General features: G+C 53.7%; 47 protein-coding genes, 4 tRNA genes and 1 riboswitch (1 of these 52 cut by a window edge). Of the genes, 20 read left to right on the forward strand and 31 right to left on the reverse strand.

Annotated elements, in window-relative coordinates:
- A protein-coding gene (locus tag G516_RS0106085; protein WP_028292910.1) for a cell division inhibitor SulA crosses the window boundary here: on the forward strand, positions 1-108 show its 3' portion. 339 nt of this gene lie to the left of the window's left edge; only the last 108 of its 447 coding nucleotides appear in the window; its start codon lies beyond the left edge, outside the window; its stop codon occupies positions 106-108.
- 151 nt (positions 109-259) lie between these two features.
- On the opposite strand, the gene G516_RS0106090 is transcribed toward G516_RS0106085, so the two are convergent.
- From G516_RS0106090 to htpG, 4 genes are all read right to left on the reverse strand, one after another.
- Complete coding sequence (locus G516_RS0106090) at positions 260-514, reverse strand: hypothetical protein (protein WP_051218998.1); 255 nt, start codon at positions 512-514, stop codon at positions 260-262.
- Positions 515-743: 229 nt separating this feature from the next.
- Complete coding sequence (locus G516_RS0106095; protein ID WP_028292912.1) at positions 744-1,232, reverse strand: DUF6586 family protein; 489 nt, start codon at positions 1,230-1,232, stop codon at positions 744-746.
- A complete protein-coding gene (locus tag G516_RS0106100; RefSeq protein WP_028292913.1) occupies positions 1,232-1,810 on the reverse strand; it encodes a YfaZ family outer membrane protein in 579 nt (192 codons plus the stop codon). The genes G516_RS0106095 and G516_RS0106100 overlap by 1 nt, the downstream gene beginning before the upstream one ends.
- A 180-nt stretch (positions 1,811-1,990) precedes the next feature.
- Positions 1,991-3,889 carry a molecular chaperone HtpG gene (gene htpG / locus G516_RS0106105; protein WP_028292914.1) on the reverse strand — a complete coding sequence of 633 codons (1,899 nt, stop codon included), beginning with the start codon at positions 3,887-3,889 and terminating at the stop codon, positions 1,991-1,993.
- A 355-nt stretch (positions 3,890-4,244) separates the two neighbouring features.
- Here htpG and G516_RS0106110 point away from each other — a divergent pair, with 355 nt between their 5' ends.
- On the forward strand, positions 4,245-4,868 hold the full coding sequence (locus G516_RS0106110) for a LysE family translocator (RefSeq protein WP_028292915.1): 624 nt from the start codon (positions 4,245-4,247) through the stop codon (positions 4,866-4,868).
- Between the two features lie 19 nt (positions 4,869-4,887).
- Here the strand turns inward: G516_RS0106110 and thiE are convergent, their stop codons facing one another.
- From thiE to G516_RS21290, 7 genes are all read right to left on the reverse strand, one after another.
- Positions 4,888-6,633, reverse strand: coding sequence for a thiamine phosphate synthase (thiE, locus tag G516_RS0106115; protein WP_028292916.1), 1,746 nt, complete (start codon positions 6,631-6,633; stop codon positions 4,888-4,890).
- Between the two features lie 43 nt (positions 6,634-6,676).
- A complete protein-coding gene (locus tag G516_RS0106120; RefSeq protein WP_028292917.1) occupies positions 6,677-7,489 on the reverse strand; it encodes a thiazole synthase in 813 nt (270 codons plus the stop codon).
- Positions 7,482-7,772, reverse strand: a complete 291-nt coding sequence (gene thiS / locus G516_RS21280) for a sulfur carrier protein ThiS (protein WP_036534835.1) — start codon at positions 7,770-7,772, stop codon at positions 7,482-7,484. Before thiS ends, G516_RS0106120 begins: the two co-directional genes overlap by 8 nt.
- Entirely contained in the window at positions 7,769-8,953 is a 1,185-nt protein-coding gene (locus G516_RS21285) for an FAD-dependent oxidoreductase (protein WP_051218999.1), read from the reverse strand. Before G516_RS21285 ends, thiS begins: the two co-directional genes overlap by 4 nt.
- The gene (thiC, locus tag G516_RS0106135) at positions 8,946-10,886 is read right to left on the reverse strand and encodes a phosphomethylpyrimidine synthase ThiC (RefSeq protein ID WP_028292918.1); all 1,941 of its coding nucleotides are present in this window, start codon (positions 10,884-10,886) and stop codon (positions 8,946-8,948) included. The genes G516_RS21285 and thiC overlap by 8 nt, the downstream gene beginning before the upstream one ends.
- Positions 10,887-11,081: 195 nt before the next feature.
- A riboswitch (TPP riboswitch) is annotated at positions 11,082-11,186 on the reverse strand.
- 199 nt (positions 11,187-11,385) lie between these two features.
- On the reverse strand, positions 11,386-11,835 hold the full coding sequence (locus G516_RS0106140; RefSeq protein ID WP_028292919.1) for a PaaI family thioesterase: 450 nt from the start codon (positions 11,833-11,835) through the stop codon (positions 11,386-11,388).
- Positions 11,832-12,371 (reverse strand): PaaI family thioesterase, encoded by a 540-nt coding sequence (locus G516_RS21290; protein ID WP_084644902.1) that lies wholly within the window; start codon positions 12,369-12,371, stop codon positions 11,832-11,834. The genes G516_RS0106140 and G516_RS21290 overlap by 4 nt, the downstream gene beginning before the upstream one ends.
- A 228-nt stretch (positions 12,372-12,599) precedes the next feature.
- Here G516_RS21290 and G516_RS25010 point away from each other — a divergent pair, with 228 nt between their 5' ends.
- The 4 genes from G516_RS25010 to G516_RS21295 all read left to right on the forward strand — a co-directional run bounded on the left by G516_RS25010 (position 12,600) and on the right by G516_RS21295 (position 16,503).
- Positions 12,600-12,974: a response regulator gene (locus G516_RS25010; RefSeq protein WP_028292920.1), complete on the forward strand. Its 375-nt coding sequence runs from the start codon at positions 12,600-12,602 to the stop codon at positions 12,972-12,974.
- A gap of 1 nt (position 12,975) precedes the next feature.
- On the forward strand, positions 12,976-13,593 hold the full coding sequence (locus G516_RS25015) for a hypothetical protein (protein ID WP_036534841.1): 618 nt from the start codon (positions 12,976-12,978) through the stop codon (positions 13,591-13,593).
- 2 nt (positions 13,594-13,595) lie between these two features.
- A complete protein-coding gene (locus tag G516_RS0106160) occupies positions 13,596-14,516 on the forward strand; it encodes a GGDEF domain-containing protein (RefSeq protein WP_028292922.1) in 921 nt (306 codons plus the stop codon).
- A 367-nt stretch (positions 14,517-14,883) separates the two neighbouring features.
- Entirely contained in the window at positions 14,884-16,503 is a 1,620-nt protein-coding gene (locus tag G516_RS21295; RefSeq protein ID WP_036534987.1) for an alpha-amylase family glycosyl hydrolase, read from the forward strand.
- A 74-nt stretch (positions 16,504-16,577) separates the two neighbouring features.
- Here G516_RS21295 and G516_RS0106170 read toward each other — a convergent pair whose 3' ends face one another.
- Complete coding sequence (locus tag G516_RS0106170) at positions 16,578-17,426, reverse strand: prephenate dehydratase (RefSeq protein ID WP_028292923.1); 849 nt, start codon at positions 17,424-17,426, stop codon at positions 16,578-16,580.
- Positions 17,427-17,969: 543 nt separating this feature from the next.
- Between G516_RS0106170 and G516_RS21300 the strand changes: the two genes are divergently transcribed.
- The 3 genes from G516_RS21300 to G516_RS0106190 are packed head-to-tail and all read left to right on the forward strand — an operon-like array spanning position 17,970 to position 20,985.
- A complete protein-coding gene (locus G516_RS21300; RefSeq protein WP_211225070.1) occupies positions 17,970-18,908 on the forward strand; it encodes a hypothetical protein in 939 nt (312 codons plus the stop codon).
- Between the two features lie 41 nt (positions 18,909-18,949).
- Complete coding sequence (locus G516_RS0106185) at positions 18,950-19,771, forward strand: HAD-IIB family hydrolase (protein ID WP_036534846.1); 822 nt, start codon at positions 18,950-18,952, stop codon at positions 19,769-19,771.
- 2 nt (positions 19,772-19,773) lie between these two features.
- Positions 19,774-20,985, forward strand: a complete 1,212-nt coding sequence (locus tag G516_RS0106190) for a glycosyltransferase family protein (protein ID WP_028292925.1) — start codon at positions 19,774-19,776, stop codon at positions 20,983-20,985.
- Between the two features lie 89 nt (positions 20,986-21,074).
- Here G516_RS0106190 and G516_RS0106195 read toward each other — a convergent pair whose 3' ends face one another.
- From G516_RS0106195 to zwf, 3 genes are all read right to left on the reverse strand, one after another.
- Complete coding sequence (locus tag G516_RS0106195; protein WP_028292926.1) at positions 21,075-22,802, reverse strand: sugar phosphorylase; 1,728 nt, start codon at positions 22,800-22,802, stop codon at positions 21,075-21,077.
- 319 nt (positions 22,803-23,121) lie between these two features.
- On the reverse strand, positions 23,122-23,823 hold the full coding sequence (gene pgl / locus G516_RS0106200) for a 6-phosphogluconolactonase (protein ID WP_028292927.1): 702 nt from the start codon (positions 23,821-23,823) through the stop codon (positions 23,122-23,124).
- 30 nt (positions 23,824-23,853) lie between these two features.
- Positions 23,854-25,311 (reverse strand): glucose-6-phosphate dehydrogenase, encoded by a 1,458-nt coding sequence (gene zwf, locus G516_RS0106205; protein WP_028292928.1) that lies wholly within the window; start codon positions 25,309-25,311, stop codon positions 23,854-23,856.
- Between the two features lie 391 nt (positions 25,312-25,702).
- Between zwf and galU the strand changes: the two genes are divergently transcribed.
- The 4 genes from galU to G516_RS24605 all read left to right on the forward strand — a co-directional run bounded on the left by galU (position 25,703) and on the right by G516_RS24605 (position 27,256).
- Positions 25,703-26,536, forward strand: coding sequence for a UTP--glucose-1-phosphate uridylyltransferase GalU (galU, locus tag G516_RS0106210; RefSeq protein ID WP_028292929.1), 834 nt, complete (start codon positions 25,703-25,705; stop codon positions 26,534-26,536).
- A gap of 118 nt (positions 26,537-26,654) precedes the next feature.
- Positions 26,655-26,730: transfer RNA gene (locus G516_RS0106215), tRNA-Asn, on the forward strand.
- Positions 26,731-26,750: 20 nt separating this feature from the next.
- Positions 26,751-26,827, forward strand: a tRNA-Pro gene (locus G516_RS0106220).
- 162 nt (positions 26,828-26,989) lie between these two features.
- Complete coding sequence (locus G516_RS24605; protein WP_156878965.1) at positions 26,990-27,256, forward strand: hypothetical protein; 267 nt, start codon at positions 26,990-26,992, stop codon at positions 27,254-27,256.
- Positions 27,257-27,351: 95 nt separating this feature from the next.
- On the opposite strand, the gene G516_RS0106230 is transcribed toward G516_RS24605, so the two are convergent.
- A complete protein-coding gene (locus tag G516_RS0106230; protein ID WP_028292930.1) occupies positions 27,352-28,044 on the reverse strand; it encodes an FKBP-type peptidyl-prolyl cis-trans isomerase in 693 nt (230 codons plus the stop codon).
- Between the two features lie 564 nt (positions 28,045-28,608).
- Between G516_RS0106230 and G516_RS0106240 the strand changes: the two genes are divergently transcribed.
- Positions 28,609-28,685: transfer RNA gene (locus G516_RS0106240), tRNA-Met, on the forward strand.
- Positions 28,686-28,770: 85 nt separating this feature from the next.
- Positions 28,771-28,847 (forward strand) — tRNA-Met (locus tag G516_RS0106245).
- A 222-nt stretch (positions 28,848-29,069) separates the two neighbouring features.
- Here the strand turns inward: G516_RS0106245 and pdxH are convergent.
- Positions 29,070-29,708: a pyridoxamine 5'-phosphate oxidase gene (gene pdxH, locus G516_RS0106250; protein WP_028292931.1), complete on the reverse strand. Its 639-nt coding sequence runs from the start codon at positions 29,706-29,708 to the stop codon at positions 29,070-29,072.
- Positions 29,709-29,885: 177 nt separating this feature from the next.
- Between pdxH and G516_RS0106255 the strand changes: the two genes are divergently transcribed.
- Entirely contained in the window at positions 29,886-30,329 is a 444-nt protein-coding gene (locus G516_RS0106255) for an RDD family protein (protein WP_028292932.1), read from the forward strand.
- A gap of 34 nt (positions 30,330-30,363) precedes the next feature.
- Here the strand turns inward: G516_RS0106255 and lptG are convergent, their stop codons facing one another.
- Both lptG and lptF read right to left on the reverse strand, forming a co-directional pair.
- The gene (lptG, locus tag G516_RS0106260) at positions 30,364-31,443 is read right to left on the reverse strand and encodes an LPS export ABC transporter permease LptG (RefSeq protein ID WP_245582620.1); all 1,080 of its coding nucleotides are present in this window, start codon (positions 31,441-31,443) and stop codon (positions 30,364-30,366) included.
- Complete coding sequence (lptF, locus tag G516_RS0106265) at positions 31,440-32,510, reverse strand: LPS export ABC transporter permease LptF (protein ID WP_028292934.1); 1,071 nt, start codon at positions 32,508-32,510, stop codon at positions 31,440-31,442. Before lptF ends, lptG begins: the two co-directional genes overlap by 4 nt.
- A gap of 226 nt (positions 32,511-32,736) precedes the next feature.
- Here lptF and G516_RS0106270 point away from each other — a divergent pair, with 226 nt between their 5' ends.
- A complete protein-coding gene (locus G516_RS0106270) occupies positions 32,737-34,200 on the forward strand; it encodes a leucyl aminopeptidase (protein WP_028292935.1) in 1,464 nt (487 codons plus the stop codon).
- A gap of 79 nt (positions 34,201-34,279) precedes the next feature.
- Here G516_RS0106270 and G516_RS0106275 read toward each other — a convergent pair whose 3' ends face one another.
- Complete coding sequence (locus G516_RS0106275) at positions 34,280-35,155, reverse strand: LysR family transcriptional regulator (protein ID WP_028292936.1); 876 nt, start codon at positions 35,153-35,155, stop codon at positions 34,280-34,282.
- Between the two features lie 164 nt (positions 35,156-35,319).
- Between G516_RS0106275 and G516_RS0106280 the strand changes: the two genes are divergently transcribed.
- Both G516_RS0106280 and G516_RS0106285 read left to right on the forward strand, forming a co-directional pair.
- The gene (locus tag G516_RS0106280; protein ID WP_028292937.1) at positions 35,320-36,534 is read left to right on the forward strand and encodes an MFS transporter; all 1,215 of its coding nucleotides are present in this window, start codon (positions 35,320-35,322) and stop codon (positions 36,532-36,534) included.
- A 48-nt stretch (positions 36,535-36,582) separates the two neighbouring features.
- Complete coding sequence (locus tag G516_RS0106285) at positions 36,583-38,949, forward strand: fatty acid cis/trans isomerase (protein WP_028292938.1); 2,367 nt, start codon at positions 36,583-36,585, stop codon at positions 38,947-38,949.
- 108 nt (positions 38,950-39,057) lie between these two features.
- Here G516_RS0106285 and G516_RS21310 read toward each other — a convergent pair whose 3' ends face one another.
- The 5 genes from G516_RS21310 to G516_RS0106310 all read right to left on the reverse strand — a co-directional run bounded on the left by G516_RS21310 (position 39,058) and on the right by G516_RS0106310 (position 49,671).
- Entirely contained in the window at positions 39,058-41,112 is a 2,055-nt protein-coding gene (locus G516_RS21310) for a capsular polysaccharide biosynthesis protein (RefSeq protein WP_051219000.1), read from the reverse strand.
- Between the two features lie 84 nt (positions 41,113-41,196).
- Complete coding sequence (locus G516_RS24285; protein ID WP_084644903.1) at positions 41,197-43,149, reverse strand: acyltransferase family protein; 1,953 nt, start codon at positions 43,147-43,149, stop codon at positions 41,197-41,199.
- Positions 43,150-43,248: 99 nt separating this feature from the next.
- Complete coding sequence (locus G516_RS0106300) at positions 43,249-47,049, reverse strand: AAA family ATPase (RefSeq protein ID WP_028292939.1); 3,801 nt, start codon at positions 47,047-47,049, stop codon at positions 43,249-43,251.
- On the reverse strand, positions 47,046-48,389 hold the full coding sequence (sbcD, locus tag G516_RS21320) for an exonuclease subunit SbcD (protein ID WP_051219001.1): 1,344 nt from the start codon (positions 48,387-48,389) through the stop codon (positions 47,046-47,048). The genes G516_RS0106300 and sbcD overlap by 4 nt, the downstream gene beginning before the upstream one ends.
- A gap of 73 nt (positions 48,390-48,462) precedes the next feature.
- A complete protein-coding gene (locus G516_RS0106310; protein WP_156878967.1) occupies positions 48,463-49,671 on the reverse strand; it encodes a hypothetical protein in 1,209 nt (402 codons plus the stop codon).
- 167 nt (positions 49,672-49,838) lie between these two features.
- On the opposite strand from G516_RS0106310, the gene G516_RS21325 reads away from it, so the two are divergent.
- Positions 49,839-50,183 carry a DUF7079 family protein gene (locus G516_RS21325; protein WP_036534861.1) on the forward strand — a complete coding sequence of 115 codons (345 nt, stop codon included), beginning with the start codon at positions 49,839-49,841 and terminating at the stop codon, positions 50,181-50,183.
- A gap of 6 nt (positions 50,184-50,189) precedes the next feature.
- Here G516_RS21325 and G516_RS0106320 read toward each other — a convergent pair whose 3' ends face one another.
- The 6 genes from G516_RS0106320 to guaA all read right to left on the reverse strand — a co-directional run bounded on the left by G516_RS0106320 (position 50,190) and on the right by guaA (position 57,578).
- On the reverse strand, positions 50,190-50,552 hold the full coding sequence (locus G516_RS0106320) for a hypothetical protein (protein WP_156878968.1): 363 nt from the start codon (positions 50,550-50,552) through the stop codon (positions 50,190-50,192).
- Positions 50,553-50,767: 215 nt separating this feature from the next.
- On the reverse strand, positions 50,768-52,786 hold the full coding sequence (locus G516_RS0106325; RefSeq protein ID WP_084644904.1) for a transglycosylase SLT domain-containing protein: 2,019 nt from the start codon (positions 52,784-52,786) through the stop codon (positions 50,768-50,770).
- 405 nt (positions 52,787-53,191) lie between these two features.
- Positions 53,192-53,407, reverse strand: coding sequence for a VF530 family protein (locus tag G516_RS0106330; RefSeq protein WP_028292943.1), 216 nt, complete (start codon positions 53,405-53,407; stop codon positions 53,192-53,194).
- Between the two features lie 89 nt (positions 53,408-53,496).
- Complete coding sequence (locus G516_RS21330) at positions 53,497-53,988, reverse strand: hemerythrin domain-containing protein (protein ID WP_036534866.1); 492 nt, start codon at positions 53,986-53,988, stop codon at positions 53,497-53,499.
- Positions 53,989-54,208: 220 nt separating this feature from the next.
- Positions 54,209-54,859 (reverse strand): YajG family lipoprotein, encoded by a 651-nt coding sequence (locus tag G516_RS23750; protein ID WP_051219002.1) that lies wholly within the window; start codon positions 54,857-54,859, stop codon positions 54,209-54,211.
- A gap of 1,141 nt (positions 54,860-56,000) precedes the next feature.
- Positions 56,001-57,578, reverse strand: coding sequence for a glutamine-hydrolyzing GMP synthase (gene guaA, locus G516_RS0106345; protein WP_028292945.1), 1,578 nt, complete (start codon positions 57,576-57,578; stop codon positions 56,001-56,003).
- Positions 57,579-57,671: the final 93 nt, after the last annotated feature.

Raw genomic sequence — 57,671 nt, forward strand, 5'->3', positions numbered from 1 at the left:
TTGATCATTGAATGGCAAGGCGACCTCAGTAGCGAGGCCCGCAAGAGTCTGCGCCAAACAGCCGCCCAAAGTGGTACTCATGTGGTGCTGGTTCACAGCAGCCTCTGACAGCACTGCGATCTCATTCCACAATTCAAAATCGAAGCACAAAAAAAGCAGCCATTGGCTGCTTTTTTTGTTGCTGGGTATCTTATCCACGCTTTGGGCTGATGCGTTACAGGTAATTAGCCATCAAACATGGAGCGCGATACCAGAAAGATCAATGCACCTTGTGAGACGGCGCATCAATATCAAATTCTTCGTCGTCCATATCAAAGCCAGACAACTCACCCACTTTACGCACACCGGCTTCCAGCATGACGCGGGCAATATCTACATGATGCTCACTCAAACTGGCTTTGGCGTCGGCTGAAAAATGAATACGCACCAGCGCATCGCCGTCTTCTTCGTCATCAACCCGACGAAGCGCCACGTCACCATTGGTAAGCTCTACAATCTCAAAGAAGCGTGCCATAGAAGGTCTCACGAAAATTGGATGGCGAGTGTAACATAAAGATAACAAGAGTAACGGCCAGCATTGCCGACCACAGGGAAATCCAGCTGTTCAGTACCTGCCAAAATAGCCGCAAGTGCCGATTCTTACTGAACGTGTTTAAACGACAAACCCGAGTATCCGCAGTATTTACAAAAACACCCGCCATGTGGCGGGTGTTTTGAGTAACTGGACATCATGGATCGCAGGTTCAGCTTTCCTTGTGATTCCCTCGCTGGCATTCAATCAGAGCCTGTAATTCACCTAATATGCCCTGCAAGATTTCCGCACGGCTTTGTTCAGCCGGTGCGCTGGCAATCAGATTACCACTCGGCTCAACCTGTTCGACGCTGCTCGGCTTGCTGACCGCCGCCAGTTGTTGAGCATCACGCAGCATCTGCTGCAGTTGCCCCAGCCAACCATAAATATCGGCTTCCAACTGTTGCAGCTCTTGCATATCGGCAATGGCAAACGCAGCCTTGGCGAACAGTTCAGACAGGTCGTTGACCTTGCCATTCACATTCACCAATCCAGCCAGTTCATTGAGGTAGCAGCGATAGGCGGCGCCCAACTGCAATACGGCACCGTCTTCCAATGCCGTTGCCAGCGCATGATTGTCAGCCAGCTCAACCTGCTCCAGCATCAGTCGACACTGGTACAAACGCTGATTGGTCTGGCCTACCCAGTTAATTGCTGCCATCAGAAGTCCAGCGTCACACCGAAGTGAACGCCTTCGCCCAGCTCATAACGATCGCTAACGTCTTCCAGACGCACGCCGTTGTAGCGGTAACCCATGTAAACGCGGGCTGTCGGGATCACAGCGTATTGGGCGCGAATATCGGTGCTCAGCAGGCTTTCGGCATCACCGAAGGAAACCACTTTGGGTGCATAGTAAGCGTAACCGGCCAGGCTGAAGTCCGGGTGCGTTGGCAAGTTGGCGCGGAAGAAACCACCCACACCAACGGCACCACCCTGGGCGTCGATATCGGTATCAAACAGGAAGGCTTTACCGCCGACACCGAAGTACAGGTTCTTGTTGCGGTTCTTCAAATCAACCACATGCAGGCCTGCACCCAGCAGGTCGCCGTCGTCCATGTCGTGCAAACCAGACAGGTTGATGTGCAGGCCGGAGTCGGCCTGGGTGGCGTCGTAGGCCAGTCGAACGGATTCGTTGGCCAAACTGAAGTCCAAGGTACCTCCCGCCTGTGCGGAAACAGCAGCAACAGACAACAGGGTTCCCGTAATTGCACTACGAGTGGCCACAGCAATACCTTTCATATTTCCCCCAAGGAAGATCTTTTTGCCGAAGCTCCGCTCCGGCACACAAAATTAACGTAAGCGCATCATAGCAGCGCCCCGACACTCTATAAACGCACATCAACCCACGTGGTTGACATGGCTTACAGAGCCGGGGCGCTGCGCTGAGTAACAGTAGTTAGGACTGAATCCCGCTACCGATTACTTCATCAGATCCAGCAACAGTTTGTTCAGCTTACCAACGTATTCCGCCGGGTTTTTCAGCTGAGAGCCTTCAGCCAACTGCGCCTGGGCATGAATCAGACCCGCCAGTTCCTTGAAGCGATCTTCGTCTTGCTCTTGATCCAAACGGGCAATCAGTGGATGAGTCGGGTTGATTTCCAGTGTCACATCAGATTCAGGAACGTCCTGACCCGCAGCTTCCAGCATACGGCGCATGTGGCCACCCATGTCGAACTGACCAACCACCAGACAGGCCGGTGAATCGGTCAGACGAGAGGTAACACGTACGGTCTTGACGTCTTCCAAAGCGTCCTGAACACGTTCGATCAATGCCTTGTGGGTTTCTTGCAGTTCTTCCTGCTGTTTCTTCTCTTCTTCGTCCGCCAGATCATCCAGATCCAGTTCACCTTTGGTGATGTCCTGGAACTGCTTGCCATCGAACTCGGACAGGTGGCCAACCATCCATTCATCAACACGGTCAGTCAGCAGCAGTACTTCAACGCCTTTCTTCTTGAAGTATTCAATGTGCGGGCTGCCCAGTGCGCCTTCTACGCTTTCAGCGGTGATGTAGTAGATCTTCTTCTGACCTTCACGCATGCGCGCAACGTAGTCAGCCAGACCGACGTTTTCAACAGTGCCTTCCGACTTGGTGGTGCAGAAACGGAACAGACCGGCGATTTTTTCCTTGTTGGCGAAATCTTCAGCCGGGCCTTCTTTCAGCACTTCACCGAATTGATCCCAGAACTGCTGGTACTTGTCAGAATCGTTCTTGGCCAGTTTGGTCAGCGTATCCAACACACGCTTCACCAGCGCGGAACGCAGGCTGTCGACTTGCTTATCCTGCTGCAGGATTTCACGGGATACGTTAAGGGACAGGTCGTTGGAATCCAGCACACCCTTCACAAAACGCAGGTACAGCGGCAAGAACTGCTCGGCGTCATCCATGATGAACACACGCTGAACGTACAGTTTCAGGCCACGGGCGCTTTCACGGTTCCACAGATCAAATGGTGCCTTGGACGGGATGTACAGCAGGCTGGTGTAATCCAGTTTGCCTTCCACCTTGTTGTGCATCCAGGTCAGTGGTTCCTGCCAGTCGTGGGAAATATGCTTGTAGAACTCGGTGTATTCTTCGTCGCTAACGTCCGACTTCTGACGAGTCCACAGCGCCTTGGCTTCGTTCACTGCCTCGGCAGGCTGCTGGGTCTCATTGCCTTCTTCATCAGTGGTGGTTTCCTGCGGCAGGAATACCGGAATGGCGATGTGATCGGAATATTTCTTGATCAGGGAACGCAGACGGAAGCTGTCGGCAAAATCTTCTTCACCTTCTTTCAGGTGCAGGGTAATGCTGGTACCGCGATCGGCTTTCTCAACACCTTCAATCGAGAACTCGCCTTCACCGGCAGATTCCCAACGCACGCCCGCATCAGCGGCTTCGCCGGCACGGCGGGTTTCAACCACAACCTTGTCGGCCACGATAAATGCGGAGTAGAAGCCCACACCAAACTGACCAATCAGTTGGGAATCGGCTTTCTGGTCGCCAGTCAGCTTGCTCAGGAAGTCAGCGGTACCGGATTTAGCGATGGTGCCCAGATTGTTCACCACGTCATCGCGGTCCATACCAATGCCGTTATCAGCAATGGTCAGAGTGCGCGCTTCGGCATCAAAGTCGATGTGCACTGCCAGCTCGCTCTGGCCTTCGTACAGCGCGTCGTTTTTCAAAGCTTCGAAGCGCAGCTTGTCGCAGGCGTCGGAAGCATTGGAAATCAGCTCCCGCAAAAAGATTTCCTTGTTGGAATACAAGGAATGAATCATCAGATGCAGCAGCTGTTTGACTTCGGTTTTAAAGCCAAGTGTTTCTTTGCTGGCCACGGTCATGAGTTTCTCCTGTTACAAGACGCAAATCCACGCGTCGTTATTTCACCTCAATGCCTGCCAGACGCCGTAACTACCCGATCGTCTGGCCGTTGAATGCAAAGATGGGGACGGCCTGTTTCATTTCAAGGCACAAAGATGCAGAAAACAAAAAAATTAACTATTTCAGCGGCTTGGAGGCCTCTAATCCGCTCTTAATATAAGAAAATTGGCGAGTCGCTGTTCTTCCTAGCTGAACTGACAATCGAGGGCAGCTCGGCTCAACGAGCGATTTCATACGTGCATATCACCGCCCGATTGCGTTACATTTCAACCAAGTCAGCGCATACCGCGCACCATCAGCCTTGAAGACCCTTGTATGCTCAACACCGCAGCCTTGATGGCGTTTGTTCCAACCTTTTTCTTCGTTTCCATTACGCCAGGCATGTGCATGACCCTGTCGATGTCACTGGGCATGACGATTGGCGTTAAACGAGCGTTGTGGATGATGGCAGGCGAACTTGTGGGCGTGGGCATTGTGGCAACGTCGGCGGTCATTGGTGTCGCTGCGATCATGCTGAACTTCCCGGCGCTGTTCATTGCGTTCAAGGTCGCTGGCGGCCTGTACCTGGGCTATCTGGGCGTTCAGCTATGGCGCTCACGAGGTAAGCTGGCGCTGTCGCAACAACCCGAGCAACAGCGTCAGGCCAGCTGGAAGGAACTGGCGTGGCAAGGCTTTATTACGGCCATCGCCAACCCCAAGGGGTGGGCATTTTTCATTGCGCTGTTGCCGCCATTTCTGGACCCGGATATCAGCATGAGCCACCAGCTGCCTGCCCTGCTGGGCATCATTTTGCTGCTGGAATTTGTCTGTTTGCTGATATACGCCAGTGGCGGCAAAAGCCTGAGCCTGCTGTTGAAAACCCAGAGCAACGTCCGGGTGATCAATCGCTGTGCAGGCACGCTGATGTTGGGTGTGGGCGTGTGGCTGGTAGCAAGCTAACAGCACCACTTCATGTCGACTAAATTGCCTGACGGATACGCTCAAACCGCTTGGCCAGCCCCTCATCGTTGGCCAGCGCCGTCACAATGGCCACCGACGACATGCCCGTCGCCACAACATCGGCGACGTTGTCTTCCGTGATACCGCCAATGCAGGTTAGCGGGAAGTCGCTGTTTTCTTCGCACCACTTCGATAACTGTTCCAAACCCAGCGGCGGGTATTTCAGCTTTTTCGACAACGGCGGAAATACCGGTCCAAACGCAATGTAAGAAGGCTTGATGGCTCTGGCTCGGGCAATTTCCCATTTGGTATGGGTACTCACCCCCAAACACAAACCGGCTTGCGCCAACGCCGTCAGATCCGCCGTGCACAAGTCCTCCTGGCCCAAATGCACTCCCCAGGCCTCCAGTTCCAGCGCCAATGGCCAGTCGTCATTAATATAGAGCGGCACACCAGCCTCCCGGCACAGTGCAATGGCTTCGGCAGTTTCCTGTCGGTAATTCACTGATTGGTGTTTTACTCGCCACTGCAAGGTATCCACACCAAGAGTCAGCAGTCGTTTTAGCCACTCCAAATTGTCGACCAATCCATAAAGTCCCAAAGGCTTATCCAATACCGGAAATGCCAGTGTCATCGCCGACAGATCGACGCCTCCATCAAGTGGGTATAGGGAATCGACAGAGGCATGGTCACCACTAGCCCCGAAAGCAGCCTCCTGGCTGACCGAAGCCAAATCCGGAGCCGATGCAGTAACGACAACCGAAACCCGATGGTCGGCCGCTGACTGCTGTGCCGCGGCGAAACAATTGTGATACCCGCTGTTTCTTTCCGACGCAGACTCCAGGCACTGCAAGGCGTATTCACTGGCTTTCAAAATGGCATCATACAGACGGCTACCGGATGCCAGCCCTGCGGCCAAGGCCGCGGCAAAATGGCAACCGGTGCCATGAGCCTGATGCATAATTCGCTCGCTCAACAGCTGAAACGCTGGCATACCGATTTGCTCGGGAGACTGCTCTTCGGGTATGGAGCCCTGCTCCTCGGGTATAGCGCCCTGCTCTTCAGAAACAGCACGGTGAAATACCTCGGTGATCACCTGCAACGGGTGTTCGTTTAGCGAACTGTCGCCACCCGTGATGATGACGGTCGAAGGCCCCATGTAAGAAAGCGCTCGGGCCATCTGTTGGCTGCTCGGCCGATTATCCGATGGATCAGCAACATCGCCTTTCAACGAGTCAGGCAGCCCCAAAAGCAAGCGCGCCTCAGCGTTGTTGGGAGTGATCACATCGACGCAGGCAAGCAAGGCACGATAGCGCTCCAAGTCGGCTGAGAACATCGCAGATTTCTTGCTCTCAGGTTCAGAATAAGAGTCAGGCGACACATCCGTGGCACTGATCACCGGGTCCCAGATAACCGGGCATGGTGCCTGATCGAGGGCATCCGCCAGCCATTGCCATAGATCGTCATCATTTGGCAGCCAACCGACCCGTATTGCCGCAGGCCAACCGTCGGCCTTCAGTGCCTGCCATTGAGCCTGCACCTGCGATAACGGCAAGGCAAACCCTTGCTGAAAGCCCGCGGAGTTCTGAACAGTGATGGCCGTTACCACACACTGAACCTGAGCGCCCCATTGGTTGCACACCGCAACATCCGCCTGCATACCCGCACCTGCGGCGCTGTCGGAGGCGGTAATGGACCACACCACCGGGCGCTTTACCGGACCCGAATTGTTTAGACCGTGACTTCCGGCCTCAAGAATGATCATAGAATTCCTACCAAGATTTACCCGGCGCATAGGCCGCTATTCACTACTGGTGCCAGAACGGCATTCCCAGCGTTGGCGTAGAAGCGCTGGCCTGTTCTCGCTCGACCATAGTGCCAGCCTGCCAGGCCTGACGACCGCCCGTTACGGCGTTGCGAAATGCCCCGGCCATGGCCACCGGGTCCAACGCCTTGGCCACGGCAGTGTTCATCAACACAGCGTCGAACCCCATTTCCATCGCCTGCATGGCTTGTGATGGTTTACCAATGCCCGCATCAATCACGATCACCGCATCAGGCAGGCGCTCCCTCAGCATGCGCAGCCCGTGGGGGTTTTGCAGTCCACGGCCGGTACCAATAGGTGCCGCCCAGGGCATTACTGCCTTGCAGCCGACATCCAGCAGTTTCTGACACAGCACCAGATCTTCGGTGCAGTATGGCAGCACCTTGAAGCCCTGCTGGACCAGTGTTTCTGCGGCCGAGAGTAGCTCGAAGGCGTTGGGTTGCAAGCTATAATCATCACCAATGACTTCCAGTTTGATCCAGTCTGTTGTGAACAACTGACGGGCCATATTCGCCATCAGAATGGCTTCACTGGCACTGTGGCACCCAGCCGTATTGGGAAGCAGTAGCGAACCACTCTTTTTCAGCCACTGGTCGATCAGCTGCCAGTGGCCGTTGTCCTCTACTTGTCGGGCGGTCTGACGACGCACCGACACCGTCACAAACCCCGGGCCTGCCGCTTGCAGTGACTGCCCCATAATATCGGGGGACGGATACATCGAGGTGCCCAGCCATAAACGGCCGGGAATGGTTTCCCCGCCGATCACCAAGGCGTCTTGTGCGGTTGAATCAGCCACCGGTAATTGCTCCTACAACGTCGATTTTGCTGTCTGGCTTTACCACCGAGGCAGCCCAGTCCGCGGCAGCGACGATGCTCTGATTCAGCGCTACTATGAACCTTCCTGTCGCCTGGGCTTGAAACCGTCCTGTCGCCTGGGTTTGGGACTCGCCTGCGGCCTGTTCGTCGCCCACCGGGTTTTCATCCAGATACCCTTCTGACACCAGCACATCCACCAGCGTTAATGGCGACTGCGACGAACGGATTTCGCCGTTGATCCAATAATTGAATGAATCACTCATGCCATTACCTCCTGTGAAGGCTGCTTATGATCAGCCAGAGCAATGGACTCACTGCCTTGAGGGACGCCCGTTAGGCCCAGGGGTAAATCGAACTCGTGCTGCAAGTGCGACAGCATGGCAGGCGCCAGCAAATAGCCGTGGCGGAACAGCCCGTTGATTGCCAGGCCTTGCGGAATGGCACGAATTTCTGGTTTGTGTGATGGCAATGCTGGACGCACGTTAGCCGTCATTTCCAGAATCCGGGCTTCGGCAAGGCCAGGAGACAGGGCATACAAGGCGCTGAGCATTTCCAGCGCAGAACGCACGCTCACCGGCGAACGGTCGTCCGACTCGATTTCGGTCGCTCCAAGAATGTATTTGCCGCCCTCCTTGGGCACCAAGTACAAGTGATAACGTGGGTGCAGCAGCCGCACCGGACGGCTAATATACACGTCCGGCGCTTCGATCCAGACCACTTCTCCGCGAACACCACGAACCCGGCCGTCAGACTGACGAGCACCAGTGCCGCGACAATCCAGCCAGCGACCGGCTGGCTGCTCTGTGCCATTCACCGTTGCCGAAAGCCCTACAAACTCAACCTGAGCCAGATAGTGCAACTCGCCTCCCAAAGCGCGAATTTGCTGCTTTAACAACGCCAGCAAACGGCGATTCTCCAGATGCGATTCATTCGGCAACCAGAAGCCTTGCTGAAAGTGCTCTGCCAGCGCCGGTTCCATTTGACGCAAGCGCGAACCACTCAGCAATTGCACATCGTCCTTGCTGTCTGCAAGTATGCCCGCCCGTTGCATATGGGCCTGAAAATCCTGTAACTCGGATTGGTCGGCGGGGTGCGCCACCAGCAAGCTTCCACCCTGTCCCAAGCGGATTTTCTCGGCACTTTGCTGTTCGAGGTCAGCCAATAACGCTGGCCAGAGCTTCAGCGAGGAACAGCCCATTTCAAACAGCCCGTCGGCACACACCGGCAATTCGGCCCAAGGTGCAATCATGGCTGCGGCAGTATGTGCGGCGGCTTTCGGACTATCTTCGTCAGCAGAGTCATACACACTGACCTTGTAACCCTGTGACGCCAGTCGCCACCCCAGCAGCAGACCCAGAAGGCCTGCCCCGGCGATGGCAAAATCCGGCTGAGTAATGCTCTGTTGAACCCGATCTACCTGTGGTTGAGCGGATGAATTATTCATCCGTAATGGCCTCTGCCGGGTGATAGATTTCACTACCAAGCTCACGGAACTGTTCGGACATTTGGGCCATGCCCTTTTCCCGATCCGTCAAGCCTTGCTCCCGTTCCATCAAGCCTTGCTCTTCGGCCAAGCGCTCTTTCTCCTTCTCTTTCGCGGCTTCGGCATCACGCACTTCCTGCGAGATTTTCATAGAGCAGAACTTCGGCCCACACATGGAGCAGAAGTGAGCCACTTTATGGCCCTCTTTGGGCAGGGTTTCGTCGTGGTAGGCACGAGCGGTTTCCGGATCGATTGCCAGGTTGAACTGGTCCTGCCAGCGGAATTCAAAACGCGCCTTCGACATGGCGTCGTCGTGCAGCTGTGCGCCCGGATGGCCTTTGGCCAAATCCGCCGCATGGGCAGCAATTCGATAGGCAATCAGGCCCTGCTTCACGTCTTCCTTGTTCGGCAAGCCCAGGTGTTCTTTTGGTGTGACGTAGCAGAGCATGGCGCAGCCATACCAGCCGATCATGGCGGCACCAATGCCGGAGGTGAAGTGGTCGTAGCCGGGAGCAATATCGGTTGTCAGAGGGCCAAGGGTATAAAACGGCGCTTCGTGACAATGCTTCAACTGCTCGTCCATGTTCTCCTTGATCATGTGCATTGGCACGTGCCCCGGGCCTTCGATGAAGGTTTGTACGTCGTGCTTCCAGGCAATCTTGGTCAGCTCACCCAAGGTACGCAATTCGGCAAACTGGGCTTCGTCGTTGGCGTCGGCAATCGACCCCGGACGCAGGCCATCGCCCAGCGAGAAGCACACGTCGTAGGCCTTCATGATCTCGCAGATTTCCTCGAAGTGTTCGTAGAGGAAGCTTTCCTTGTGATGCGACAAACACCACTTGGCCATGATGGAGCCACCACGGCTGACGATGCCGGTGACGCGCTTGGCAGTCAGCGGAATGTGGTGCAAGCGCACACCGGCGTGAATGGTGAAGTAATCAACGCCCTGCTCGGCCTGTTCAATCAGGGTGTCGCGGAACAGTTCCCAGGTCAGGTCTTCGGCAATGCCACCACACTTTTCCAATGCCTGATAGAGCGGCACGGTACCAATCGGTACTGGCGAATTGCGCAGAATCCATTCGCGGGTTTCGTGAATATTACGGCCGGTAGACAAGTCCATCACGGTGTCAGCGCCCCAATGGGTCGACCACACCAATTTTTCAACTTCTTCGGCAATCGAGGAGGTCAGCGCCGAGTTACCGATATTGGCGTTCACCTTGGTGCGGAAGTTACGGCCAATAATCATCGGCTCGCTTTCCGGGTGGTTGATGTTGTTCGGAATCACTGCACGACCACGGGCCACTTCGTCACGGACAAATTCCGGAGTGATGATTTTGGGAATGTTCGCGCCCCAGCTTTGGCCCGGATGCTGGCTCGCCAGCGCCTCGTCCATTTGCGCCTCGGCGAAGCCGAGGTTTTCACGAATGGCGATGTATTCCATCTCGGGCGTGATGATGCCCTGACGGGCGTAGTGCAGCTGGGTCACGTTTTTGCCAGCCTTGGCCTTGCGAGGGTGACGCTCGACCTTCATGCGCCAGTCTTCAAAACGCAGATCATTTTCACGAGCCTGGCTGAAAGCCGACGATGGCTGTTCCAGCACATCGGTGTCATCCCGTGCTTCAATCCAATGCTGTCGGAGGGCTGGCAGACCTTTGGTCAAATCCGGTGTGAAATCCGGGTCGGAGTATGGGCCAGAGGTGTCGTACACACGGACAGGCGGGTTGTATTCGGTTTCGGCGGTTTCCGGGTCCGGGCCCAGCAGCGTTGGAGTCAGCTCAATTTCACGCACACCAACCTTGACGGTTTCGTGGGCATTCGCCATGGCCAGATACAACTTGCTGGATGCCGGATAGCTCAAACGCTCCATTTCCGCCTTGGTCAGCGGCGATGGCATGGCGTTTTTCGACGTGTGTTGGCGATTATTGTTTTGCGACGGTGTTTCGGCAGAAGCCATACTTGATTCCTCTCTTCAAACGGTTGAAAGGATCAGGCAGGCAGCGATTCAGAAAGAAAGCGGGATTGGCAGCGAGGCTGGAGCCCGTCGGCGTGAGCCGATGCTGACCGTCATCCGAAGCCGGAGCGAACGCCCCGACAAATCGTCTCTGTTTCCTACGCTGGCACTAACCAGATCAGGTTCAACGGGACCCGCTATTGCGATCTCAGCCTCTTGTTCGAGGCACCCCGACAGAATGTTTTTTTATGCTAGGGGATAAATTCCCCCAGAGCAATAGCCTATTTTTGGCCTGCTAACTAATAACTTTTAGGCAACAGTGGCCCCGTAATCAAGCTCAATATCAAATGGCAATACGGTTCAATAACGCTTAATAAATTGAATAATTGAACCGCTTATGCGGACGCCAGAACGCTTAGAATCAACCCAGAGAATGGCAACCTCAGTCGCCACTTTGCAGCAGAAAATGCGCTCTGGCAGTCGCAATTGGACTGTCGCGTCGGGTTTGCCAGGCCGTGATCGCCACATTGGCTACCCGATTGCCCTGACGCCATACCTGACACTCAGCCCAGGTATCGCGATCTTTGCCCGCTCGTAAATAATCCAACGAAAAATCAATCACCTTCGGCATAGTAACGGGCTGATTTTTTATCAGCAGTTGCAGCGCCGCTGCCAATTCCATAAAGCCACCGATCACTCCGCCATGAATGGCGGGCAGCAACGGGTTGCCAATGTTGTCCGGGTTACGAGGCAGATGAAACAGCAGCTCATCGCCAACACCCTGTACTTTCATACCAATGGTTCTGGAGTACGGAATGGCATCGGCCAGCTTCTGGAAGTCGTTGTCTTGCTGCACCTGTTGCACCAATTCGGCCATGGATACACGTGTCATGCCTTACCTCCCTGTTGATCCAATTTGGGCGCTGGCGATTGCGCACTGGCCAGGGTTTCCCGGGCCTGAGCCACCAGGTGGTCGATGTGCACGTCAATTCGCATAAACGATGCGGTTGCTTTAGCCACCAGCAGGCCATCGCCACTCTGCTTCACTTCGCAATCAACAAATACGACGTTGTCTGTTACACGAGTCACCCGCGCCTCAGCCAGCAGATCGTGGCCTGCCTGGGCAGAACGCATGTAGTCGACTCGTAAATCCAGTGTTGGACAGAGTTCATAACCCGGCAGCGCATTAAACACCGCACCGCCGCAGCAGGTATCCATCAAGGTGGTCAGGCAGCCACCATGCACAACACCGGTATCCGGGTTGCCAACAATGGCATCGCTGTAGGGCAAACGCAGGGAAGCGAAATCCGGCTCAGCGGCTTCAACGGTGATGCCCAGTTTGCGGCAGTGCGGTAACACACCCACAAACTGCTGACTGGCCCAAAATCGCTCTTCAGGGGTTTTCTGACTGTTTTTATTATTTCCCATAAATACACACGGACATCTTATTAATGAGTATCAGGCACAATACGCCTGCGGTGTTATCGGCGCAAGCGCTTAACTCCCTGCCCATCAACGCCCACCTCTCACCGCTCAGAGCAACCGTGTGATTCGTTAACCATACGTTACTTCAGACAGCTGGGGGAATCTTGCAAAATTGGCTTGGCCAGCTACTACTTAAGGTACTACCTATGACCTGATCCAGACGAAAAACCTATGGCAACCAACATACTCATTTGCGATGACTCCAGCTTTGCCCGCAAACAGATGGCCAGAGCGATCCCGACGGGTTGGGACGTTGAAGTGCATTTTGCGACGGACGGCGTGGAAGGCGTCCAGGCCATCCGCGAAGGCAGAGGCGAAGTGGTGTTTCTGGATTTGACCATGCCCAACATGGACGGCTACGGCGTACTCGAGACCATTCGCAAGGAAGACCTCCCGGCCATGGTGATCGTGGTCTCTGGCGACATCCAGCCAGACGCACAGGAACGTGTGATGGGGCTCGGCGCCATGGCGTTTGTTAAGAAGCCGATTGATGCTGCCAAGGCAGAAGCGGTACTCACCGAATACGGCATTATGACCCGGGCCTGATATGACGACTCCTCCTATTGTCACACTCAGCGACGACCAGCGAGATTGCTACCAGGAGCTGACCAACGTTGCCATGGGCCAGGCGGCTGATCGCCTTGCCCGCTTGCTCGACAGCTATGTGGTGCTTCCGATCCCGAAAGTAAACCTGATTGAAATCAGCGATTTACGCATGGCCATTGAAGGGGCCCAGGAAGAAGATGCGGTATCAGCGGTGTGTCAGGGCTTTATTGGCTCAGGCATCGCTGGTGAAGCCTTGATGCTGTTCAACGACACCAGCTTTACCGACCTCGCCCGCCTCACCAACTACCCCGGCGAACTGACGCATCAGGCGCAGCTGGAAATTCTGATGGACGTCAGTTCCCTGTTGATTGGCGCCTGTATTCAGGGCATTGGTGAGCAGCTGGAAATTCATTTTAACCAGGGCCACCCGGTGGTGCTTGGGCAGCACTGCAACGTCAATGACATTCTCAACGTCAGCAATCAAAAATGGCGGCGGACGTTGGCCATCGAAATTCACTACACCATGGAAGCGGTGAATGTTGACTGCGACCTGTTGCTGCTGTTCACCGAAGACTCCGTACTGCGACTAAATCACGTAATCGACTTCTTGCTGGATTAACTATGACGAATCCCAACATTGATCTGGGCGACATCCATTGGTTGATGGATATTCTTCAGAATATCGACGTTGGCCTGGTGGTTCTCGACAAGGAATACAACATCCAGCTTTGGAATGGCTTTATGGACAGCCACAGTGGCATCAGTCCCCAAAATGCCAAGGGCGAGAATCTGTTTACGCTGTTTCCCGACATCCCGGAAGCCTGGTTTCGCAAGAAAGCCGAGCCCGTGTTTCAGCTGAAAACACGCACCTTCACGATCTGGGAACAGCGCCCTTACCTGTTCCATTTCAAGAATTACCGCCCCATCACCGGTCGCGCAACTTTCATGTACCAGAACACCGCCATCATTCCTCTGGAGTCGATCGACCGTCAGATCCATCACATTTGCGTGATCATCTATGACGTTACCGACGCGGCACTGGGCAAGGAAGAAGCCCATAAGCTGGGCGTTGAAATCAACAAGCTGACTCGGGTTGACCCGGAGACCGGACTGATGACCACGGATGCCTGGCACGAAGAAATCAGCCGTGAACTGGCGCGAGTACATCGCTCCGAAATGCCAAGCTGCATCGCCCTACTCGATCATTCTCAGCTGGCGATTGATGCCGATGCCCTGAAAAAAGCCTATGCCCTGCTGGCAAGATCACTGCGCCAGACCGATCTGGCCTGCGTGCCTCAGTCGGGTCAGGTAGCCGTTTTGCTGCCCGCCAGCGACGAAGGGGATGTACGCTTTTTCGCTGAACGTATTCGCAAGACCATTGGCCGTCAAATCCCCGAATTCCGTAACCATACCCGTATTGGCATCGCCCGGGCGCTGGACACCTTCAACAACGCTAATGAGTGGCTGCAAGCGGTTGATGCCGCCTGCACTGCTGCGGCCAATACCGACGACCATTTGCAAATTCATACACCCGATAGCTAGGGACACTCTGAATAACTCGGTGCCCGCTCTGGATGACAGGGCGAAGCTGAGTCACGAAGCTGGTTTGCAGGCCTGACGGGTCAAGTCAAAAATCAGCGACACAGAGTCAGCAATGCCCTGCCATCCCCTTCGGGCGCGGCCTGCAGCCCGCCAGAACGGTGTTGGCGAATTTGGAAAGGGCCAGCCATTACGCTGTATTCACCGCTTTGTCCTGACAACCTGCAGGACTCGCGCAGAGCTGTGCAGAGTTATCCAGAGGGTCCCCGGAGACCTTCCAGGTCCCCAGTCGCATAACTGAAAGCCTTCATTCATGCCGCTGTCACAGCAGCAAACTAACGTCGATGTTTTGATTCAGGATGAGAAAAACATGAGCTGGTGGAAAGAAGGCGTTATTTATCAGATATATCCACGCAGCTTTCAGGACTCCAATGCCGATGGCATTGGTGACATCCGCGGTATTATTCAACGACTGGATTACCTCAACGACGGCAGCACGTCCTCTCTGGGGGTGAGCGCCATCTGGCTATGCCCCGTTTACCCGTCACCACAAGCGGATTTTGGCTACGACGTTGCCGACTATCTCAACATCGATCCCTGCTACGGCACGCTTACCGACCTTGATGCACTTATCGAAGCCGCCCACAGCCGCAATATCCGCGTCATTATGGATATGGTTCTGAACCACACCTCCGACCAACACCCGTGGTTTCAGCAAAGCCTGCTTGGTGATCAGAGCGACAAGCAGGACTGGTACATCTGGCATGAAGGCCGTCAACGCCCTACCAACTGGGAATCCTGCTTTGGCGGTTCGGGCTGGAGCTGGAGTGAACAACGTCAGGCCTGGTACTACCATTCGTTCCTGCCCCAACAACCGGACCTCAACTGGCGTAATCCAGCGGTGGTAGATGCCGTCAGAAACGTGTTGGAATTCTGGATGGAGCGCGGCATCGACGGCTTCCGGCTCGACGTGGTGAATTACTACTTCAAGGATCAACAACTGCGCAACAACCCGGTCGACTGGTTCAAGATTGCACGCCCCTACGACCGACAGCGCCACCTGCACGACAAAGACCAGCCAGAAATGCACGAAGCCCTGCAAGCCATGCGGCAATGGGTGGAGCAATACCCTGAACGCATTCTGATCGGCGAGGTGTTTACCGGCGACGAAGACAATTGCCAGCTGGCGGCCAGCTATTGTGGCCGTGATGATCAGCTACACCTGGCGTTTAATCTGGAGTTCTTGCATTGCCGCTTTGATGCCAGCGCCTTTAAACGCGCCATCAAACGCTGGAACGAAGCACTGGGCAAACACAACTGGCCCTGCTACACCCTCAGCAATCACGATGTTAAACGCCACATCAGCCGCTACGCCGCCAGTGAACGTACGCCATGGCGGGCGCGCCTGCTTGCGACCATGTTGCTTACTCTGCGTGGTACGCCGGTGCTGTATTACGGCGAGGAAATTGGCATGCCCGAGCAGCGCGTGCCCCGCAAACAACTGCAAGATCCGGTTGGCCTGCACTACTGGCCACTGTTTCCCGGCCGCGATGGCTGCCGTCGACCGATGATGTGGTCAAAGCCAAACAGCTTCACCTCAGCAACCACCAGCTGGTTGCCGGACGACGCAGAAAGCGAACATACGGTCGCCAATCAGGAATACAACCCGGGCAGCTTGCTGAACTGGTATCGCACCCTGATTTGGCTACGGCATCAATACCCCGCCCTCAGCAAGGGCAGCATGAAACTGCTGGAAAGCCACCCGGACATTCTTGCCTGGGAACGCTGCCACAATGACCAACGCATTCTGGTGCTGCTGAACTTCAGCAATCGCTATGTTGAGGTCAACATCCATCGACAGATTCTCGACAACCTGCTGGCCAACAGCCACGACGAAATTCGAACGCCCGAAGGCAATCTCAGCCTTCAGCCGCTGCAAGCACTGGTGGTGTGTTTACCGGACGATTTTCCCCAGCGGGCGGTCATTTAAGACTGATATTCGCATGCGCTCCGCCACCCAGCTTTCAAAACGGCAAGGCAGCGGGCGCAACTGGAGGTCAGCGATCAGGCGAACAGCTGGTCGCGGAAAGAATGGGACGGGTAAATGCCAAAGATACGGATATCACGGGCGAAGTAAGCCAGTTCGTTCAACGCCAACTGCATCGCCGGGTCTTGCGGGTGGCCCTGAATATCCACATGGAACAGGCTCGCTTCCATGCTGCTGCCGTCGACATAGCTTTCCAAACGTAGCAAGTTCAGGCCGTTGGTGGCGAAACCGCCCAGTGCCTTGTACAGCGCCGCTGGAATGTTCCGAACGGTAAACAGCAAACTGGTGATGTAAACCACATCCGGTTCACGCTCTTCGTGTTGATGATCACGGGCAAACACCAGAAAACGAGTGGTATTGCCCATCACATCCTGAAAGTTGTCGTGCACCACTTCCAGACCATATAGATCCGCTGCCAATGAAGAAGCAATGGCGGCGCGGCTGCGGTTGTCACCGGCGGCCAGATTCTGCGCTTCCTGCGCTGTGTCCATGGTGGCAATGGCTTTCATACCCAGGTTCACAATGCGCTGATGACACTGAGCCAGCGCCTGCGGGTGCGATGCCACTTCTTCAATGTCCATCAATTTCACGCCCGGCAGTGCCAGAAGACAGTGATTGACGGGCTCAAAATGCTCGGCAATGGCAAACAAATGCGTGCGCGGAATGATGCGGTAGATTTCCTCAACCCGACCAGCGGTCGAGTTCTCCAGCGGAATCATGGCGCGTTCCACCTGCCCACTGGTTACCAGCTCAAGCGTCGACTGAAAGTCTTCACACGGCACCGATTCCCAATCGGGAAACACCCGACTACAGGCCAAATGGGAATAGGCACCCGCTGTTCCTTGATAAGCCACCCGGCGAGCCATTGTTTACTCCTGAATTTCACGGTAACTGCCCTGTTTTGGGGTTTCGGATTTGGCTTCAAGGTCGAATGACGACACATAAATGACAAAACAAACCAAAACCGCACCAAAACGGCGCATTATTTTCATTTTAGGTGCGCATTATGCACCAGACTTCTATCAAAACCGATGGTCACAACAAAACAGTAGCGCCACCAGTCGCTGGACAGGGGCCTCCTGTCGATTTGGCCAGAATGGCAAGCATCTGGCACGCTAACTGCTTTGTTTACAAAGGATATTCCGTAAAACGCCAACGGACACTGAACCGCTGACCATACTGCAATGTGGTGCTTTTAAAAGCCCACGTTCAATGCCCAAACTCAACGCCCACACCATACCGAATGTGGTACGGCCTTGAACATTGGCAGTTGGCATCTAAACGCGCTAAACAGTGACCCAAAAGTACGAATTCGGGCCAGAGCCCCACTTCTGAATAGCTCCGCACATCTCAATGAGAACGTGGGTTATCAAAAGGGTCCTGGCCACCTACAACAGGAGAGCGTAGGCATGAACGATAGCAGTGTAAGCAGTATCTGGCCGACCAGTCACGCGCTGGAACCGGCGACTCTGGCCACACTGTCCGCCAATCGCAGTGCCTTGAGCGACCTTCCCGCGCCGTGGTTGCAACAATTTGACGACGTCTGGTTGCCCGTTGCTTGCTGGGTCGCACAGCAGAAACTTGCACTCGGTGGCGTGCCGGTCTTTGGTGTTCATGGTGGTCAGGGGTCAGGCAAGTCGACCCTCAGCCTGGCGCTGTCGAAACTCCTTAAAGCCGCACTGGGCTGGAATACCGTCATTGTCTCGATCGACGACCTCTATCTCCCTCATGCCGATCGCCAGCAATTGTCTACCGATGTGCACCCGTTACTGGCAACCCGTGGCGTACCGGGAACCCACGACGCTGCCTTGGGCATGAAGATATTCCAACAATTGAAGCAACTGGAACCCGGCGCCAGCATGATGATTCCAGCGTTTGACAAGGCTTCTGATGACCGTCTGCCGGAATCCCAATGGCACAACTGCCATGGCCCTGTAGATCTGATTTTGTTTGAAGGCTGGTGCGTTGGCTGCACCCCGGAATCGGCACAGCAGCTGGAACAGCCGATCAACGAACTGGAATCCAGTGAAGACGCCAACGGCCAATGGCGTCAGTGGGTTAATCAACAACTGAGCGGCCAATACGCTGAATGGTTTGCCATGCTGGACCGACTAATTATGCTGAAAGTACCGGGGATGAATTCGGTGCTGGAGTGGCGCGGCCAGCAAGAAGTAGAGAACCGCCGCAACGCCAAGGGCGAAGCCGATCGTAGCTTCGACCAGGCCGGCCTGATCCGCTTTATTCAGCACTACCAACGGTTAACAGAAAATGCCCTGCGAGAGCTACCCGCAGCCGCCGACCTTGTGCTAGAGCTTAATAGTGCCCACGCGGTTCATACCATCCGTTGATTCACGCAGAACAGACAGAACTCAGCCAGAGAGGAAACACCATGACCACACAAGCCTTCGCAAACAGCAAACCCGCGATTTCCCTTGTTGTAATGACCGACCTCGACGGCACCCTGCTGGACCACTACAACTACAGTACCCGCGCAGCCCGACCGGCGTTGAAACAACTGAAAGCACTGGGTGTGCCGGTACTGTTCAATACCAGTAAAACCTGCGAAGAGGTGGCCGGATTACGTCACGACCTCGACAACCTCGACCCATTCGTATGCGAAAACGGCAGTGTGATTCACATTCCGAAAACCGATGGCGAGGGCTACAACAGCGAAATTCTGGGCACCAGTTACGTCGACATCCTCAAAGTACTCAGCCAGTTGCGTAAGGAAGGCCGCAAATTTCGTGGTTTTAACGACATGCCCGCCTCTGAAGTGGCGGCGCTGACGGGCTTGTCACAGGAAAGCGCCTGGATGTCGAAGCAACGCGTCGCTTCTGAGCCACTGATCTGGAACGACACCGAGCTGGCGCTGACAGCCTTCCGTAGCCAACTGGAACAAGCAGGCCTGCAACTGACCCAGGGCGGCCGTTTCTATCACGTAATGGGCCGCGCCGACAAAGCCACCGGTCTGGCCTTTGCACGGGACTTCTATCAACACTTGTGGGAACAACCGGTGAAGATTGCAGCACTCGGCGATGGCGAAAACGACCGCGCCATGCTCGAAGCCGCCGACTTCCCGATTGTCATTCCCGGCGAGAAACAAATCCTTGAATTATCCAACCCGGCTGCCGTGACGGCCCCTTCCAAGGGCCCGGCTGGCTGGAACCATTGCATGCTGGAATTGCTTGAACAACTACAACAAGGAGCCTGAACATGGCCGACTTTTACCAGAATGGTACGATCACCACCCTGCATAATCTGGTGGACCGTCCACTGGAAGACATGGAAAAAGAGCTGCTGAGTTTTTCCCGTACTCGCCCCATGTCACTGGTATTGCCTGCCCTCTATTCAGAATTTGAGGGCCCAGCCATGGGCAACATCATCAATGAACTGGCCGAAGTGCCCTATTTGAACGAAATTGTACTGGGCCTGGACCGTGCCACCGAAGCGGAATACCAACACGTCCGCGACGAACTGAGCCGCCTGCCACAGCATCACCGTATTCTCTGGAACGACGGCCCTCGGCTGAAAAAAATCGATGCCATGTTGCAGGAAAAAGGTCTGGCACCGCGTGAAATGGGCAAAGGCCGCAACGTCTGGTACTGCTACGGCTACGTTTTGGCGTCTGGCCGTGCAGAGTCCGTTGCCCTGCATGACTGCGATATCGTCACCTACGACCGCAGCTTACTGGCACGACTGATTTACCCGGTTGCCAACCCGGGATTTAATTATGAGTTTGCCAAGGGCTATTACACCCGCATTGCCGACGGCAAAATGAATGGCCGGGTCAGTCGTTTGCTGGTGACACCAATGATCCGGGCACTGAAAAAGGTGCTTGGCCACAAGGACTATCTGGATTTCCTCGACAGCTTCCGCTACCCGCTGTCCGGTGAATTCTCGATGCGCGTGGACGTACTGAACGACCTGCGCATCCCGAGCGACTGGGGTCTGGAAGTCGGCGTACTGTCGGAGATGAACCGCAACTACAGCACCAACCGTTTGTGTCAGGTTGATATTTGCGACAACTACGACCACAAGCACCAGCCGTTGTCAGCCGAAGATGCCGCCGCCGGTCTGTCGAAGATGAGCACCGACATCTGCAAGGCCATTTTCCGCAAGCTGGCGACTCAGGGCGAAGTGTTTACCAATGAAACCTTCCGCACCATCAAGGCGACCTACTTCCGCGTCGCGCTGGATTTTGTGGAAACCTACTACAACGATGCCCGCATGAACGGCCTGGTGCTGGATCGCCACAAGGAAGAAGCCGCGGTTGAACTGTTTGCAGAAAACATCATGCGCGCCGGTGAACACTTCCTGGAAAATCCGATGGAAACGCCATTTATCCCAAGCTGGAACCGGGTGATCTCGGCCGTGCCGGATATTCTGGACCGCATCTACGAAGCGGTTGAAGAAGATAACGCCTGAGGCTTTGTGCTCTAAACCAAAACAAAAAACCGATTCAGCGATGAATCGGTTTTTTTATTGCTCTTTAAAGGCTGGTTTTAGATAAAGACTTATTTCGGATAAGTACTCAACCACATGGTTTGGTACGGCGCCAACGACAAGGCGTCACACTGCTGCACGGTATCCGTCAGTAAGTCGGTCATGTCTTTCACCAGAAAACCCAGCGCCGCCAGCGGCAGCTCCAATTGACGATCTGTGACGTTACAGATGGCGTAGATCACCTGCCCTTTATCTTCACTGGTACGTTTCAGAATGAACACGTCCGAGTTGATTTTGATCACCTGCTGACGGGCAGACGGATGGAATGCCGGCTGGCGACGGCGAATGGCGATCATCTCACGCAGTCGGTCAAACACTTCGCGCTGTGGCGATCCCGGCTTGTTCAACAGCTCATCCAGCTCTGGCTTATTCCAGATACGGCGGTTGATTGAGCGGGTACGGCCGGTTTGTTCAACGTGTGCCAGGTCGTTAGGGCTGGCTGTCAAACTGTGGATGTAAACCGCTGGAATCCCCTGCATGGCCAGCATGATGGCCTGCGAGCACAGGAAGCGATCAACCTGAAAATGGTCAGGCCCTCGACGGGTTCCCATACAGGCATCAAACAAGGCGATATTGATTTCATACGGGCTTTGGCTGCCGTCCGAGTTGGCTTTCATACTGACGAAGCCACCGAACTTGTGCATGCAATCAATCAGCTCCTGCACCTCGCGCTCCGGCAAAATGCCCTCGACTGGGCGTACGCCAATGCCATCGTGGGAAGCAGTAAAGTTCAGGTAGGTACAGTCCTTTGGCAACGGCGGAATGCTCAGCACCCAATCCGACAAGAAGTCGGCCTTGCCGCGGTTCAGCGCATGCAGCACCAGCGGCGGCAGGCCAAACTGGTACACCATGTGGGCCTCATCCGAATCACCAAAGTAACTCAGGTTTTCTACCACCGGCACGTTGGTTTCGGTAATCAGTACCACCTCCGGCGCAACGGCGTCGGTGATATCCCGCATAAGCTTCACAAACTCATGAGTTTCGTCCAGATGAATGCAGTTGGTGCCAATTTGCTTCCACAAATAGGCAATGGCATCCAAACGGATAAATCGTGAGCCCTGTTCAATGTAGAACAGCACAATCGCCATCATTTCCAGCAACACCTTGGGGTTGCCGTAATTAAGGTCGATCTGATCTTCACTGAATGTCGCCCAGACGTGACGCACCCCACGGTGCGTATGCACTGGCGTCAGCAGCGGCGTATTGCGCGGACGGGTAACCTGGCTGAGATCCTGCGACGGGTCCGCCTCAATAAAGAAATCGCTGTAGGGCTCGACATTGGCAACGTAATCCGAGAACCACAGGCTTTCGCGCGAGCAATGGTTCACCACCAGATCGGCCATCAGATCGAATTTTTCAGCGATGTGTGCAACATCCTCCCAGCTACCCCACTCCGGGTGTACCTGACGGTAGTCGATAACGGAAAAACCATCGTCCGAGCTGTAAGGAAAGAACGGCAGCAAGTGCACCGAGTTCAAGGTATCCGCCAGGTGCTCGCGGAGGAAATTAGCCAAAGTACGAAATGGCACTTCACCCGGTGCCTGAATGCTATTGCCGTAGGTGATCAGGATGACATCCTGCTCATCCCAACGCTGTTTGCGCGGTTCCTTGGCCTGACGGGTTTCCGAGAATTTCTGACACAGCCGGACGAGGTCACAGGCCACGCTGTCTGCCAGGATGTCGTTTTTGTAGATTCGGTTAAGGCGAGCCTGAAGTTTGCTTTTCAGTTCGGTCGACATGAAAAAAAGTCCTGCCCTGGTTGCAAAAAATGGGTAACTGAAGGGGACACTCTATGGAGTCCCTCAAGGAGCCTTTTAGAACCCTCTGCTTTACCCGGTGCCAATTCCGTGCCGGTTCCTGCATACCGACAATGCCGTATGGAGATTCGGGGCTTTTTGTTCAATTGCTGTTCAGTGTCTGATCAGTATTCAGTAGATTTACTCTGCCAACGAAAACCCATTGGGCCCGCAAACTAAAACCACATTGAAAACTGTGCTCTGAAACGGGCATCAATCTGCCAAACAACAAGTAATGCACCACAAAAGTGCAGAAAGCCGCTTATACCGTTCTGTAAATACTTAATGGCACCTGCGACTGCACCAGTACGGTTCGCACAGGCATCGCCGCTATGTTCTGGCTTTCACTGGCATCACAGGCTTGCTCGAACACGGCGTTCTTCTCAGCCCCTTCGAAATGCAAAAACAACCGCTGGCATTGGCTCAGCATAGCCCAAGTCAGCGTGATTCTCGGGATTTCGATCGAGCGGTCGACCACCGGACAACTCCAGGCACTGGCCGACTCGTTCAAACACTTATCCAGCGCTTTCGAGTACGGAAACCACGAAGCCGTGTGTCCGTCCGTGCCCATACCAAGTACAGCGACGTCCAACCGGCTAATTTGCTCATGCAGCCGGTTTTCACATTCCATAAACCCATCGACCGGTGATTCTGCTGCCGTTTTCAGCGGCAGAAAGTAAGCGGCTTCGGCACGGGATTTCAGCAGGTGACGTTTCACCAGCGCAGCGTTACTGGCCTCGTTGCGCTCATCCACCCAGCGGTCATCGACCAAGGTAATCAGCACTTTTGACCATTTGATGTCCTGTTCGCTCAGCAACTCAAAGAATCGCTTTGGCGTACTGCCGCCGCTGACCGCCAGACAGGCACGGCCCTTTTCCGCAATGCGCTCTGCCAACTGGTCCGCCACGGCTTCGGCCAACTGCCTTGCCAGAATTTCACTGGAATCGTATCGGTTGTCGCTCATAGGTTCCTCCGCTGTGCTCGGTATCGGACGTCAGCTGTTTTCAACCCACAAACGCCCATCTCTGGCCAGAAGCAAAGTCGATGCCGCCGGGCCATAGCTACCAGAGGTATAGGGCTCCGGACGCAAATCCACTTCCTGCCAATGGCTGATAATAGGATCGATCCAGCGCCAGGCTTCCATCAGCTCGTCGTCACGAACAAACAAGGTGGCATTACCGCACAACGCGTCGAACAATAGTCGCTCGTAGGCTTCGGGGACCCGGGCCTTGCGGTGATTCGCCGGGTTCAGGCTCAGGTTCATCGGCCGCACACTCATTCCCGGTCCGACCCGTTTCTCACACAGCATTAACCGAACACCTTCGTCTGGCTGGAGGCGGAACACCAGTTTGTTGGCCATGGTGTTCTTGTGCTGGAGCGGGAAAATCGAATGAGGGATTTCCTTGAAGCTGACGACAATTTCGGTCGCACGCTCCGCCATACGCTTGCCCGTGCGCAAATAAAACGGCACGCCTGCCCAGCGCCAGTTATCAATCTCGACCTTGGCCGCAACAAAGGTTTCCGTGTTGCTCTTGTGGTGAACGCCCGGCTCATCCCGGTATGGCGGCACAGGTGCACCATCTGAGACACCGGCGTCGTACTGCCCCCGTACCACGTTACGATTGATGGCCTCACCGACGATTGGCTTCAGTGCCCGCAATACCTTGACCTTTTCATCACGAACCGCATCAGTTTCCAGTTTCGACGGCGGTTCCATGGCAACGATACACAGCAGCTGCAACAGGTGGTTCTGGAACATGTCACGCATGGCCCCCACTTGCTCGTAAAAACCTGCCCGCTTTTCTACACCAATGGATTCTCCAATGGTGATTTCAATATGGTCGATGTAGTGCTGATTCCACTGGCTTTCAAACAGGGAATTGGCAAACCGCAGCACCAGCAGGTTTTGCACGGTTTCTTTGCCCAGATAATGATCGATGCGGTAAATCTGACGCTCTTCAAAGAAACGCGCAACGTCGTTATTAATGGCTAAAGCCGATTCCAGATCGTGGCCGATTGGTTTTTCGAGCACCACTTTGGTGCTTTTTCCGATCAAATTGGCATTGGAAAGCCCCTGACAGATGGGCGTAAACAAATCCGAACCTGTTGCCAAATACACCACCCGGTTGACATCGTCGTCAGAGAGCAAGCCCGCCAGTGCGCCATAACCGTCGACATCACTGGCGTCGAGGGTGGCCGGTGCCAGAAATTCAGAAAAGCCCTGCCATTGGGCTTCTTCGAGGTATTCCGTTGCAACGTGGGTTTTCAGTGCCGCCAGCACAGTATCCAGAAATGCCTGCTGCTCCAGAGGCTGGCGCGTGACACAAAGAATTTTGCCCGCTGGCAGGCGGCCATCGCGATACAGCAGGTACAGGGCTGGCAGCAGCTTACGCTGGGCCAAATCTCCCATACCACCAAAGATGACCAGTTCGTATGGGGCTTCAATCTGCATAGTTATCTCCCGATGATTGTTCGTTTGAGCAGCGCCATGGACCTGCTAAGTGATCCATACTCTTTAGTATAGAAACCTAATGGTCGATATCTGACAACGAGTCGCAATCAAGTTTGACCAATCTGAACACTTTCAGTGCAACCAGCAGGCTCGAGTAGCCAAATAAAAATATCTCAAGGGACTATTTTTAAATCCTTACAAAACTTGGGCATGACACCTGCATCGTCAAACCTGCATAATCCTTTGCCACACGAAGTGTAAGTTTGTGTTTTCCAAACAGGTACTTTTGGGACATTGCGCATCTGACGCAACGGATCGTCTCAAAGTTGACACAAATATTGCCTAGTGTTTTGGAAAACAAGTATCGATGACGACAGAAGGATCGACCCCCATGGTTCGTAAATGTTTATTTCCCGTTGCCGGCTACGGCACCCGCTTCCTGCCTGCCACCAAGGCCATGCCAAAAGAAATGCTGCCAGTGGTAAACAAGCCTCTGGTGCAGTACGGCGTTGAAGAAGCCAGCGAAGCTGGTATGAAGTTTATGGGTTTCATCACCGGTCGTGGTAAGCGCGCTATCGCCGACCACTTTGACATCAGCTACGAGCTGGAAAACGAAATTCGCGGTAGCAGCAAGGAAGGCCTGATTCTGCCAATCCGCAAACTGATGGAAGAAAACGACTTCGCGTACACCCGTCAGAACGAAATGAAAGGTCTGGGCCACGCAGTACAGTGCGGCCAATACCTGATGGGCGATGAGCCATTCGGCATGATTCTGGCCGATGACCTCTGTGTTGCCGACGAAGGTGATATCGGCGTGATGGCACAGATGGCACAGATTCACGAAAAGTACGGCTGCTCTGTGGTTGCCGTTCAGGAAGTTCCTGAAGACAACATTCACAAATACGGCGTGATCGCTGGTGAAGAAATCGAGCCAGGCGTGTTCCGTGTTAACAACATGGTTGAAAAACCAGCCAAAGAAGATGCGCCAAGCAACCTGGCCATCATCGGTCGTTACATCCTGACTCCGGACATCTTCGCCAAAATCGAGGAAACCGGTGCTGGCATCAATGGTGAAATCCAGATCACCGACGCTCTGTTGAAGCAAGCTCAGGAAGGCAACGTGATCGCGTACAAATTCCGCGGCCGTCGTTTTGACTGTGGCAGCATCGAAGGCTTCGTAGAAGCCACCAACTACGTTTACGAAAACATCTTCAAGAAAGCGTAAGCGTCGTTTTTGCCCCTGCATCGCGCAGGGGCAAAAAAATCTTAAAAAACAACAACTTTAGTGTTGACAGCATAACTCCCCAGCCGTAATATGCGCCCCGTCGTTGAGAGACAGACATTCCCCGATAGCTCAGTCGGTAGAGCAGTAGACTGTTAATCTATTGGTCGCTGGTTCAAGTCCAGCTCGGGGAGCCACTCTTCTTTCAGCAATAGTTCGGGGTATAGCGCAGTCTGGTAGCGCGCCTGGTTTGGGACCAGGATGTCGGGAGTTCGAATCTCTCTACCCCGACCAACATTTCTTACGACCGTCCGGTCAAACCTTTCTCTCGTTAGTTTTATTGATCTGCATTTGTGTTTAGAAGTGCCAGTTGTAACAAACCCACCTTCTTAATCGTCTCATTTTGCTATAGCCTGTTTACCAAATTCACTACCTAGCTAGCTGTATTGGTGAACCATGACTCAACTTGCCAAATCTGTTCAATTCCCTGTGCCCTGCCCCGACTGCGACGCCAACACTGCCTTTTCCTTGGCAAAACTGTCCGAACAGCCCAACGTGACCTGTCGCCACTGCAATAAAGCATTTGAGATATCCGACTTTATGAAACGCAGAGTCAGCAGAACACTCAGGGACATCGAAGGGTACATTGACACACCTGCGACGCAGGAAGATCCGCAAGAAGACGAAAGCAGCTCAGAATTGGAAGCAGAGGCCAGGGCCTGATTAATCCAGCCCCCTGCCAGATAAGTCGCACAGCCAACAGCCAAATAGCAGACATAAAAAAACCCGCTTTCGCGGGTTTTTTTATTGGCTCTGGATTACTTAACGATATCCAGCAGCTCAACTTCGAAAACCAGTGCAGAGTTTGCAGGGATTTTCGGGCTTGGGCTACGAGCACCGTAGGCCAGCTCGGCCGGGATGGTGAACTTGAACTTCTCACCAACCTTCATCAGCTGAACGCCTTCAGTCCAACCCGGGATAACGTTACCCAGCGGGAATTCGATTGGCTCGCCACGCTCAACAGAGCTGTCGAATACAGTGCCGTCGATCAGGGTGCCGTGGTAGTGAACCTTAACGGTGTCAGCAGCAGTTGGCTTTGGCGCATCGCCTTCAACAGCAGTCAGTACTTCGTACTGCAGGCCGCTATCGGTTACCTGAACGCCGTCTTTCTTGGCGTTTTCAGCCAAGAAGTCTTCGCTGGCCTTGGCGGCTGCGTCGTTCAGAGCTTCTTGCTTACGCATCTGGTCTTCACGGATTTTCTCGAAAGCAGCCTGAATGTCTTCGTCAGATACCTGCTGTTCTGCTTTAGCCAGCGCGTCTTTAATACCTGCAGCAACCGCATCGGCATTCATCTCAACATCTTCCTGAGACAGCTGACGACCAATATTCAAACCAACGCCGTAGCTCGCCTGGTCGATGTGGTTTTCCAATTTCACTTTTTCCTCCTGGCCACAACCGGCCAAAATCAAAGTACCCAACAAGATAACGGGTACGGACTTCATCAAATTCATGCTTGTGTCTCGTCTCAAATATATGAATGCCCTATGGCAACACTACCCCCGAAAGGTTTCATTTGAGAGGCAGCGCGTTCGACAGGACATCCTACACAATGTAAACGGCCTCTAACAGGCATAATGGCCCGCTTTGGCCCTGCGCTCGCATTCACGCTTGAGATTTGCACACACCTGAAGCTTGGCCGCACCCAAATTTGTTGCCATCTGACACTCGTAATTGCGGTGCCGCAATTCGCGGTCACTCAGTTCACCCAAGTCATTCATTCCCGTGTCGCAGCCAGGCAGCAGCACCAGACTTACCATCCACAAAGAAACCACGTTTAACTTTTTCACAAAGCGCCAACTTGTTACCAGGTTAATGAAATTAGCCAATCCGTTGCATTAAGATCCAAACCCGCAACGAATCTCCACATTCAGAATAGCAGTCGCTGACAATTTTGCTGTACAGCGCTAACTCATTGAAATAAATCGTAAAAAAAGATTGACAGTCAAAATCGGATTGGCATAATACGCGCCACTTGCCAAGGCAGCCTCACAGCAACGCCAAAGCAAGCGTGACGTGGCTATGTAGCTCAGCTGGTTAGAGCACAGCATTCATAATGCTGGGGTCGGCAGTTCAAGTCTGCCCATAGCTACCACTTACACGAGGTACGCCTCACCCTACTTGCTTTGTTAAAGCGGGTAGCCAGTTTCAGGAACACCTTTAACAAGGTATCCGACTGTGGCTATGTAGCTCAGCTGGTTAGAGCACAGCATTCATAATGCTGGGGTCGGCAGTTCAAGTCTGCCCATAGCTACCACTTATATAACCTTGCCTTGGCAGGGTTCAAAAAGCCCGCAAGATTCGCATCTTGCGGGCTTTTTCGTTTTCAGCGTATCTAACGAGTGAATTGCCAAAAGCGCGGTGCCTGAAGAGCAGTGCCTGAAGAGCAGTGCCTGAAGAGCAGTGCCAGAAGCGCAGTGTCTGAATAGCGGTGAAGAAAGAGCAGCCATTCACCGCCCCTCCATCACTGATATGCGTTTTATGGATTCAGGCGCTGGATTGCCCACTCTCCGTCAGCAAGGCGATACTCAACGCGATCGTGCAGACGGTACTCACCACCCTGCCAAAACTCCACACGCTCCGGAATCAGCCGGAAGCCGCCCCAAAAATCCGGCAGCGGAATCTCCTTGTCCTGATATTCTTCATTCAACTGGTTGAAGCGTGCTTCCAGCTCAGCGCGATTTTCAAGCGGACGACTCTGATGCGAAGCCCAGGCGCCCAACTGACTCTGACGTGGGCGAGAATGGAAATAAGCCGCCGATTCCTCGCGAGATACCTTCTCGACCCGTCCCTGAATCTGCACCTGTCGCTCCATACCAATCCAGAAGAAATGCATGCTGGCCTTGCCGCTGGCGTCCAGCTGCATGCCCTTGTTGCTTTGGTAGTTCGTGAAGAAGACAAAGCCTTTGTCGTCGTAAGACTTCAGCAACAGAATTCGTTGCCAGGGCTGGCCGTCGGCGTCTACGCTGGCCAGCGTCATCACCGTCGGCTCTTCCGGGCGGGTCTCCTGGTATTGTTCAAACCAGGCATGAAACTGAGTAAACGGGTTATCAGCAACCCGGGTTTCGTCCAGACGTCCCTGAGTGTACTCCTTACGAATTTCACCCAAATCCACCATGTCTGACTCCTGTTAGCGGTAATTCAAAATCGGGCCTGTGCAAATCAATGTCCGCACCGGCAGTGAAGGGTATTATCGCCTGATTGGCGAGAAAATAAATTGACGTGAGGCCTGAGCCGATCTGCTAACATCGGCGGCCTTAACCCACTGGTAAACCTGCTGGATTCAAGAAGCACCATGTCTGATCACAACTACCCCACCGCTTCCCTGATTCGCTGCATCGCAGCCCTGAGTTACGACGCCCTGGTACTGCTAGGCACCTTTTTGGTGCTGGGATTGATACTGGTCGGTGTAACGGCCGCTGCAACCGGCGGTGAGCCACTGGGCGAGCTGCCAAGACCCGTGGTGTATTCGATGATTTTCTGTATGTGCTTCTTCTATTACTCAACGTCCTGGCGACGGGGCGGCCAAACCATCGGCATGAAGGCCTGGCGCATCAAGCTGGTAACGGAAGACGGCACACCGGTGCGCTTGAGCCACTGCATGCTACGCACCGGCATCGGCTTCTTCTCGCTGATGGTGTTTGGTATTGGCTATTTCTGGGCCTTGATAGACAAGCGTGGTCGCAGCTGGCACGACATGGCATCACTGACCCATCAGGTGTATATCCCAAAAACCTGAACAGACACCCGCACAAACAGCAGGCTAACGCTCGTCAGCCTGCTTTCCTGAGCAGCAGCAACCCAACCAGCATACAACCGCCAATCGGGATTACAGAGGCCCACACAGGCTCAAAGCCAAACACAATACTGGCCGGTGCCAACAGGTCCTCTGCGTATTTGTAAATCAAGCCCACCAGAATCCCCGAGAAAATCCGGTAGCCCGGCGTCACCGAACGCAATGGGCCAAAGATAAAGGAAATCCCCAGCACCACCAGCGCCAGCGTACCCAATGGCTGGGTTACCTTACGCCAGAACGACAGCAAGTAGTTATCTGCATTGAGGCCCTGCTTTTCCAGGTATTGGGTGTAGCCATACAGATTGGAGATCGACATATCCCGCGGCTCAATCATCACAACACTGAGGCTTTGTGGGGTCAGCTCCGTATCCCAGGGCATTGAGGCGATCGCCTGCTGAGACGTTTTCTGGTCGGAGATTTCCATATCAATCACCGATTGCATCTGCCAGTCGCCGTTATCGTAGATGGCCTGTTCGGCCGATCTGATGCTGGTCAGATTGGCATTGTCATCGAAGCGGAACAAGGTAATGCCGTGCAGCACACCGTTAGGCTCAATGGCGGTAAATCGCATAAAGGTATCCCCTTCACGATGCCAGAACCCTTTGCCCTTGTTCGATAACAAATCGCCCTTGCCTTGCGCCACCGCCTTTTGCGACTGCGCCACACGTTCCAGAGTTGGCACCGCGAACTCGGCAATGGCCATGTTCACGACCATCAACAACATCATCGGCTTGATCACTGCAACAGCAATGCGGCCAACCGAGATCCCCGCCGCACGCATGACCGTCAGCTCACTGCTAGCCGCCATACCGCCAAGACCGGCCAAACAGCCAATCAGACAGGCCATCGGCATGTATTCGTAGATGCGGCGTGGCAAACGCAGCGCCATAAACTGCAAGGCATCAAGAAACTGATAGCCGTTCTTGAGCTGATCAAGCTCGTCGACGAGGGTGAAAATAGCATCCAGGCCAACAATGACGACCACAACCACCAAAGTGGCCATCACGACATTGCGGGCGACGTAGTTATCGAGGCGACTCATGGCCAGCATATTCATAGCGACTTCACCTTCAAACGACGACGCCACTCAGGCACAACCAACAACCCCATTGCGATCACCAGATACACAGCATGCAAGCCCCACAAGCCAATGGTTGGGTTGAGCTGACCTTTTTCGAGCATTCCCTTCATGGCGATCAGCAGCGAGATGTACACCATAAACAGCACGATGGCCGGAAACAGGCGTGCAAAACGTCCCTGGCGAGGATTTACCTTCGACAAAGGCACTGCCAACAGCATCACGATCGGTACCATCAGCACCATCGACACCCGCCACTGCAGCTGCGCCTGATGCTTGGGATCATCCGAACCAAACAGGTCCAGAGTCGGTACCGCTTCCTTACGAAGCTTTTTGCGCTCTTCCAGCTCATCGGCGATTTTCACGCCGTACAGCTCAAAATCCAGGGTCTGAAACGCCAGACTGCCGGGCGTCCAGTCATAGCGCTTGCCGTCGTGCAATTCCAGGTAGCGGGAACCGGTTTCATCCGATACGTACTGGGTGCCACGTTTGGCCAGCAGGATGGAATTGCCATCGGTGATAAACACATTGTTCATTTGGGTTTTGTCATCTGACAGCGATTCCGCATAGGTGGTCCGGGAACCACCCTTCATACTCTGGAAGCGCCCCGGTGCCAGCAGTTCAAACTCGGTCAGCTGGGCCTGCTTTTTATAAAGCCCTTCCATTTGCTGCGCCCCCCAGGGACTCAGATACAAACTGAACGAACCCACCACCAGTGCAATGGCAGCGGCAGGACCTGCGGTGTATAACAACAGCTTGCGATTGGAGAAACCGGTCGCCGTCAGCACCGTCATCTCGTTTTCCGCATACAGACGGCCGTAAGCCAGCAAAATGGCGATAAACAGCGCCAGCGGCAGAATCATTTCCAGAAAGGACGGCAGGCGCAGCACCAGTGTGAAAAATACGATATCGAGCGACACCTCACCGGCGGCAGCGGCGGCCAACTGGCGAATCAGTCGGCCACTCATCAAAATCATCAGCAGCACAATGGTGACAGCAAACAAGGACCCGGCCAGCTCTCTGGCCAGATAACGAAAAATGATCAAGGGAAAGAGCCTAGTCTCTGTTAAACGATGAAGAATCCGAATGATGAAGCATAGCGCACAGCCACTACAGGCTTTAACGCCCGATCGATAACTGATATGAAACAAAGCTGTCCATTCACCACTTGTTTTTCCTGAAACTGCACGCACATTATAAGCATCTATGGAATTCAGATCCGGCAGTGACATCGACCGGGGTCTGCCACTAACGTTCCCAGCAGGAGCACTTATGAAATACCAGGTATCCCAACAATCTGCGGCCGAAGTTCAAGCGGCGTGTATTGTGGTCACTATCGACCAGTCAGGCAAGCTGTCCGACGCTGCCAAGCTCATTGACGAAGCATCCAACGGCTTTTTGACCCAACGCTTTGAAGAAGGCGACATCAAGGGCAAGAGCGGCGAAACCCTGCTGCTGCCAGCCGTTAGTGGCATCGCAGCCAAACGCGTATTGTTGGTAGGTACTGGGAAAGAAGCTCCGAAAGCCACGTCAGCCATCAAAATTCTGAACGCCATTGCCAACGCAACCCTGAAGCGCGAAGGCGAAGTGGCCCTGGCCATTAGCGAACTGGCCAGCGATGAACTGCCAGAAAGCTGGTGGGCGGAACAAGCAGCCATTGCCTTTACCGGCAACAGCTATAAGTTCACAGAAACCAAACCACAGCCTGAAGATGCCCCGAAACAAGCTGACAGTGTTAGCTGGATTGGCTCTGACGTATCGGCGGCCCTGCTGAAAGGTGCTGCGATTGGTGAAGGCATGAACTTCGCCAAAGAACTGGGCAATATGCCACCAAACATTTGCACCCCAACCTGGTTGGCCGAGCAAGCCATTGCACTGACCGCAGACTCCTCGCTGGAAACCACCATTCTGGACCAGGAAAAGCTGGCAGAAATGGGGGCTGGTGCTTTCTACTCCGTTGCCAAGGGCTCCAGCGAGCCGGGCAAAATCATTGTGATGCAGTACAAGGGCGCCGAAAACGCCGACGAAGCCCCGCACATGGTGCTGGGTAAAGGCATTACCTTCGATACCGGCGGTATCAGCCTGAAGCCGGGCGCCAAGATGGACGAAATGAAGTACGACATGTGTGGCGCGGCGTCTGTATTTGGCACCGTGAAAGCACTGCTGGCGCTGAAGCCAAAAATCAACGTCCTGGCGATGGTAACCAGCGCTGAAAACATGCCTGCGGGTAACGCTTCCAAGCCGGGCGACGTAGTGACCAGCCTGTCTGGCAAAACCATTGAAATCCTCAACACCGACGCCGAAGGCCGTCTGGTGCTGTGTGATGCCCTGACCTACGGCATCGACAACTACAAGCCAGCCTCCGTGGTAGACATTGCCACCCTGACCGGTGCTTGTATGGCCGCGCTGGGCAACGTGAACTCCGGCCTGTTCACCCAGGACGAAGACATGGCAGAGCAGCTGCAATCCGCTGCCGCCTACAGCCAGGACAAGGTATGGCGCCTGCCTTTGGAAGATGACTACCAGGAACTGCTGGATTCCAATTTTGCCGACATGGCCAACATTGGTGGCCCACTGGCTGGCGCAACCACCGCTGCCTGCTTCCTGAGCCGCTTTACTGAAGGTACGCCTTGGGCGCACCTGGACATTGCAGGTACGGCCTGGAACGGCGGTGCAGCCAAAGGTGCAACTGGCCGCCCGGTTGCTCTGCTGGTGAACTACTTGCTGAACAAGTAACCAGCACACCGCTTTTGTTTGTTGGCAGGGCTGATATCAGCCCTGCCAATGAAAATGCGTGTCTCCCGACTCCCAGCCATCACAGCCGAACGTTCTCCAGAATAAATTCTACAAACGCCTGATTGGCCTTCGATAAATAACCGTCCTTCCGCCACGCCAGACACAAATCCAGCTCAATGGGCGGGTCAAACGACACCGTTACCAATTCCGGGTCGTTCTCTACGGCCATATTCAATAACGTCGAAATACCGAAGCCCTGTTTCACAATCGACCGAATCAGTGGCAACAGATTGGTTTCAAAACTGATCGCAGGTTGAATGCCAGCGTTTTCCGCCATCTGGTCCAACACCCGGCGGTGAAAATATCCCGGCCTGAAGATCACCAGCTCTTGCTGCAAAAATTCTTCCGGCGATACCGACTCCCGGCTGGCAAACGGGTGATCCTGTGGCACCACAACGCGCATTTCTTCCCGCAGAATTGGCACAGATTCAATGTTTTCAGACACCTCGCCTGATTCGATCACCGCCAGATCCAGCTCGCCCTTTTCCAGCAACTGCTGCAACTGCCAGGCGCCGCCTTCATGTACCGATAAATTCAGGTTCGGGTATTTGTGTTTGAACGCCATGATCATCGGAGGGAAGTAGTAAGAGCCCAGCATGCTCGGCGTGCCCAATTGCACTACGCCTCGCTGAAGGCCGCGCAGCTCTTCCATTTCCAGGTCGGCATCGGTCATGGCCTGAATGATGCGATGAGCCTGTTTGAACAAACGCTGCCCCTCATCCGTCAACGATATTTGCCGATCCCGACGATGAAACAACGTCAATTGCAGTTGCTGCTCCAAACGTTTGATGGCCATGCTCACCGCCGGCTGAGCCACATCCAGGCTTTCCGCCGCGCGGGTAAAACTTTGCAGCCGGGCCACTTCGTGAAAGTAACTGAGTGCCTTGTAGTCCATTTGATAGCCTTGTGGAGACTTCGATTAAGTAGGAAGAAACACAGCCGCTCTTACGACCAATGTATGCATAACGGATTTTGATTAAAACTATATCAAACATATATTTTTATGATGAAAAGCGGAAGCCTATAGTTCGCCTGTAACTTCTCTTTCGGTAGACCTGCATGATCACAAGTGGCACCGCCGCCTGGTGGCGAATCACACTGGCACTTTGCCTCGGCTCTTTTATGGTGTTTTCCAACCTTTACGTCACCCAGCCTTTGCTGCCGATGCTGGCAAGGGAGTTTGGCGTATCGCCTTTGCAGGCCAGTTATTCCCTGACCATTTCAACACTAACGCTGGGGGCCGCGCTGATTTTCTACGGCGCGGCCTCGGATGCCATTGGCCGCCGCTGGCTGATGATTGGCAGTATGGCGGGCGTAGCCGTGGTGACCTTGTCGCTGTATTGGGTAAACGATTACCACACACTGCTGGCATTACGAGCCCTACAGGGTATTTTCCTCGCGGGCCTGCCTGCCATCGCCGTGGCCTATATGGCCGAAGAATTCGACTCCGATGCCCTGATGTCGGCCGTTGGACTGTACATTGCTGCCAACTCTCTGGGCGGCATTGGTGGCCGGGTGATTGGCGGTTTTGCCGGTGAGCACCTCGGCTGGCACGAAGCCTTTGTGGTGGTTGGCTGCATGGGTGTCGTTGTTTGGCTGGCCGTGTTGGTGCTGCTGCCCAAGCAGCAAAACTTTCACCGTCGCCCGTTCAAACCCCAGCACATGCTGGCCGATATGAAACTGCATCTGTCGAACCCGCGGCTGCTACCCGCCTTTTTACTCGGCGGCTTCAACTTCTTTATTTTTGTTAACCAGTACAGCTTCATTACCTTTGTACTGGAAGCCGATCCCTACTGGCTTAGCCCTCAGTTTTTGGGACTGATGTTCCTCACCTATTTGACGGGCACCCTGGGCTCTACACTGTCTGGCAAGCTGGGCAAGCGCTTTGGCCAACCCCAGTGCATGATGGCTGGCAGTTCCATTCTGATTGTTGGCACTCTGGTCACTCTGGTGCCGTCATTACCGGTAATTATTCTGGGCTTCTTCATCAACAGCTTTGGATTTTTCTTCGCGCATTCCAGCGCCAGCAGTTGGGTTAGCCGCAATGCCGAACGGGCAAAAGCCAGCGCCAGCTCACTGTACCTGCTGTTCTACTACGTTGGCGCCAGTACCGGCGGCCTGTACCTGAACCTGTTCTGGCAGTGGAATCATTGGCAAGGTGTGGTGCTTGGGTCTGTGCTGGTGCTTGCAGGTACGCTATTGTTGGGCAACGTTTTACGGAACGCTCACCAGCGCACGGCATCAGAGCTGGTGAATAAGAACGCTGTACACTGAGTAAACAACAGAGAACAGCGCCAACAAACCCAGAAGGTTTTTCCACGCATGTTTTCTACCAGCCGAGTCTGGATCGCCCTGCTGATCCTGTTCACCAGCGGCTGTGCGGTATTGGCCGCACAGTCTTTCGACGATCAGTACGGCACCAGCAGTCCCAAAAACCGCACGGTGGCCTGGGACAGTTTCGAGGGCAAATTCTACAACGATGACGTTGCGCCCATTATTGAAAACCGCTGCGTTGCTTGCCACGCCTGCTACGACGCTCCCTGCCAGCTCAAGTTAACCTCTACCGCCGGTATCGCCCGCGGCCTCAACAAGGAAGTGGTGTACGACGGCACCCGCTTGCTGGCATCAGATCCCAAACGCTTGTATCTGGATGCCCAAACCACCCAGCAGTGGCGTGACATGGGCTTCAAACCGGTACTGAACGAACGTCGCTCGACCAGCGAAGCCAATCTGGCTGCCAGCCTGATGTATCGGGCCATTGCGCTGCGCCAACAACAAGGCAGTTTTGAACATCCGATTCTCGACAGCAGCTACGACTTCGCACTTAACCGCGATCAGCAATGTCCAACCGTAGAAACCTACAGTCAGTTCAGTGCTGAACGGCCAAACTGGGGTATGCCCTACGGCCTGCCTCAACTGACCGATGCCGAATACAGCACCCTTACCAGCTGGATGGAGCGCGGCGCCCTGATGCCATCTGACCGACCGCTGTCGGCCGATACCCTGTCAGAAATACGATTGTGGGAGCAACGTTTTAACGGCGACGCCCTGAAAAACCGTCTGGTCAGTCGTTATATTTACGAACACATTTACCTGTACTCCTTGTACCTTGGCGACAACAACAAAGACCGTGAAGCCGCCCATTTCCGACTGGTTCGCTCCAGCACTCCGCCAGGGCAAGATATCAAGGTTATCGCCACTCGCCGTCCCTACGACGACCCCAAGGTCGACCGGGTCTGGTATCGCCTGATGCCAGAACGTGAAACCGTCACCGCCAAGAACCATATTCCGTTCACGCTGAACGACACGCGCTGGAACGAATGGAAAAGCTACCTGCTGGACCCTGACTATCAGGTGTCCCAGTTGCCGGGCTACAAACCCGAAGTCGCCAGCAACCCGTTCAAGGCATTTGTGCAGTTACCGGCGGATGGCCGCTATCGCTTCCTGCTGGAGCATGCGCGCGAAACCATCATGGCCTTTATCAAGGGGCCCGTGTGCCGTGGCCAGGTGGCGGTGAATGTGATTAACGAACAGTTCTGGGTGTACTTCGTTAATCCGGACATCAACTACGGCGAAGATGCCGCCAACTTCCTGCAGAATCAGGCACAGCAGCTCGACATGCCCGCGGAGCAGTCCAGCAATGCCCTGCCGCTGACGTCATGGCTGAAGTTCTCGGACAAACAGAAGCAGTACCTCAAGGCCAAAAGTGCACTGATTGAAAAGGAAATGAACAATCGCCTGCCGCTGGATGAAACCCTCATCTGGGATGGCTATGGCACCAATTCCAATGCGGCCCTGACCGTGATGCGCCATTTTGACAACGCCACCGTGGTGCAAGGCTTACTGGGCCAACCGCCGAAAACGGCCTGGGTGATCGACTACCCGCTGCTGGAGCGCATTCACTACTTGCTGGTGGCGGGTTTTGACGTATACGGCAACCTCGGCCACCAGCTGGTCACGCGCATGTACATGGACTTCCTGCGAATGGAAGGCGAAATGAACTTCCTGCTGTTCCTGCCAAAAGATGAGCGCGTGAAAACCCGCAAATTCTGGTATCGCAACGCAGACGACGACGTAAAAGACTACATGTTCGGCGACTACAGCCACGTTGACGTTGAATCGGCCATCGACTTCAAAACCGACAACCCGAAAGAAGAACTGTACGAGATCTTTGCCAAACGCTTGCAGCCAGTGATAAACCGACAATACGAAATTGCCAGCAGCCCGCTGTCAGACGATGCCAAACAGGCTCTGAACGCGTTGGAAACCTTCAAGGGCAAAGGCCTGAAGCCGCTACCGGAAGTGGCCAAAATACTCGTCACCCGCGATGGCAAACCAGTCGACATCATCAGCGTCGTTCACAACCGCGGCCACAGCAACATCAACTCCCTATTGGACGAAGAAGCGGCGTTGTTGCCAGCGGAAGATACACTAACGCTGGCCAGTGGCTCGGTGGGTGACTACCCGAATGTAATATTAAAAACCGAGGAAAAGCAGCTGCCTGAATTGGTCGACGCCATTGGTAATATGAAAACCGAAGCCGATTACCGTCAGCTATTGGGAGATTTTGGCGTGCGTCGGACGCACCCTGCGTTTTGGGACGTCAGTGACCAAATTGCCGAGCTGTACCGCCAGCAGGAGCCTTTGGCCAGCGGCATTCTGGACTACAACCGATTGGAAAATCGCTAAGAGAGTTAGCCGTATGAGCACAACAGCGGCTGGAAATCATCAGCCGCTCGCTCTTAACAATATGCGGGCACTGAGCTATTCAGCGGGATTGCTCCCTGTTACGCCGCGCTACGCTCCCTTGCGAATTCCTGTCGCAACCCACAACCGCAACACCACCCTCAAGGCCTGCCGCCACAGCGGCATTTTCGACGGCCCGTTGGCTTTCCAGCGCTGAAGCTCGGCCACAATGCGCTCGGCACTGCTGAACCGTCTGGATTTGGCACTGACATACGACGGATATTCCATCAGTGCGGCAGCCACCAGCTCATCCAGCGACCGCTGACGACTGCGACGTGGGTTTTTGAACTCATCGTAAGTGATGCCCCAACCGGCGTAAAACGGCATCCCGTAGCAATACACTTCGCGCTCACGCAGCAAGGCTTCAAAGCCCAGCAACGACGTCATGGTATGCACAGCGTGAACCTGCTCCAGCATTTGTGATGAATCCCCAGCGAGAACAATTTCATCGCAAATGGCTTCATATTCCGCCATAGCAACGTCCTTGCTACGCAAGCCGGACATCACATCCGGGTGCGGTTTGAACACCAGCCAGGCATCCGGCTCGGCTGCACGGGCGGCTTTGAGCAAATCCAGATTGGTCTTGATCTTTCCTGCGCCGGTTCTGATCGACGCGTCAGATTCTACCTGGCCGGGCACCAACACCACCTTCTGGCCTTTCGCAGCACCACTCGGCAGCCAGTCACCAGCGGTCAGGTTGTACTTGGAAATACGCGCACTGACGATGGTTTTACGCAGGTTTCGAGCGCTGTCGAGAGTGGCATCATCAAATTCATGGTTAGCCAGAATGTGCTCCAGACGCGATGGCTGAGTGGCGTCGTAATACATTCCCTGATCATCAAATACCCACGACAGCGGACGAATCAAATCTGCTCCTAAACCGGATGAACGCAAGAAGCCATCCTCCACCCGAATGACGCGTTTCAACTTGCCTTTAAGAGCCTCAGGAATCGGTTTCACTCCCCAACGCACCAGCGTTGCTCCAGCAGGAACCTCCTCCGCCTTGTTGCAAAAATGGATATCCGCACCGTAAAGAAAGTCCTGCAAAATCGGCTTTTTCCAACGCGAAAAGCCAAGCGCATGCACAGTGCCAAGCGCATGGTTTTTCAACCATTGCTGACGCTGCAAGTGGATCAGCGACATCACGGCTTCGATATCCGTTTCCTGCTCGGTTTCCGGGTCCATATAACGGCTGTAAGACACCAGTACCGCATGCACCAGTTGCTGCAACCGCACCTTAACCACAGCCGCCTGACGACGACGTATTGGCGCGTCCAGTACATCATGGGTCAGTCCCCAGCCCGCATAGAACGGCATGCCAAAGCAGCGAACCGGTTTACCCCACACCAGGGCTTCAAACCCCATTTGAGAGGTAACGGTATAAACCATTCGAGCGTTAGACAGCAGCCTGCCCGGATGGCAGTTCTCGGCAATCACCTTCAGACGAGGGTGCTTTAGCGTCGCCAGATCAAAGTGTCCGGCCTTGGCGCGTGTGTAAGCATCCGGGTGAACTTTCAGTACCACGGCAGAAAGCGGGTTTTCATCCAGCGCTGCCGTCAGCATTTGTCGGAATCGTTCCGCATCGGCCAGGCCGTAGGCAATGGAGGCATCACCCGCCACCTGATCCACCACCAGCACAAAATCGTCCGGCAACTCGCCGGTGTAATCTGGCGCGGCGTTGTATTTGGAAATATTCAAACGGCGCCATTGCTCGGCAATGGCATCCGCGCGCAGTTGCTGTTGATCAGAAAGTGGCTGTGGAATCAGCGACTCCAGCCGGGACGGCTCAGTGGCATCGTAGTGAATGCCCAAGTCATCCTGAACCAACGACAAGGAATCGTCTTCTCGTCCTAACGAGCGGACAAACCCATCCTCCAGCAACCAAAAAGGCAGACCTTTGGCCTGCGCTTGCTTGATGGCCTTGAAACCAGACGCCTTCCGCCCCCAGCCCAGTACTTCAACAGGAGTGTTTGCAGACCTGGCACTACCAGAAACGGGAAAAGAACCACAACGCCACAGCGCCTGCACAATACGATTAGCCAAAACACCTTTGGACGGAGAAACAGCCGCAGGCTGCGAGGAACGGGGTACTTCTGGGGATGCCATGGAAGTCCTTGTGTTGGCGACAGGAAACAGCCGCCATCGTATCACAAGTCAGACTTCCAGCAGGTCTGGCCAACAGCTCGGATACTACAACAGATCCAATATCTGCTTGGCCAAGACAGGGTTTTCAGCATAAAGCCTTTCGCTGCCATAAACCGACAGGTGAGAGCCATCCAGCGAATACGGATAACCCTCTTCGGTTTTATAGCCACGTGCAGAAGTAAGTCCGAGGTCACGCTGATTAATCAACCGAACTCGCGGCACATCAGCCAAGTTGCTAACCAGCTGCCTCCAGAAGGCTTGCGCGGGGTCCGCTTTCAATGCATCGACCAATACGTTTTGGTCGGTGAAATACACCGCTCGCTCGACCGAATCACGCCGGAAAAGCGGCGGCACATCCAGCACAACCACTTGCACGTCCGGGTTCTCAGCGACGTGACGAATCAGATCCTCAACCTCTTCCGACAGCTGATGCTGCTGAACCTGATACCAGGCTCCGGCCAGCACGATCACGTCGTAGTCCTGATAGTGGTTGGCGAACCATGCTCGATTCATGTCGCATTGGCTACGAGAGCGGTGGCCAACCTTCGCTGTACTGCCATGACCCAGTGAAGGAAAGCACCAATTGGTGGTCACGCTATGAAGCTGCAGCGACTGTTTGGCAGCCATCTTTTTGAAATACGGCTCCCACTGGGCTGCAAAGGAATCACCGAACAGCAGCACTGACGGTGCTTTTTTCTCATCTGAATCCTGCGATCTTTCCAAGCCATCCAAGCTATCCAGGTTTTCCACGCCCTCCGCACTCATTGAACACTCAACGCCGTCGCTGCCCGGCTTCAGTGTTTTATCGGTATTAAAGTCGTAGAAGCAAAAGCCCTGTGAACGTGAAGGCAAGGCAAACTTACCTTGCTCAACAAATGCCGGTTGTTCGAAGCGCTGCGGCCAGCCCTCGGTCAGATTACCCGCCGCACCCACCGCGATGAACAAAGCGGTACCGGCAAAAAAGAACCGAAACATAAACTTCGACGAAAACCGCTCCCGACTCCTGAACGGCTGCTCGACAAACCGATAACCCAGATACCCCAAAACAAACGACGCGACCGTCAAAACCGACATTTCCATCATGCCCGGGTCTTCTGTTGTTCGAATTCGTGAATAAGCGAAGAGCGGCTGATGCCACAGGTAAGTCGAATAACTGATCAGTCCGACAAAGACCAATGGCTTTTTCCCCAGCAGCCGACCAACCAACGTTTCTGAACCGCCGAACATAATCACCAGCACGGCACCCAAAACGGGCAACAGGGCGTACACACTGGGAAACGGCAGCTGGTCATCAAATCCGAAGATAGCGACCAACAACAGCACAAGGCCAAGCAAAGACAGGCTGTTATGAACACGAGCCCAGCCAGCCCTCACGCAACAGGCAGCCAGCGCACCCGCCAACAATTCCCAGGCCCGACTTAATGCAAAAAAGAAATTGGCGGTTGGTTCATGGCGCCAGCCCCATTCAGACAGCAGTAAACTCAGCGCAGCAATCACCACCAGCCACTTCACCAAGCTGGCCTGACCTTTCTTCCACAACCAACCCAATAACAGCGGAAACAACAGGTAGAACTGCTCTTCCACCGCCAGGCTCCAGGTGTGCAACAGGGGTTTTTCTTCCGCTGAGGCGGCGAAGTAGCCACTCTCACTCCAGAACACCATATTGGAAACCGACAGCGCGGCCCCAGACAAGCTGTCAGAAAAGCTCGCCATCTGCTCTGGCAGCATCCATAGCCAGGCAAACGGGATACAAGCAAACATCATCAGGAAGAGTGCTGGCGCAATGCGCCGGATGCGCCGTTCGTAGAACTTCGTGAGGCTAAACTCGCCCCTTGCCTGCTCTTCCAACAAGATAGAAGTGATCAGGAACCCACTGATTACAAAGAAGATATCGACCCCAACGAAGCCGCCGGAAAATCCGCTAATCCCTGCGTGAAAGAGCACCACTGGCACAATCGCCAGTGCCCGCAGCCCATCAATGTCCGCCCGATATTTCAAAATCGTTTCCTGTTTACCTTTCCGTAAGTGTGACCAAGATTTTTCAAAAAGCGCGCATGCTAACAGATGTGCGGTTTGGTTCAGTTTGCATGCGCCGGGTTATGACGACACACGAAACTCCGACGCCAGTTCGCTGATACCCAGGCCGCTCTTTTTGGTCACTTTCAGCTGTACAGGAATTCGTTCTTTCATGGCGTCAATGTGGCTGATCACACCGATCATCTTGCCGCTGGCATTGAGGTTGTCGAGGGCATCCAGCGCGACATCCAGGGTTTCACGGTCAAGGGTGCCAAAGCCCTCATCAAGGAACAGCGAGTCGATGCTGGTTTTGTGACTCACCAAATCAGACAACGCCAGTGCGAGCGCCAGGCTGACCAGAAAGCTCTCACCGCCTGACAAGGTTTTGGTGTCGCGTTCGATATCGCCTTGCCAGGTATCGACCACACTCAGCTCCAGACCGCTGGCGTGCTTTTCATCGGCGCCGCTCTTACCTTCAGCACCACCTTTGCCATCCACAGCGTTTTTACGGCTAAGCAAGTAGCGCCCATGCAAACGCTCCAATTGGTTGTTGGCCAACAGCACCAGATGATCGAGCGTCAGGCCTTGGGCGAACTTGCGGAATTTATCGCCACTCGCCGAGCCAATCAGTGAGTTCAGATACTGAATATCGTCGTAGTCACGACGTTGCAGCTCGATTTTTTCAAACAAGACTTGCTGACTGTCACGGCGCTGCTGGTCAGATAGCAGTGTTTGATTGATCTCGCCCCGGCGGCCGCTTAGCTGTTCCTGTTGCTCAGTCAGTTGCTGGCGTTCAGCTTCGGTCGCTGCCTGATCCTGTGTGCGATAATCGTCTGCCTGCTCGTGGTTTTGCAGCGTTTGTAACGCTTGCTCTTCATTCTGCAACAGGGCCTGAGCCTGGCTAAGTTCAGCGTCGAGTCGCCGTTTCAGGTCGCCTAGTTCTTTAACGTCGGCTTCGCTCAACAGGGCCGCAAGCACCTGCTCTTCCGACTCAAACGGGCTGGCTTGCAACGCGGCTTGCCACGCTATTTCCCGCTCACTCACTTGCTTTTGGATATCGTCGATAGACTGTTGGAGGCTGCTCAGCTCAGCACTTAACGCACTGTACTTGCGGGCCAGTTGCTGATGCGCCGATTGAGCCTTGTTGTAATTTGCCTCTGCCTCTGTAAACGTTTGCTGCATGGCCGTGCGCGCCGCGTTTACGGCTTGGTCACCAAACAATTGCTGTCGCTGCTGCTGCAGTTGCACCAGTGACGCCTCAAGCTCTGTACATTCCGATACCGATTGCTGCAGTTGCTTGGCACCGGCATCCAGCTGCTGCTGAGCCGTCTTCTGCTGGCTCTCCAGTTCGTATATCTGCCGCCCAAGTTCATCCTTTTGCTTGCTGTGCTGCAGCCATTGTTGGCTATCCTGCTGCTTCTGCTCAAACCACGGACCCAGCTGCTCCAAATCAGGGGCTTCAAATCCCTGTTCATACACCTGCTCCCCAAACGACTGCTGCAATGACACCAACGCCTGTTCGATACTGGCTTGCTCTTGCTGACGATGTACCAGCTCCTGTCGACTGGATTCCAGTTTATTGGCCGTCACCTCTGCTTCGGCTTGCAAGCGCGTGAGCTGTTGCTTCTGAGCGTCAAACTCTGCTTTCAGATCATCACGTTGTTTCTGCAACTGTCGAAGCTGATTCAATGCGTTGTCACAATGCTGCTGTTGCTGCGCCAGTCGCTGTTCGAACGCCTGCAAGCCAGCCTCATCGTCAATGGCCAAAGGCGTTTGCTGAACGGCTTGTACCAATTCGTTTTGCTGCCACTGCGATACATGGGTGGCCTGCTCGGTACCGATGTCTGCCAACCGTTGATTCAATTCCTGCTGCTGACGGCCAATGGACTCCATTTGCTCCCGAATTTGCTTGCCCTGCTCTTCTACGGCCTTGAACGCCTGTTCGGCGTCATCCCGCTTACGAATGTTGTCCGAGCTGTTTTGACCGTTGGCAGGCATTGAGTGATCCAGCGCCGGATGGTCATAAGACCCGCACAACGGACACGCTTCTTCGGCTTGTAAAATGGCCCGATAATGGGACAGCTGCTCATCCTGGCTTACCAGTTGACGGTATGTCTCCAGCAGCTCTTTCAGGTGTTTATAATCGTTACGCAACTGCTGGCGCTGTTGCTCTAGCACCGTTTGTTGTTGCTGCAACTGCTGCCCCAGGGCCTGCTTTTCAGCCAGCTCTCGTTGGTCCTGCAACCAATGGCGTTGCAGATGTTTTAAGGTCAGAAGCTGGCCACTCTGACGTTGCAGCCGTTGCTGTTGTTCTAACAGGTGATCAACCGCTCCCACATCTCCCGAGCCGCTGTTCAAACCCTGTGATAGCACCGCATCTTCCAGCTGTTGAGCAACCTGACGCCATTGCCGCTGAGCCTCTTCCAACGCCTGCTGCGCCTGCACAAGAACCCCTTGCTGGCTGTTTTGAGCTTGCTGTTGTTGCGTAACCGATTGCTGGATCGCCGTGGTTTTCTGAGCCAGCCCGGATAACTGCAGATTGTGATCTGCAATTTGCTTCGCCAGCAATTGCCATTGACCCAGATAGCGTTCCAGCGACTGGTCTGCCTGATGCTGCTGCAAATAGGCTTCTGTGCTCTGAAGCTGTTGCTGATGGTGTTTCAGCGTTTCAACCAATTGCGCCTGCTCAGCCACCCCTGCTTGATGCTTGCTTTGCAGCTCCTGAAGGCGATTGTTTATCTCAACGCGCTTTTCAGTGTGGTTGGCAATACGGTTGTCGAGCGGAATGACCTGCTCGTTAATCAGCTGATCCTGCTGCTGATTTTGCTCTCTGGTTGTTTGCAAGATGCCCTGACACTTAACCTGATCAGCTTCAGCGGCCTGCAACCCAGCCTTAAGCGCCTCTTCCTGCTGCTGTTTCTCTGCCAATTGTTGCTGTAACTTGTTTAACTGGGTACGGCTGTCGGCCAGCAGGCTGTGCGGTGAACGCAGCTTTTCGGCGGGTTCGCTGTGCGCCAACCGCTGTAAATCGTCTTTGGCCAGTTCCATTGCCGCAAGCGCCTGCTTATGACGCTCACTGGCAGCGGCTTGCTTCTGCTGCGCCTGCTCCAGTTGCTGCCACCAGCTCAAACGGGCGTTAGTGGCCTCCAGCTGGTATTTTACTTCTGCGTACTGTTGCTGAACTTCGGTTAACTCTTTTTCATGGCCGACAATTTCGTACGCGGTCAGCAACTGCACTCCGTTGGCTTCGGCTTGCAGCTCTTTCAAACGGCTTTCAGATTGTTTGAAGGTTTCGTACACCCGTGCGGAAATCTGGCCGTAAATTTCGGTGCCGGTGAGTTCTTCCAGCAACTCCGCCCGCTCGCTCTCTTTGGCATTCAGGAAGGCGGCAAACTGCCCCTGCGATAGCATCATCGAACGAGTAAAACGGGCAAAGTCGAGGCCGGTTATATCAGCCATCAATGAAAGTTTTTGACTCAACTGGTTGGTTAAAACCTTACCTGTAAGATTTTGATCACCATCGAGAATTTCAGCCAGCTCAGCCGTTGCTTGCTGCAGCTTTCCGTCTACCTTGGTTCTTGCCCGACGCATGCTCCAGTGAGCGCGGTACATTTTACCTTTCACCTCAAAGTGCACTTCGGCCGAACACTCAGCGGTACCACGAGTCATGACCTCGTTATTATTTTTCGTAATCTCGCCCAGACGAGGCGTCTGGTGATACAGCGCCAAACAAATAGCATCCAGCAAAGTTGATTTGCCCGCACCGGTCGGACCGGTAATGGCAAACAGGCCGTTATCCGCAAATGGAGGCTGGGTGAAATCGATCTTCCACTCACCCTTGAGGGAGTTCAGATTCTTGAACTGCAGACTGAGGATTTTCATGCTTTTTGCTCCCCAGTCTGTCCATCTGAATCAGCATGGTTTTCGCCACCCGCAGGGCTGTGCTCATGCTCGATTTCTTCGACGATCTGGCGGAACTGCGTGCGCATACGCTCAAACCTGGCTTTTTCGTCATCGCCTTCAAACACCAGCTGTGACAGCCGTTGTTCAAATACATCTTGCGGCGTCAGCTCGGCGAGGGTTTCCTGCTGCTGTTGACTCAAAGACGTTCGGCGATGATCACGCGCGCGTTTTAGCTGCAACACTTCTACCGGCAAACCCTCGGTAAGCGCCTGAACCCGCTGCGGCAAATCGGCCAGAAATTCCTGACTCTGAACTTCGATACTCAGCCAGGTGGTTTGAGCTTCTCCATCAAACGCCTGTAACTGCTCTTCAATCGACGCCAAATCGCCTTTTAATACCGCCATTGGCTGAAAACGAGGCACTTCCAACAACTCGATTTTTGGCGATTCACCGTCCGCACAGTCGTTTGCAAACGACACCTTCACCACCTGTTTGGGCGACTTCAGCTCGTCGAAGCTCAACGGAATCGGCGAGCCGGAATAACGAATGCATTCATTTTTGGCGACCACTTGCGGGCGGTGAATATGCCCGAGCGCAATATAATCAGCAGGCGGAAAACCACCGGCATCAAAACCGTCCAGCGTGCCAATGTAGATATCGCGCACCGACTCGGTTTGCTTGACGCCTAAGGCGGTCAAATGGCCAGTGGCGATAATCGGCACCCGCTTCCCTGTTCGCTGTTCAATAACGTCACGGCGCTCCATCGCCGGCTGATAAATATCGTGATACAAACGACTGATGGCTTCGCCCAATGCAATGCGCTTCTGGTCGCCCGACTCCCCCGCCGAACTCATCAGTACATCGCGTGGCCGCACAAATGGGATGGCACAGACGATTGCACATACGTCCTCTTCAGGCTCCGACGCTTCATCTGCCCGCTCAGTGTTCTTTTTTGCACGAACCTCTAATACCTGATCAGACAAATCCTCGCTGTTTACCCCGGCAATCACATAGGTATTCAGGCACGCCAGCAATTGACGCGATTCATTCAGAGTCGACACCGAATCGTGATTGCCCCCCAACACCACCAGGGTGCAGTTCAGCTTGTTCAATTCAACAATAAAGCGGTTATACAACTCACGAGCGTAACTTGGCGGCGCACCGGTATCGAACACATCACCGGCGACAATTACGGCATCAATGGCGTGGGCTTGCACCTGCACCAGCAGCCAACCAAGAAACTGCTGATGCTCGGCCTTACGGCTCTGGGTGTAGAAGTTCTGGCCTAGATGCCAGTCGGAGGTATGGAGGAGGTTCATTCAGTTAGAGCCAGGCTTCGTTTGTACGACGCCAGATGATAACAGGGATTGCCAATGACACCTTAAGTGGCATTTATTGACTCATAACGGCAACCCGCAAACAGCGCTCATAGTTCTTATGGTCTATATCACCTGGGCATGCATAACCGCGCTCAAACACGATATTCGATTGATCAGAAAGCCCAGAGCGCTCGCTGTACAGTTGATTGAATACATCAATTTTGGCTTTAAGATTTATCAGCAACCGAACAGTCGAATATTCAGAACGTGCTACCCCTTGCAAGACGGTCCCAACAGGATTGCGTATCCAGTGTTCTTCCAGAGAGGGTAGCCTTTCGACGGCAAGGTCGTACTGCGCAGGCGTCAGCATGGTAAGCCTGGATATGGCCTCAAGCCAAGGAAGCTCGGCATTGATAGTCATGTGGGGTTTGAAAAGCATCCGCCCCTGCCACCCCGGCAATTCACCACCTATCTCCAACAAATCAGGATGTCGATCCAGATCCTTAAGCAAGTTGTACAACATGGTGAGTTCACGGGCCAATGCTACTCGTATATCGGTTTCATTCTGAGACAGTGAAGTTATCGCGCTGCTGGCTAATGACTCCCGATGGAGGATAAGGCTCCTGAGATCGAGTAAATCAGTAATCAGGACCGTATAAGCGGCGACACCGATCAAAGTGTCCTGATCACTCATCATCTGTCGAAGCTGCACTATACGCTGGCTAATCGTATCCAACGCTTGCCGTGCATCCCCTTGGAGGTAAAGAGCTACAGCCTGCAATAGCTCCAGTCGCTCCGCTCTGACTAAATAAGAGTATTGTGCAATATAGGCGTCAGAGCCAGGTTTACTCATGGTATTGAATTCACCAAAAGCCAGAAATCGGTTATTGCGCACAATCAGCCACTGATTTGACATTATCAAATGTCGGATTTCGGCGACGTCCAGATCAAATAGATAGGCCACACATTCAGTTTGTTTAAAGCTGCAAAACGCCTCCCCATCTGGTGGTTTTTTAGGCAGCAAGGTTTTTCGTTCATGCTGTCGACGCTCAACATCCATATCCCCTTGCTGGTGCACTTCCAGCACTTTCTTGCCAACAACTGCTGGATCTTGCCCTTCAGCAGCCCCCATACCTAGCAGATATAAATAGGAGGGGCTGTAAGCATCGGCATCGACCAGAGAGAGCCATCGCTTGACCTCAGGGTCCAGCGGGTCATCCTGTTGACTAAACCAAGCACCGAATAACACCAGAGCAATAGCAGCCGTAATCCATATTTTCATTGTGTCTTCCGATGGGGCCATATGAGTAATTCGTCACAGCGTCAATCCATTCTTTAGATTGGCTGTACCTTTAGAGTTGAATCGCGCCTTGCAACCTTAGAAAGTATATAGAATCAGGATCAATGAATGGATTAACAGGATATCTAGCTGGAGCCAGGCAAACTACCATGACCGAACCTGAACCCACACCCGAATCCCGCCTGCCAATCTGGCAAGCGTTATCAGAATTATTTCTGGATACAGAACAGGATGAACAAACCTGGGCAACCATCGCCCAAACACTTAAGCGATACTACATAGGCGCTGACGAGGCTGAGGCTATTTTATGGAATGAGGTGTACCCGGTGTTGAATTCCAACCTGATGAGCATTACTGGTGAATGGGCCGGCTGGAGCGATAACTGGTTGCGTGAAAATCTTGCCATCCGTCCGCACACTCGTTCGAAGCCACGCTTCAGCATAGTCGCACGCATGGTGGCAAAAGACTGGCAAAGAGTGTTGGCTCATTATTAACGACTGCTAGTCGTTGTGAATAAACGGCCCAACACAGCCCAGCAAGGCATCATCAAAGCAGAAGCTAAAACGTTTAGGACTCTCCTGGAAGCGCATCAGTAGCTGCACAGTGTCGCCCGTCATTACGCTGGTATCTCCTGAGCAATCCGGCTTGCCGTTGTCTGAAATCACTGTGTCAGTAATGAGATAGAGTCCTTGTTGGGGACGCAAGGCTCGCAGCTGGTATCGGGCTTTTACAACTTCCTGATTGGCCGTCACGGTACGTATACCGTCAGCGCTGAAATGATAGGTTTCTTCACAGCCATTGCTGTCGAAGGTCCAGGAGCCTATCACCGGTGACTGTACGGAAGAGTTTGATTTGGCAGCCAAAGACTCGGGGATTTGAGCAACCGTTAGAACGCATGCAATAGCTGACAGCGCAGCTCGATAAAACATATGTGTTTACTTCCTTTTATACGGTCTGATTGGACAGCCAGTCCAGCCCCTTGTCAGCGAAATCGAATAGCTGTTGAGTGTAACCATCAGCAATAACGCAGAGAACAGTTATTGGTTTAACCTTCAGAAGTTGGTTCTGAACCACCCCATCAATTCACCGCATCCTGTTCTTGCGGGTTGCTGTCAAACTGGTACGCCAGCATCAGACGTTCACTAGGCGACAGCATGGCAACTTCCTGCCCTGCCCGCTGGGCGTAGATAACCCGAAATGCCAGCACGTTCTGAACATAGGTGCGGGTTTCGCTGTAGGGGATGGTTTCAATCCAGGCGTCCAGAGGCAGGTGACCTCGTTCTTTCAACCAGCCATCTACCCTGCGCGGGCCTGCATTGTAGGCTGCGCTGGCATAGGCACGATTGCGGTCGAAGCGTTCGTACATTTCAGCCAGATAGGCGGTTCCCAATGCAATATTGGTTTCTGGCTCGAACAGCGCCTGTATATTCTTGAAGTCGATGCCGTACTTTTTGGCAGTGTGCTTCGCGGTGGACGGCATTAACTGCATCAGGCCACGAGCACCAACCGGAGAAACCGCAGCGGTTTTGAAGGCACTTTCCTGACGGGCAATGGCCGTTGCCCAAATGGTGTCGATTTCGTTCTGTTCAGCGGCTTGACCAAACACATCAGCGAATTCTGCCGGGAAGCGAGCATCAAGGTAATTCCACTGCCCCTGACGTATGGCGTCCATGATGGCTCGATGGTGCCAACCCCATTCTGACGAAAGCGCCGCCAGTTGTTGCCGCTGGGTTGCGTCAAAGCTGGCGCGAGCAGAATTCCATTCGCGCTGGGCGTCTGTTTTTCGATCCAGTTGCAGCAGCAATTTTGCCCGTACAATGGCCGGATTTTTTTCAATCACGGCCAATGCTGCTTCATCCAGCGAAGGCTGTTCGTTGTTCAGGTCGTACGGCAGTTTTTGCTGTGCAGCGGCAAGAAAACCATAGAAAGACCGGTTGCCCGCCAGGGTTTCCCAAATCTGTTGAATCGCCTCGTCTTGAACACTGTCTGACGACAGGTTTTGAGCCGCCGTCGCGTACCAGTACTGCCACCGGTCGGACTTTCTGAGGTCTGCCGGTAAACGAGCAATCAGCTCTTGTAACTTTACCCAGTCGATGGATTCCGCACCCAACACCTGACGCAAGCGGGCTTCCGTCAGTTCACCGTATTGATAATCCGGGTCCAGCCGTTGCAACAGATCGGCAGATTCTGATTCGGTTTTTAACGCAAGCCGCTTACCGATGTAGGCATCCAGTCCCTTTACAAGAGAGCTATTCGCTTCCAGTCGGCCGCGATATGCCAGCCAGCGCTCAGCCGTTGTGTCAGCACTTTTCCGTGCCAGCGACTGGAAAGAACGTTTAATCAGAGCCGCTTGTGCCTTTTCGGGGAACGAGGTGATATCAGCACCCGGTACCAGCTTGGGGTTACGACGCAAGGTTTCATATTTCTTTGCCAACGCCGTGGCATCAGAAGACATAAAGCGGTGTAAGTAGCGAGCAAGCTGCATATTGCCGGCAGTCGCTGCCAGCCAGTAGCGCTGCTCTGCTCGCTCCTGGGTCAGGTTGCCGTTGGCGATCCAGCGGTCGAACACGCCATCACAGGCATCCGGTTGAGATTTCCCAACCGTCCAGAGCTCAGCTGTCAGCTGGTTGGCTTCATCCTGTTTGCCAGTGGCCATGTAGGCCCGGGCAAGATCACAACGGGTTTCTGTTACATTGAGCGGCAAACGTTGGTAGGCAACAACCCAGTGGTCCCAGCTCTGCTGGCTGGCCAGTGCATCCAGCCAATTTCGCTGTAATTTCCCCCTCTTGGGAAACAATCGATATTGATCAAGAAAGCGGTTGATGTCCTGCTGATCAACCATTTTTGGAAATCGCTGATACAGCTGGTATTGCAGATAGGGATACAGCGGATTGTCTTTCTGCTCCAGAACCAGGCTGGCGGCCCGGCCGTAAGGCGCAGTTTTAATGAGCGCCTCGGTCCGTTCAAACGCATGATGAGCAGGCAAAGGTTCGTTTTCCAGCGCACGTCCTGTGGCATTTGGATCACCGCCTGCTGCGGTAGAGAGCTGACTGAATAGCAGCATCAGCAAGCTCGATGTAAGTGTGACAACTTTCATGTTCTTAACTGGATTTAACGAGTGATTACAAAATCCTCGACCATAGAATGGCTCAGGTCAACATTTCAGGTGTAAAGGGGACATCTATTTAATCCTGCACGGCTCTGCGCGAGTGTTGCCGTTGTTCAGTGCAAGGCGACGAATGCAGCGAAATGACGAACCTGTCCGGTCGAGTCTTTTCAAGTTCGTCAACACAGCACTGGGCGGCGGCAACCCGCGCCCTGCGGGGGCTGCCGGATGATCTCGACTCTGTGTCGCCGACTTTTGACTTGACCCGTCAGGCCTGCAACTCGGCTTCGTGATTCGAAACCATCCGGCAGCCCAGAGTGAGCACCGGATTAAATAGATGTCCCCTATAGTGTGCAGTTATGAAGCGAAGGACACGCTTTGCCATCAATATGTAAATCAGAAAAAGGTTTTTATGTACAAGGCCTCGACCTTGTCACGCGCCCACTGGGTTTTGCGCAAGAACTTCAGCGATGATTTGATGGACGGGTCACTGGAGAAACAGTTAACGCGTATGCGACTGTGCAGCCCTTCCCAGCCATAATGATCCACCAGCTGAGTCAGAATCTTTTCCAAAGTAAGGCCGTGGAGCGGATTGTTGGGTTGGTTTTCCATAGAGAATACGCCGTCATTAAAACGGCGTATTCTGAATGAAATCCCTTTGTAGTGACAGTCCTGGCTTGGCTTGGTGCATTGGAGCTCGACTAGGTTTCAGGCACTGCTACACGCTGATACTCGTGAAAATATCGGGCCAACCATTGGCTGAACTCTCCCATTAACGCATATCGAGCTTGACCGCAGCGCTCGGCGGTAGCGTTCTCAACGCACCCGGACAATATGCCAAGTGCTGTTTGATGTTCGCGAAAATGCCGCTCCACACGCGGGGTGTCGTAGGCTGTAAACACGGCCTCTTCTTCGAAAAACTGAAGCTGATAATGCTCCAATAACTTATTCAGCAAGACTGGTAGCTGCTCGTCCGTCGCCTGAATGGTCTCTTTCAACAGCAGTAGTCCCTTCTGAAAATCCTGATCGAGCTGGGAGATCCCGGTTCGATACTTCTCGTCAAAATCTGCAATCAGTGTATTTATCGTTATCATGGCCTGAATGTCCGTATCGCGGTTATGAGGAATAACCACGATGCGGGAAGACTTGCCAAGAGGTATTGACCCAAGCCTACCACCCAGCCGGTTTTTCAAAACTTTCTTTGATTTTACAGATGCGTCCGTTAATAAATAAGGACAAAAAGCAATATTAGTAGGTAGTGAATATCTATTACTACAAGAGCAATGTGTCGTTTCAGGCCTGCCATAGGCCTTGAAAACGACACAATCAGTTGAAAATACAACCAGACAGCTTCTAACGCTCCACTCTAAGGCTCTTGCCAAAGAATGCATTACTGCTGGTTGTCTTCAATCGCTACAAGCCACTGTCATCAAGGACTTCATCCAGATTTTTCAAAAAATCTTCAAACGCTCTTTTATATGCCAATTCCCAGTTTGCATTACTAGCGATCTGTCCCTTGTTGATGCCGTAACCAGTCACATCAAATTTTTCTTCACCGCCAGAATGCTCAAAGTCAATCGAGCATTGAAGCTCCGATTCGAAGCTCACCGACGCGAACCCCGGGGAAAACCAAGCCCAGAATTTACTAGTATCTATGGAAATCTGATTTTCAGCATTTTCATCATCAACTACTACGTATCCACGGCTTTCAAGACCCTTTGCGACCAGCTCTTTCATTTTATCCTGAACTGTTACACCTTCAGGCAAAGCAACATCCCCCATAGCTGCGCCAAAACCATTTCGCTGCCGTCCAATTAAAGTAGCCAACTGATCCTTCGAAGTACTACTCAAATTGCCATCGACAGATGGTGTAGACGGGGATCTTGGCTTTTGTTCAAACACACGACTATCCGTCACGCTGGCAATATAGATTTCTCCGGATGCATTCTTCTCCATGCTTAAGTCCGGTATTTCCATATTCTCCAAGGTTCGAGTCCCAGTAACACAACCGGTCAGAACGAAACTCGCCATTATAAGCATGGCCATCGATTTCAAACTTTTCATCTTACTTCCCTTTTAATTTCTAATTCTAAATAGCAAACCAGGAGACCGGTACTAATGCCGTTAGCTTTAACCATAAATGATGGGCAAGCACTGATTATCGTGCGTGCTTTTGCATTATCCAGTTCCTCTCTCAATGCTATCGGAAGAAGATGCCTGTTGCCATAGCTCCTGAAAAACCTACAATCAAAGCGTTTTCGAATAAGCTCTGTATGAAATCTGCCCAACAAAGCATTCTGAATGGACCCATTCGCAACGCCACATTTACGTTCGCCAAGCCCCACCCCCAGTGCGGTATGAGCTAAACCCAATAAACAAGAGATGATAGAGAATACGGGCAATAAAGTCGCGAAACTATTCCTACCCATCTGTTTCCAATCTTCTATTTTTATTTTTCCGATGGCTGTCCTGACCCGCTGCCCGAATCAATGTTTATCACTGAAGTTGTTCTAAAGCCAATTCCTTACAATCAGCCCGGACAGGATACTCCTGTCTATTTTATTAAATTTTCAATGTAAAACGCCGCATTTCAGCCTAGGAAAGTGCTCTACGTCTTTTTGTATTAGAGATAAAGCTACCAACAAAGACGGTAACGCCCCCCTCAAACAATTATCTGAACCCGACCATGTCCAATGACGGAGTGCCGTCAAGCCTCAGAGGCGGACTCACTTTTTGTAGCCAAAAATTAATTGATCAGCTTCTTAAACCGACACGGCATACTCCTGCTAAAACAAGCAGACAAAAGCAATAACTCACAACCCCAAAGAGTGAACGGGGCCGCGACATAAAGAAGCACAGGTCGAACCATTCACCTAGCCCTCAGAGAGGATTATTGTTTTAAAAGCAAGGAGTGCTATGCCACTCATGACAAAAGCCAGACCGACTATATTTTGTGCGAACACCCTACTCATGACTGGTGGACAGGTTAGTGCCATGCAACGTCTTGAACTCCAGCTACTTGCGACGGCCAACCACAAAAGAATGAGCAACAGCTCCTAGTAAAACCGTATCATTTTGAAACATAAAAAACGGGAGCCGAAGCTCCCGTTTTTTAGCAGGCAAACCTGTACGGCCCGACCCGCCCTTTCATCACCGCGTCATGCGGGCCAGCGGCCCGCGCTCCCGGATTATTCCCACTCGCTCTTTATTCCCACTCGATGGTGGCCGGTGGCTTGGACGATACGTCGTACGCTACGCGGGAGATGTGTTCGATCTCGTTGATGATGCGGTTGGAGACTTTCTCCAGCAGCTCGTATGGCAGGTGCGCCCAGCGAGCGGTCATGAAGTCGATGGTTTCTACCGCACGCAGGGATACCACCCACTCGTAGCGACGCTGGTCGCCTACCACACCTACGGATTTAACCGGCAGGAACACCACGAAAGCCTGGGAGGTTTTGTGGTACCAGTCGAAGTTGTGCAGTTCTTCGATGAAGATGGCGTCGGCTTCGCGCAGTACGTCGGCGTATTCCTTCTTCACTTCACCCAGGATACGCACGCCCAGACCCGGGCCCGGGAATGGGTGGCGGTAAACCATGTCGTAAGGCAGGCCCAGTTCCAGACCGATCTTGCGAACTTCGTCTTTGAACAGCTCACGCAGCGGTTCAACCAGTTCCATCTTCATGTCTTCTGGCAGACCACCCACGTTGTGGTGGGACTTGATCACGTGCGCCTTGCCTGTTTTGGCGGCAGCGGATTCGATCACGTCAGGGTAAATCGTGCCCTGAGCCAGGAAAGGAACGTCTTTCAGTTTGCCAGCTTCTTCGTCGAACACTTCGATGAAGGTGTTACCAATCACCTTACGCTTTTGCTCAGGGTCAGAGATACCGGCCAGTTTGCCCAGGAACAGGTCTTCGGCATCCGCACGGATCACCTTCACACCCATGTTCTTGGCGAACATTTCCATCACCATGTCGCCTTCGTTCTTGCGCAGCAGACCGTTGTCTACGAATACACAAGTCAGTTGGTCGCCAATGGCTTTGTGCAGCAGGGCTGCAACCACGGAGGAGTCAACACCACCAGACAGACCCAGCAGAACTTTCTTGTCGCCAACCTGTTCGCGTACTTTTTCGATTTGGTCTTCGATGATTTTGGCTGGAGTCCACAGCGCTTCACAGCCACAGATTTCCAGTACAAAGCGCTCCAGCAGACGCTGACCTTGCAGTGAGTGAGTCACTTCCGGGTGGAACTGAACGCCGAAGAAGTTCTTCTCGTCGTTGCTCATGCCAGCAATTGGGCAAGAACCAGTGGACGCCATCAGCTCGAAGCCTTCTGGCATGGCCACAACCTTGTCACCGTGGGACATCCACACGTCCAGCAGTGATTTGCCATCGGCGTCGATGTGGTCACGGATATCACGGAAGAACTTGCTGTTGCCCTCTTCCTTGATCTGCGCGTAACCGAATTCACGGATGGAAGAACCTTCTACCTTGCCGCCCAACTGCTCGGCCATAGTTTGCATGCCGTAGCAAATACCCAGCACAGGCAAGCCCATGGTGAATACGCATTCAGGCGCGCGGGGAGAGCCGGCTTCAGTAACGGATTCCGGGCCACCGGCCAGGATGATACCGGATGGGTTGAATTCACGGATTTCCGCTTCGTCCATGTCGAACGCACGAATTTCAGAGAAAACACCGATTTCACGAACGCGACGAGCAATCAGCTGGGTGTACTGGGAGCCAAAATCCAGAATCAGAATTTTGTGAGCGTGGATGTCTTGAGACATATCAGTTCCAAACCTGTAGAAATGAAAACGCCGGGGCTTTACCCCGGCATCCAAAAATCAAATTTGGTGGCCCTTGCAGACCACCATGAAGCC

Source organism: Oceanobacter kriegii DSM 6294 (assembly GCF_000422845.1).
Taxonomy (GTDB): Bacteria; Pseudomonadota; Gammaproteobacteria; order Pseudomonadales; family Oceanobacteraceae; genus Oceanobacter; species Oceanobacter kriegii.

Coding starts and splice junctions, on each gene's coding strand:
- G516_RS0106090 (WP_051218998.1), bottom strand. CDS start 514: ATGGCACGCTTCTTTGAGATTGTAGAGCTTACCAATGGTGACGTGGCG.
- G516_RS0106095 (WP_028292912.1), bottom strand. CDS start 1,232: ATGGCAGCAATTAACTGGGTAGGCCAGACCAATCAGCGTTTGTACCAG.
- G516_RS0106100 (WP_028292913.1), bottom strand. CDS start 1,810: ATGAAAGGTATTGCTGTGGCCACTCGTAGTGCAATTACGGGAACCCTG.
- htpG (WP_028292914.1), bottom strand. CDS start 3,889: ATGACCGTGGCCAGCAAAGAAACACTTGGCTTTAAAACCGAAGTCAAA.
- G516_RS0106110 (WP_028292915.1), top strand. CDS start 4,245: ATGCTCAACACCGCAGCCTTGATGGCGTTTGTTCCAACCTTTTTCTTC.
- thiE (WP_028292916.1), bottom strand. CDS start 6,633: ATGATCATTCTTGAGGCCGGAAGTCACGGTCTAAACAATTCGGGTCCG.
- thiS (WP_036534835.1), bottom strand. CDS start 7,772: ATGAGTGATTCATTCAATTATTGGATCAACGGCGAAATCCGTTCGTCG.
- G516_RS21285 (WP_051218999.1), bottom strand. CDS start 8,953: ATGAATAATTCATCCGCTCAACCACAGGTAGATCGGGTTCAACAGAGC.
- thiC (WP_028292918.1), bottom strand. CDS start 10,886: ATGCCATCGCCGCTGACCAAGGCGGAAATGGAGCGTTTGAGCTATCCG.
- G516_RS0106140 (WP_028292919.1), bottom strand. CDS start 11,835: ATGACACGTGTATCCATGGCCGAATTGGTGCAACAGGTGCAGCAAGAC.
- G516_RS21290 (WP_084644902.1), bottom strand. CDS start 12,371: ATGGGAAATAATAAAAACAGTCAGAAAACCCCTGAAGAGCGATTTTGG.
- G516_RS25010 (WP_028292920.1), top strand. CDS start 12,600: ATGGCAACCAACATACTCATTTGCGATGACTCCAGCTTTGCCCGCAAA.
- G516_RS25015 (WP_036534841.1), top strand. CDS start 12,976: ATGACGACTCCTCCTATTGTCACACTCAGCGACGACCAGCGAGATTGC.
- G516_RS0106160 (WP_028292922.1), top strand. CDS start 13,596: ATGACGAATCCCAACATTGATCTGGGCGACATCCATTGGTTGATGGAT.
- G516_RS21295 (WP_036534987.1), top strand. CDS start 14,884: ATGAGCTGGTGGAAAGAAGGCGTTATTTATCAGATATATCCACGCAGC.
- G516_RS0106170 (WP_028292923.1), bottom strand. CDS start 17,426: ATGGCTCGCCGGGTGGCTTATCAAGGAACAGCGGGTGCCTATTCCCAT.
- G516_RS21300 (WP_211225070.1), top strand. CDS start 17,970: ATGAACGATAGCAGTGTAAGCAGTATCTGGCCGACCAGTCACGCGCTG.
- G516_RS0106185 (WP_036534846.1), top strand. CDS start 18,950: ATGACCACACAAGCCTTCGCAAACAGCAAACCCGCGATTTCCCTTGTT.
- G516_RS0106190 (WP_028292925.1), top strand. CDS start 19,774: ATGGCCGACTTTTACCAGAATGGTACGATCACCACCCTGCATAATCTG.
- G516_RS0106195 (WP_028292926.1), bottom strand. CDS start 22,802: ATGTCGACCGAACTGAAAAGCAAACTTCAGGCTCGCCTTAACCGAATC.
- pgl (WP_028292927.1), bottom strand. CDS start 23,823: ATGAGCGACAACCGATACGATTCCAGTGAAATTCTGGCAAGGCAGTTG.
- zwf (WP_028292928.1), bottom strand. CDS start 25,311: ATGCAGATTGAAGCCCCATACGAACTGGTCATCTTTGGTGGTATGGGA.
- galU (WP_028292929.1), top strand. CDS start 25,703: ATGGTTCGTAAATGTTTATTTCCCGTTGCCGGCTACGGCACCCGCTTC.
- G516_RS24605 (WP_156878965.1), top strand. CDS start 26,990: ATGACTCAACTTGCCAAATCTGTTCAATTCCCTGTGCCCTGCCCCGAC.
- G516_RS0106230 (WP_028292930.1), bottom strand. CDS start 28,044: ATGAATTTGATGAAGTCCGTACCCGTTATCTTGTTGGGTACTTTGATT.
- pdxH (WP_028292931.1), bottom strand. CDS start 29,708: ATGGTGGATTTGGGTGAAATTCGTAAGGAGTACACTCAGGGACGTCTG.
- G516_RS0106255 (WP_028292932.1), top strand. CDS start 29,886: ATGTCTGATCACAACTACCCCACCGCTTCCCTGATTCGCTGCATCGCA.
- lptG (WP_245582620.1), bottom strand. CDS start 31,443: ATGAATATGCTGGCCATGAGTCGCCTCGATAACTACGTCGCCCGCAAT.
- G516_RS0106270 (WP_028292935.1), top strand. CDS start 32,737: ATGAAATACCAGGTATCCCAACAATCTGCGGCCGAAGTTCAAGCGGCG.
- G516_RS0106275 (WP_028292936.1), bottom strand. CDS start 35,155: ATGGACTACAAGGCACTCAGTTACTTTCACGAAGTGGCCCGGCTGCAA.
- G516_RS0106280 (WP_028292937.1), top strand. CDS start 35,320: ATGATCACAAGTGGCACCGCCGCCTGGTGGCGAATCACACTGGCACTT.
- G516_RS0106285 (WP_028292938.1), top strand. CDS start 36,583: ATGTTTTCTACCAGCCGAGTCTGGATCGCCCTGCTGATCCTGTTCACC.
- G516_RS21310 (WP_051219000.1), bottom strand. CDS start 41,112: ATGGCATCCCCAGAAGTACCCCGTTCCTCGCAGCCTGCGGCTGTTTCT.
- G516_RS0106300 (WP_028292939.1), bottom strand. CDS start 47,049: ATGAAAATCCTCAGTCTGCAGTTCAAGAATCTGAACTCCCTCAAGGGT.
- sbcD (WP_051219001.1), bottom strand. CDS start 48,389: ATGAACCTCCTCCATACCTCCGACTGGCATCTAGGCCAGAACTTCTAC.
- G516_RS0106310 (WP_156878967.1), bottom strand. CDS start 49,671: ATGAAAATATGGATTACGGCTGCTATTGCTCTGGTGTTATTCGGTGCT.
- G516_RS21325 (WP_036534861.1), top strand. CDS start 49,839: ATGACCGAACCTGAACCCACACCCGAATCCCGCCTGCCAATCTGGCAA.
- G516_RS0106325 (WP_084644904.1), bottom strand. CDS start 52,786: ATGAAAGTTGTCACACTTACATCGAGCTTGCTGATGCTGCTATTCAGT.
- G516_RS0106330 (WP_028292943.1), bottom strand. CDS start 53,407: ATGGAAAACCAACCCAACAATCCGCTCCACGGCCTTACTTTGGAAAAG.
- G516_RS23750 (WP_051219002.1), bottom strand. CDS start 54,859: ATGAAAAGTTTGAAATCGATGGCCATGCTTATAATGGCGAGTTTCGTT.
- guaA (WP_028292945.1), bottom strand. CDS start 57,578: ATGTCTCAAGACATCCACGCTCACAAAATTCTGATTCTGGATTTTGGC.